Annotated in this window: 47 protein-coding genes, 1 tRNA gene and 1 pseudogene (2 of these 49 only partly in view); 18 read left to right on the top strand and 31 right to left on the bottom strand. The window is 72.4% G+C overall.

Annotated elements, in window-relative coordinates:
- From carB to BN3794_RS07355, 6 genes are all read right to left on the bottom strand, one after another.
- A protein-coding gene (gene carB, locus BN3794_RS07380; RefSeq protein WP_066095485.1) for a carbamoyl-phosphate synthase large subunit crosses the window boundary here: on the bottom strand, window positions 1-1,522 show its start. The gene continues 1,721 nt to the left of window position 1, outside the view; only the first 1,522 of its 3,243 coding nucleotides appear in the window; its start codon is at window positions 1,520-1,522; its stop codon lies beyond the left edge, outside the window.
- A gap of 1 nt (window position 1,523) precedes the next feature.
- A complete protein-coding gene (carA, locus tag BN3794_RS07375; protein WP_066095482.1) occupies window positions 1,524-2,657 on the bottom strand; it encodes a glutamine-hydrolyzing carbamoyl-phosphate synthase small subunit in 1,134 nt (377 codons plus the stop codon).
- 159 nt (window positions 2,658-2,816) lie between these two features.
- Window positions 2,817-3,533, bottom strand: a complete 717-nt coding sequence (gene dapB / locus BN3794_RS07370) for a 4-hydroxy-tetrahydrodipicolinate reductase (protein WP_066095480.1) — start codon at window positions 3,531-3,533, stop codon at window positions 2,817-2,819.
- A 282-nt stretch (window positions 3,534-3,815) separates the two neighbouring features.
- Window positions 3,816-4,067, bottom strand: a complete 252-nt coding sequence (locus BN3794_RS07365; RefSeq protein ID WP_066095477.1) for a DUF6587 family protein — start codon at window positions 4,065-4,067, stop codon at window positions 3,816-3,818.
- A 4-nt stretch (window positions 4,068-4,071) separates the two neighbouring features.
- Window positions 4,072-5,931, bottom strand: coding sequence for a ferrous iron transporter B (feoB, locus tag BN3794_RS07360; protein ID WP_066095474.1), 1,860 nt, complete (start codon window positions 5,929-5,931; stop codon window positions 4,072-4,074).
- Window positions 5,928-6,179, bottom strand: a complete 252-nt coding sequence (locus BN3794_RS07355) for a FeoA family protein (protein WP_066095470.1) — start codon at window positions 6,177-6,179, stop codon at window positions 5,928-5,930. Before BN3794_RS07355 ends, feoB begins: the two co-directional genes overlap by 4 nt.
- A 201-nt stretch (window positions 6,180-6,380) precedes the next feature.
- Here BN3794_RS07355 and BN3794_RS07350 point away from each other — a divergent pair, with 201 nt between their 5' ends.
- The 3 genes from BN3794_RS07350 to yeiP all read left to right on the top strand — a co-directional run bounded on the left by BN3794_RS07350 (window position 6,381) and on the right by yeiP (window position 10,457).
- Entirely contained in the window at window positions 6,381-8,987 is a 2,607-nt protein-coding gene (locus BN3794_RS07350; protein WP_066095467.1) for a sensor domain-containing protein, read from the top strand.
- Window positions 8,988-9,054: 67 nt separating this feature from the next.
- Window positions 9,055-9,825 (top strand): SDR family NAD(P)-dependent oxidoreductase, encoded by a 771-nt coding sequence (locus BN3794_RS07345; RefSeq protein WP_066095465.1) that lies wholly within the window; start codon window positions 9,055-9,057, stop codon window positions 9,823-9,825.
- 62 nt (window positions 9,826-9,887) lie between these two features.
- Window positions 9,888-10,457 (top strand): elongation factor P-like protein YeiP, encoded by a 570-nt coding sequence (gene yeiP / locus BN3794_RS07340; protein ID WP_066095463.1) that lies wholly within the window; start codon window positions 9,888-9,890, stop codon window positions 10,455-10,457.
- Window positions 10,458-10,517: 60 nt separating this feature from the next.
- Here the strand turns inward: yeiP and BN3794_RS07335 are convergent, their stop codons facing one another.
- Entirely contained in the window at window positions 10,518-11,903 is a 1,386-nt protein-coding gene (locus tag BN3794_RS07335; protein WP_066095460.1) for an FAD-binding oxidoreductase, read from the bottom strand.
- Window positions 11,904-12,080: 177 nt separating this feature from the next.
- On the opposite strand from BN3794_RS07335, the gene serA reads away from it, so the two are divergent.
- Window positions 12,081-13,322: a phosphoglycerate dehydrogenase gene (gene serA, locus BN3794_RS07330; protein WP_066095457.1), complete on the top strand. Its 1,242-nt coding sequence runs from the start codon at window positions 12,081-12,083 to the stop codon at window positions 13,320-13,322.
- A gap of 105 nt (window positions 13,323-13,427) precedes the next feature.
- Here serA and BN3794_RS07325 read toward each other — a convergent pair whose 3' ends face one another.
- Window positions 13,428-13,994: an NUDIX hydrolase gene (locus BN3794_RS07325; RefSeq protein ID WP_066095455.1), complete on the bottom strand. Its 567-nt coding sequence runs from the start codon at window positions 13,992-13,994 to the stop codon at window positions 13,428-13,430.
- Between the two features lie 160 nt (window positions 13,995-14,154).
- On the opposite strand from BN3794_RS07325, the gene BN3794_RS07320 reads away from it, so the two are divergent.
- From BN3794_RS07320 to mtnC, 5 genes are all read left to right on the top strand, one after another.
- Window positions 14,155-15,708, top strand: a complete 1,554-nt coding sequence (locus BN3794_RS07320) for an amino acid permease (RefSeq protein ID WP_066095452.1) — start codon at window positions 14,155-14,157, stop codon at window positions 15,706-15,708.
- Window positions 15,709-15,884: 176 nt separating this feature from the next.
- Window positions 15,885-17,309, top strand: a complete 1,425-nt coding sequence (locus BN3794_RS07315; protein ID WP_066095449.1) for an amino acid permease — start codon at window positions 15,885-15,887, stop codon at window positions 17,307-17,309.
- A gap of 29 nt (window positions 17,310-17,338) precedes the next feature.
- Window positions 17,339-17,986 carry a methylthioribulose 1-phosphate dehydratase gene (locus BN3794_RS07310; protein ID WP_066095446.1) on the top strand — a complete coding sequence of 216 codons (648 nt, stop codon included), beginning with the start codon at window positions 17,339-17,341 and terminating at the stop codon, window positions 17,984-17,986.
- Window positions 17,987-18,110: 124 nt separating this feature from the next.
- Entirely contained in the window at window positions 18,111-18,668 is a 558-nt protein-coding gene (locus BN3794_RS07305; RefSeq protein ID WP_066095443.1) for a 1,2-dihydroxy-3-keto-5-methylthiopentene dioxygenase, read from the top strand.
- Between the two features lie 4 nt (window positions 18,669-18,672).
- Window positions 18,673-19,362 (top strand): acireductone synthase, encoded by a 690-nt coding sequence (gene mtnC, locus BN3794_RS07300; protein ID WP_066095440.1) that lies wholly within the window; start codon window positions 18,673-18,675, stop codon window positions 19,360-19,362.
- A 912-nt stretch (window positions 19,363-20,274) separates the two neighbouring features.
- Here the strand turns inward: mtnC and hisIE are convergent.
- From hisIE to hisS, 10 genes are all read right to left on the bottom strand, one after another.
- Window positions 20,275-20,907, bottom strand: a complete 633-nt coding sequence (gene hisIE / locus BN3794_RS07295) for a bifunctional phosphoribosyl-AMP cyclohydrolase/phosphoribosyl-ATP diphosphatase HisIE (protein WP_066095438.1) — start codon at window positions 20,905-20,907, stop codon at window positions 20,275-20,277.
- Window positions 20,894-21,673 (bottom strand): imidazole glycerol phosphate synthase subunit HisF, encoded by a 780-nt coding sequence (hisF, locus tag BN3794_RS07290; RefSeq protein WP_066095435.1) that lies wholly within the window; start codon window positions 21,671-21,673, stop codon window positions 20,894-20,896. Before hisF ends, hisIE begins: the two co-directional genes overlap by 14 nt.
- Window positions 21,667-22,404, bottom strand: a complete 738-nt coding sequence (gene hisA / locus BN3794_RS07285; protein ID WP_066095433.1) for a 1-(5-phosphoribosyl)-5-[(5-phosphoribosylamino)methylideneamino]imidazole-4-carboxamide isomerase — start codon at window positions 22,402-22,404, stop codon at window positions 21,667-21,669. The genes hisF and hisA overlap by 7 nt, the downstream gene beginning before the upstream one ends.
- On the bottom strand, window positions 22,401-23,003 hold the full coding sequence (gene hisH / locus BN3794_RS07280; protein WP_066095430.1) for an imidazole glycerol phosphate synthase subunit HisH: 603 nt from the start codon (window positions 23,001-23,003) through the stop codon (window positions 22,401-22,403). The genes hisA and hisH overlap by 4 nt, the downstream gene beginning before the upstream one ends.
- Window positions 23,000-24,127: a bifunctional histidinol-phosphatase/imidazoleglycerol-phosphate dehydratase HisB gene (gene hisB, locus BN3794_RS07275; RefSeq protein ID WP_066095427.1), complete on the bottom strand. Its 1,128-nt coding sequence runs from the start codon at window positions 24,125-24,127 to the stop codon at window positions 23,000-23,002. Before hisB ends, hisH begins: the two co-directional genes overlap by 4 nt.
- On the bottom strand, window positions 24,124-25,233 hold the full coding sequence (gene hisC / locus BN3794_RS07270) for a histidinol-phosphate transaminase (protein WP_066095424.1): 1,110 nt from the start codon (window positions 25,231-25,233) through the stop codon (window positions 24,124-24,126). The genes hisB and hisC overlap by 4 nt, the downstream gene beginning before the upstream one ends.
- Window positions 25,230-26,525, bottom strand: coding sequence for a histidinol dehydrogenase (hisD, locus tag BN3794_RS07265; RefSeq protein WP_066095418.1), 1,296 nt, complete (start codon window positions 26,523-26,525; stop codon window positions 25,230-25,232). Before hisD ends, hisC begins: the two co-directional genes overlap by 4 nt.
- Complete coding sequence (gene hisG / locus BN3794_RS07260; protein ID WP_066095414.1) at window positions 26,522-27,436, bottom strand: ATP phosphoribosyltransferase; 915 nt, start codon at window positions 27,434-27,436, stop codon at window positions 26,522-26,524. The genes hisD and hisG overlap by 4 nt, the downstream gene beginning before the upstream one ends.
- 10 nt (window positions 27,437-27,446) lie before the next feature.
- Window positions 27,447-27,770, bottom strand: coding sequence for a YerC/YecD family TrpR-related protein (locus BN3794_RS07255; protein WP_066095410.1), 324 nt, complete (start codon window positions 27,768-27,770; stop codon window positions 27,447-27,449).
- Window positions 27,771-28,417: 647 nt separating this feature from the next.
- Window positions 28,418-29,800: a histidine--tRNA ligase gene (gene hisS / locus BN3794_RS07250; protein ID WP_066095407.1), complete on the bottom strand. Its 1,383-nt coding sequence runs from the start codon at window positions 29,798-29,800 to the stop codon at window positions 28,418-28,420.
- Between the two features lie 113 nt (window positions 29,801-29,913).
- Here hisS and BN3794_RS07245 point away from each other — a divergent pair, with 113 nt between their 5' ends.
- Together BN3794_RS07245 and BN3794_RS07240 are read left to right on the top strand one after the other, a co-directional pair.
- Window positions 29,914-30,672 (top strand): Crp/Fnr family transcriptional regulator, encoded by a 759-nt coding sequence (locus BN3794_RS07245; RefSeq protein ID WP_066095404.1) that lies wholly within the window; start codon window positions 29,914-29,916, stop codon window positions 30,670-30,672.
- Between the two features lie 282 nt (window positions 30,673-30,954).
- Window positions 30,955-31,734 carry a 3-hydroxybutyrate dehydrogenase gene (locus BN3794_RS07240; RefSeq protein ID WP_066095401.1) on the top strand — a complete coding sequence of 260 codons (780 nt, stop codon included), beginning with the start codon at window positions 30,955-30,957 and terminating at the stop codon, window positions 31,732-31,734.
- 243 nt (window positions 31,735-31,977) lie between these two features.
- Here BN3794_RS07240 and thrC read toward each other — a convergent pair whose 3' ends face one another.
- The 9 genes and pseudogenes from thrC to BN3794_RS16320 all read right to left on the bottom strand — a co-directional run.
- Window positions 31,978-33,267, bottom strand: coding sequence for a threonine synthase (thrC, locus tag BN3794_RS07235; protein ID WP_066095398.1), 1,290 nt, complete (start codon window positions 33,265-33,267; stop codon window positions 31,978-31,980).
- A gap of 91 nt (window positions 33,268-33,358) precedes the next feature.
- A complete protein-coding gene (locus BN3794_RS07230) occupies window positions 33,359-34,327 on the bottom strand; it encodes a homoserine kinase (protein ID WP_066095395.1) in 969 nt (322 codons plus the stop codon).
- Window positions 34,324-36,825 (bottom strand): bifunctional aspartate kinase/homoserine dehydrogenase I, encoded by a 2,502-nt coding sequence (gene thrA, locus BN3794_RS07225; RefSeq protein ID WP_066095392.1) that lies wholly within the window; start codon window positions 36,823-36,825, stop codon window positions 34,324-34,326. The genes BN3794_RS07230 and thrA overlap by 4 nt, the downstream gene beginning before the upstream one ends.
- 113 nt (window positions 36,826-36,938) lie before the next feature.
- Complete coding sequence (locus tag BN3794_RS16610; RefSeq protein ID WP_160330902.1) at window positions 36,939-37,082, bottom strand: hypothetical protein; 144 nt, start codon at window positions 37,080-37,082, stop codon at window positions 36,939-36,941.
- Window positions 37,083-37,504: 422 nt separating this feature from the next.
- Window positions 37,505-40,762: an error-prone DNA polymerase gene (locus BN3794_RS07220; RefSeq protein WP_066095388.1), complete on the bottom strand. Its 3,258-nt coding sequence runs from the start codon at window positions 40,760-40,762 to the stop codon at window positions 37,505-37,507.
- Window positions 40,759-42,177 carry a Y-family DNA polymerase gene (locus tag BN3794_RS07215; RefSeq protein WP_066095385.1) on the bottom strand — a complete coding sequence of 473 codons (1,419 nt, stop codon included), beginning with the start codon at window positions 42,175-42,177 and terminating at the stop codon, window positions 40,759-40,761. Before BN3794_RS07215 ends, BN3794_RS07220 begins: the two co-directional genes overlap by 4 nt.
- A gap of 9 nt (window positions 42,178-42,186) precedes the next feature.
- Window positions 42,187-42,801 carry a translesion DNA synthesis-associated protein ImuA gene (imuA, locus tag BN3794_RS07210; RefSeq protein WP_066095383.1) on the bottom strand — a complete coding sequence of 205 codons (615 nt, stop codon included), beginning with the start codon at window positions 42,799-42,801 and terminating at the stop codon, window positions 42,187-42,189.
- 157 nt (window positions 42,802-42,958) lie between these two features.
- Window positions 42,959-43,567: a transcriptional repressor LexA gene (lexA, locus tag BN3794_RS07205; RefSeq protein ID WP_066097137.1), complete on the bottom strand. Its 609-nt coding sequence runs from the start codon at window positions 43,565-43,567 to the stop codon at window positions 42,959-42,961.
- A 33-nt stretch (window positions 43,568-43,600) separates the two neighbouring features.
- Window positions 43,601-43,970: pseudogene (locus BN3794_RS16320) on the bottom strand (hypothetical protein); the annotation flags it as partial.
- A gap of 208 nt (window positions 43,971-44,178) precedes the next feature.
- Between BN3794_RS16320 and BN3794_RS07200 the strand changes: the two are divergent.
- Together BN3794_RS07200 and BN3794_RS07195 are read left to right on the top strand one after the other, a co-directional pair.
- Window positions 44,179-44,379 carry a hypothetical protein gene (locus tag BN3794_RS07200; RefSeq protein ID WP_066095380.1) on the top strand — a complete coding sequence of 67 codons (201 nt, stop codon included), beginning with the start codon at window positions 44,179-44,181 and terminating at the stop codon, window positions 44,377-44,379.
- 250 nt (window positions 44,380-44,629) lie between these two features.
- The gene (locus tag BN3794_RS07195; RefSeq protein WP_066095378.1) at window positions 44,630-47,059 is read left to right on the top strand and encodes a membrane-bound PQQ-dependent dehydrogenase, glucose/quinate/shikimate family; all 2,430 of its coding nucleotides are present in this window, start codon (window positions 44,630-44,632) and stop codon (window positions 47,057-47,059) included.
- Between the two features lie 252 nt (window positions 47,060-47,311).
- On the opposite strand, the gene BN3794_RS07190 is transcribed toward BN3794_RS07195, so the two are convergent.
- The 3 genes from BN3794_RS07190 to BN3794_RS07180 all read right to left on the bottom strand — a co-directional run bounded on the left by BN3794_RS07190 (window position 47,312) and on the right by BN3794_RS07180 (window position 49,232).
- Window positions 47,312-47,388, bottom strand: a tRNA-Arg gene (locus BN3794_RS07190).
- 126 nt (window positions 47,389-47,514) lie between these two features.
- Entirely contained in the window at window positions 47,515-48,471 is a 957-nt protein-coding gene (locus BN3794_RS07185) for a 3-hydroxyacyl-CoA dehydrogenase NAD-binding domain-containing protein (protein ID WP_066095375.1), read from the bottom strand.
- Between the two features lie 98 nt (window positions 48,472-48,569).
- On the bottom strand, window positions 48,570-49,232 hold the full coding sequence (locus BN3794_RS07180; protein WP_066095372.1) for a TetR/AcrR family transcriptional regulator: 663 nt from the start codon (window positions 49,230-49,232) through the stop codon (window positions 48,570-48,572).
- Window positions 49,233-49,384: 152 nt separating this feature from the next.
- Here BN3794_RS07180 and BN3794_RS07175 point away from each other — a divergent pair, with 152 nt between their 5' ends.
- From BN3794_RS07175 to BN3794_RS07155, 5 genes are read left to right on the top strand one after another with little or no spacing between them, the layout of a single operon-like run.
- Entirely contained in the window at window positions 49,385-50,548 is a 1,164-nt protein-coding gene (locus BN3794_RS07175; RefSeq protein ID WP_066095369.1) for an isovaleryl-CoA dehydrogenase, read from the top strand.
- Window positions 50,545-52,152, top strand: coding sequence for a carboxyl transferase domain-containing protein (locus BN3794_RS07170; protein WP_066095366.1), 1,608 nt, complete (start codon window positions 50,545-50,547; stop codon window positions 52,150-52,152). Before BN3794_RS07175 ends, BN3794_RS07170 begins: the two co-directional genes overlap by 4 nt.
- A gap of 9 nt (window positions 52,153-52,161) precedes the next feature.
- The gene (locus tag BN3794_RS07165) at window positions 52,162-52,953 is read left to right on the top strand and encodes an enoyl-CoA hydratase-related protein (protein ID WP_066095359.1); all 792 of its coding nucleotides are present in this window, start codon (window positions 52,162-52,164) and stop codon (window positions 52,951-52,953) included.
- Entirely contained in the window at window positions 52,953-54,938 is a 1,986-nt protein-coding gene (locus BN3794_RS07160) for an acetyl/propionyl/methylcrotonyl-CoA carboxylase subunit alpha (RefSeq protein WP_066095355.1), read from the top strand. Before BN3794_RS07165 ends, BN3794_RS07160 begins: the two co-directional genes overlap by 1 nt.
- Before the next feature lie 5 nt (window positions 54,939-54,943).
- Window positions 54,944-55,894, top strand: coding sequence for a hydroxymethylglutaryl-CoA lyase (locus tag BN3794_RS07155; protein ID WP_280524932.1), 951 nt, complete (start codon window positions 54,944-54,946; stop codon window positions 55,892-55,894).
- Between the two features lie 443 nt (window positions 55,895-56,337).
- Here the strand turns inward: BN3794_RS07155 and dmeF are convergent, their stop codons facing one another.
- Window positions 56,338-57,078: the 3' portion of a CDF family Co(II)/Ni(II) efflux transporter DmeF gene (dmeF, locus tag BN3794_RS07150; RefSeq protein ID WP_066095349.1), read on the bottom strand. 225 nt of this gene lie beyond the right edge of the window; only the last 741 of its 966 coding nucleotides appear in the window; its start codon lies off the right edge, out of view; its stop codon occupies window positions 56,338-56,340.

Here is a 57,078-nt window from a genome sequence, read left to right as displayed (position 1 = left end):
CGGTGAGCTGGGCCAGGCGGGCATCGGAGAAGCCGGCGCGCTTGAGCGTGCGCAGGCGCGCGCCGTCGAGCGCATCGATGCCGTCGGCGGCCGTCTCGCGCTCCAGCGCGATGATCTCCTCGATCTGGTCCAGGAACCACGGGTCGATGTGCGAGAGCGCGTGCACCTGTTCCACGCTCATGCCGGCGCGGAACGCGTCGGCCACGTAGAACAGCCGCTCCGCGCCCGGGGTCTTGACCTCGTGGCGCAGCGTGGCCAGGTCCTCCTCGCTGCCCAGGTCCAGCCCGGTCGGGTCGAAGCCGACCTTGCCGGTCTCCAGCCCGCGCAGCGCCTTCTGCACCGACTCCTGGAAGGTGCGGCCCATTGCCATCACCTCGCCCACCGACTTCATCTGCGTGGTCAGGCGGGCGTCGGCCTGCGGGAACTTCTCGAAGGCGAAGCGCGGGATCTTGGTGACCACGTAGTCGATCGCCGGCTCGAACGAGGCCGGGGTCTTGCCGCCGGTGATCTCGTTGCGCAGCTCGTCCAGGGTGTAGCCCACCGCCAGCTTGGCGGCGACCTTGGCGATCGGGAAGCCGGTGGCCTTGGAGGCCAGCGCCGAGGAGCGCGACACCCGCGGGTTCATCTCGATCACCACCACGCGGCCGTTGGCCGGGTTGATGCCGAACTGCACGTTGGAGCCGCCGGTGTCCACGCCGATCTTGCGCAGCACCGCGATCGAGGCATCGCGCAGGCGCTGGTATTCCTTGTCGGTCAGGGTCTGCGCCGGGGCGACGGTGATGCTGTCGCCGGTGTGCACGCCCATCGGGTCCAGGTTCTCGATCGAGCAGACGATGATGCAGTTGTCCGCGGTGTCGCGGACCACCTCCATCTCGAACTCCTTCCAGCCCAGCACGGATTCTTCCACCAGCACTTCGTGCACCGGCGACAGCTCCAGGCCACGCTTGATGATCTCCTCGAACTCCTCGCGGTTGTAGGCGATGCCGCCGCCGGAGCCGCCGAGGGTGAAGCTCGGGCGGATGATGGTCGGGTAGCCGACCGTGGCCTGGATCGCCACCGCCTCGTCGAAGCTGCGCGCCACGTGCGCCTTCGGGCATTCCAGTCCGATCTCGCCCATCGCCACGCGGAACAGCTCGCGGTCCTCGGCCATGCGGATGGCCTCGCGCTTGGCGCCGATCAGCTCCACGCCGTACTTCTCCAGCACGCCGTGGTCGGCCAGGTCGAGCGCGCAGTTCAGCGCGGTCTGCCCGCCCATGGTCGGCAGCAGCGCGTCGGGCCGCTCCTTGGCGATGATCTTCTCCACCGTCTGCCAGTTGATCGGCTCGATGTACACGGCGTCGGCCGTGTCCGGGTCGGTCATGATCGTGGCCGGGTTGGAGTTGACCAGCACCACGCGGTAGCCCTCCTCGCGCAGCGCCTTGCACGCCTGCGCGCCGGAGTAGTCGAACTCGCAGGCCTGGCCGATGACGATCGGGCCGGCGCCGATGATCAGGACGGTCTTGATGTCGGTGCGCTTTGGCATTTCAGTTGTTCTCCATCAGCGCAACGAAGCGGTCGAAGAGCGGGGAAACGTCGTGGGGTCCCGGCGAGGCTTCCGGGTGGCCCTGGAAGCTGAAGGCGGGGGCATCGGTCAGCGCGATGCCCTGGTTGGTGCCGTCGAACAGCGAGCGGTGGGTGACCCGCACGTTGGCCGGCAGGCTGGCCTCGTCGATGCAGAAACCGTGGTTCTGCGAGGTGATCATCACCTTGCCGCTGTCCAGGTCCTGCACCGGATGGTTGGCGCCGTGGTGGCCGTTGACCATCTTGGTGGTGGTGGCGCCGGCGGCCAGGCCGAGCAGCTGGTGACCCAGGCAGATGCCGAAGGTCGGGATCTTGCGGGCGATGAATTCCCGGATCGCGGCGATGGCGTAGTCGCACGGTTCCGGGTCGCCGGGACCGTTGGACAGGAACACGCCGTCCGGGTTCAGCGCCAGCACCTCGGCGGCAGGCGTCCGCGCCGGCACCACCTGCACGTCGCAGCCGCGTTCGGCCAGCATGCGCAGGATGTTCAGCTTCACCCCGAAGTCGTAGGCCACGACCTTGAAGCGCGGTTGCACGCGCACGAACTCGCCCCGGTCCAGGTCCAGCTCGCCCTCGTGCCACGCATAGGCGCGGTCGGTGCTGACCACCTTGGCCAGGTCCATGCCCTTCAGGCCGGGGAACTTGCGCGCCGCCTCCAGCGCCTTCTCCACGTCCAGCGCCTCGCCCGGGGCGCCGGCCAGCAGCGCGCCGTTCTGGGCGCCGCGCTCGCGCAGCAGGCGCGTCAGCCGGCGCGTGTCGATGCCGGCGATGGCGACCACGCCGCGCGCGGCCAGCCACTCCGGCAGCGGCGCCTGGCTGCGCCAGTTGCTGGGACGGCGCGGCACGTCGCGCACGATCAGGCCGGCCGACCAGACCTTGGCCGCCTCGTCGTCGGCGTCGTTGCAGCCGGTATTGCCGACGTGCGGATAGGTCAGCGTGACGATCTGCCGGGCATAGGACGGATCGGTCACGATCTCCTGGTAACCGGTCATGGCGGTGTTGAACACCACTTCGCCGACCGACAGGCCGGCCGCGCCGACGGATTCGCCCTCGAACACGGTGCCGTCTTCGAGGACAAGGATTGCGGGATGGGTCACGAAAGCTTCGCCTTGGGGTGGACGGGAACCCTGCTCCACCGGCTTGCGGCTGCAAGAAACCGCGGACGCGGCGCTTCTCCGGTCCGTGGCGATGGGTAACAGGCGAGTTGGAATTGTACCGGCGGGGGGGCGCTCACGCCAGCCTTGGCCGCCCCCTGTTCAGGCGATCAGGTCGCGCACCCGGTAGCTGCCGGCGGGCTTGCCCACCAGGTGGCGCGCGGCATGCAGCGCACCGCGGGCGAAGATGTCGCGGTTGGTGGCGCGATGGATCAGTTCCAGGCGCTCGCCCAGCCCGGTGAACTGCACCAGGTGCTCGCCGACGATGTCGCCGGCGCGCAGGCTGGCGTAGCGCGGCTGCGCCCCCGAGCCGGTGGCCGCCTCGCCGAGGCTGAGCGCGGTGCCGGACGGGGCGTCCTGCTTGTGCACGTGGTGGGCCTCGACGATGTCGCAGTCCCAGCCGGGCAGGCTGCCGGCGGCGCGCTCGACCAGGTCGGTCAGCACCGCGATGCCGAGGCTGAAGTTGGAGGCCCACACCAGCGGGATGGTGGCCGCGGCGGCGTTCAGCGCCTCGCGCTGGCCATCGCTCAGGCCGGTGGTGCCGGATACGAACGGCCGGCCCCGTTCCACGCACAGCGCCAGGACCGGATCGAACCCCTGCGGCAGGCTGAAGTCGATGGCCACGTCGAACGCCGGCACCCCGGCCAGTTCGCTGGCGGCGAAGTACGGCACGCCGTCCACCACCCGCTGCGCCGGCGAACGCCGTACCACGGCAGCGGCCACCGCGGTCGCCGGATCCTCCGCGGCCAGCCTCAGCAAGGCCCGGCCCATGCGGCCGGAAGCACCATGGATCAGCAGCTTCAGCGGGGAGGTGGTCATCTGCGGCGGTCCAGCGATCTACGGGAGGGCCGACACGTTACCCGATCCGCCGCGAAAGCGGAGTACAGGCACCCCGGCCCCGGCCCCGGCCCCGGGCGATCAGCCCGCCACGCCCGCGGTCCCGGCGATCGCCGCCTCGATCGGCTCGCCGAGGAGGGCGATGCCGGCATCGATCCTGTCCGGCGGCACCGTCACGAACGCCAGCTGCAGCCTGTTCGCCCGCGGCCCGGTGGCGAAGAACGGGCGCCGGGCCGGCTGCCGCTCCCCCGCTCCGCCGGATGCTCAGTGCTTGCGCGGCGCGTCCGGCCCGCAGGTGTCGCAGCCGGAACAGCCGCACCCGTCCGCGGCGGCGGGCGACGGTGCCAGCCGCCGCCCCAGCGCCTGCAGCCAGGCCGGCCGCGAGGGCCGCACCAGCGCCAGCGCCAGGGTCCCGCGCAGGCGCCGCAAGGTGCCGGGGAACTGCTTCTTGAACACCACCCAGGCGCTGGCCAGCACGGCCAGCGCGATCAATCCGTATTGCAGTGCCAGCGACATGGCCTCACCCCGCTCCCAGCAGCACCGCGACCTGGTAGGTCACCAGCGAGGCCAGGTAGGCCATCACGAACAGATAGAACGCGGTGTATCCCATCTGCTTCCAGGAATTGGTCTCGCGCTTGATCGTGGCCAGGGTCGAGGCACACATCGGCGCGTAGATGTACCAGACCAGCAGCGACAAGGCGGTGGCCAGGCTCCAGTCGTGGGCGATCAGCGGCGACAGCGCCTGCGCGGCGGCATCGTCGTCGGCGGCCGACAGCGCGTACACCGTGGCCAGCGAGGACACCGCCACCTCGCGCGCGGCCAGGCCGGGGATCAGCGCGATGCAGATCTGCCAGTTGAAGCCCAGCGGCGCGAACACCACCGCCAGCAGGTGGCCGATGCGCCCGGCGAAGCTGTAGTCGATCGCCGGCAGGGTAGCGCCGGCCGGCGCCGCCGGGAACGACAGCAGGAACCACAGCAGCACGGTCAGCGCCAGGATGATCCCGCCCACGCGCTTGAGGAAGATCAGCGCCCGCTCCCACAGGCCCAGCGCCAGGTCGCGCACGGTCGGCAGGCGGTAGGACGGCAGCTCCAGCAGCAGCGCGTGCTCGCCGCGGTCGCGGCGCCACTTCTTCATCGTCCAGGCCACCAGCAGCGCGCTGAGGATGCCGGCCACGTAGAGCCCGAACAGCACCAGTCCCTGCTGGTTGAACAGGCCCCACACCGTCTTCTGCGGGATGAACGCGCCGATCAGCAGGGCATACACCGGCAGCCGCGCCGAGCAGGTCATCAGCGGCGCCACCAGGATGGTGGCCAGGCGGTCGCGCGGGTCCTGGATGCTGCGGGTGGACATGATGCCCGGCACGGCGCAGGCGAAGCTGGACAGCAGCGGGATGAACGAGCGCCCGGACAGGCCCGCCGCGGACATCAGCCGGTCGAGCAGGAACGCCGCGCGCGGCAGGTAGCCCGATTCCTCCAGCGCCAGGATGAAGGCGAACAGGATCAGGATCTGCGGCAGGAACACGATCACGCTGCCGGCGCCGGCGATCACGCCGTCCACCAGCAGGCTGTTGAGGGGCCCCTGCGGCAAGGTGGCGCCCACCCACTCGCCCAGCCACTTGGTGCCGGCGTCGATGGCGTCCATCACCGGCGCGGCCCAGGCGTAGACCGCCTGGAAGATCAGGAACATCACCAGGGCCAGCGCCAGCAGGCCGAACACCGGGTGCAGCAGCCAGCGGTCCAGTGCGTCGTCCAGGCGCGAGGTGCGCTCGGGCATGATCACCGCCTCGGCCATGAGGTCGCGCACGCGGGCGTGGACCACCGCGGCCGGCAGTTCCGGCTCGGCCGCCGCCGGCGCGGCCAGGCTGGCGCCGTGCCGGTCCAGGTACTCGACCAGGTCGGCCGAGCCGTTGCGGCGGATGGCCACGGTCTCCACCACCGGCACGCCCAGGCCGCGCTCCAGCGCGGCGCGGTCGATGCGGATGCCGCGCCGCTGCGCGGCATCGACCATGTTCAGCACCACCAGCATCGGCCTGCCCAGCGCCCGCAGCTCCAGCGCGAAGCGCAGGTGCAGGCGCAGGTTGGTGGCGTCGATCACGCACACCAGCACGTCCGGGGCCGGCTCGCCGGGGTAGAAACCGCGGCACAGGTCGCGGGTGATCGCCTCGTCCAGGCTGGCCGGCTGCAGGCTGTAGGCGCCCGGCAGGTCCAGCACCACGAACTCGCGCCCGGACGGCGCCCGGAACCGGCCTTCCTTGCGCTCCACGGTCACGCCGCTGTAGTTGGCCACCTTCTGGCGGCTGCCGGTGAGCTGGTTGAACAGGGCCGTCTTGCCGCAGTTGGGATTGCCGACCAGCGCCAGGCGCATCGCCCCTGCGCTCATGCCGCCGCCTCCGCCGGTGCGCGCAGGTGCACGCGCGCGGCCTCGCTGCGCCGCAGGGCGAAGCGGGTGGAACCGACCTGGACCAGGATGGGCTCGCGGCCGACCGGCCCGATCGCCACCACCTTGATCGTCTCGCCCTCGATGAATCCCAGTTCGCGCAGGCGGCGGGCGATGGTGTCGTCCGGCTGCCGGTCCTGCACGGATTCGACGATGGCGGCATGGCGCAGCGGCAATTCGGACAACGTCACGGAACGACCTATCCATCAATAATGGTTCTCAATTTTACCATCACGGCAGCGGGCCCGATCCGGCCATGCCGCGGCGGCCGATTCCGGCGATTCAGCCAACTGCCGCGGTCCTGGCCGCCTGGCGACGGCCTTCCCGTATGTCACGGGATCCGGCAGCCTCTACCAGGCCGGATCACGACAGCCAGGCAGGAGCCCCCACCCATGACAGGCAGGGAACGCGAACGTCGCGAACGCGCCCGCGGCGACGGCCCGGCCGGCGCCGCAGGGACAGGCCGCGCCACCGGCGTCGCGCCGGCGGGCGAGGACGGCGACGGGCTCGACCTGCAGGCGCTGCGCCAGGCCCTGCCGGCCGCGCTGGCCCCGGCACTGGAACGGCTCGCCGCCCGCCTGGCCGCGGCCGAGGCCCGGGCGGCCGGCGCCCTGGCCGAACGCGACGCCCTGTTCGATGCCCTGCCCGACCCCGCCAGCATCATCGCCCCCGACGGCACCGTGCTCGACCTCAACGCCGCCGGCGTGCGCGCCTACGGCCGGCCGCGCGAGGCGATCGTCGGCCAGCCCATCGAGGTGCTCAACCCCGACCTGCCGCCGGACCACATGGATCCGGTGATCGAGGCGCTGGAGCACGGCGGCTCGTACGTGGTGGAGGTGACCAACATGCGCGGCGACGGCAGCCGGTTCCCGGTGGAGGTGCACTCCGGCGGCATCGACTACCAGGGCCGGCGCTGCGTGCTGGCGGTGGCGCGCGACCTGGGCCGGCGCTGGCAGGCCCAGACCCGCTACCGCCTGCTGCTGGAATCCATCGACAAGGGCGTGGTGCTGTTCGACCGCCAGCTGCGCGTGGTCGCCGCCAACCCGGCCGCGCACCGCATCCTGGGCGTGGGCGCCGGTCCCTCCGGGCCGGCCATGCACCACCGCGACTGGGCGATCGTGGACGCGCACGGCGCGCTGATGCCGGAGGAACGCTGGCCGCTGGTGCGCGCGCTGTCCAGCGGCCGCATCGTCGCCAGCACGGTGATGGGCATGTACCACCGCGGCAGCGGCCGCATGATCTGGGTCTCGACCACCCACGTGCCGGTGTTCTCGTGCGATTGCCGCGAGCCGGACCACGTGTTCGCGCTGTTCACCGACATCACCGAGCTCAAGCGCGACAACGCCCTGTTCGACCGTGCCCAGGCGCTGGCCCACATCGGCGGCTGGGAATGGGACCGCGCCCGCGCCCGCCTGTACCTGACCCGCGAGGCGCGCCGCATCCTCGGCCACGTGCCGCCGCCGCGCGACATGGACGGCCTGCTCGCCTGCCTGCAGGCCGACCACCGCCAGCGCCTGCAGCAGGCCCTGGACCAGGCCCTGCGCACCCGCCGCGGCTTCGAGCTGGAGCTGCTCGGCCAGCGCGGCGACGGCCATTCGTTCTGGATCCGCATGATCGGCGAGGTGGAAAGCAGCGCGATGGCGGCCTCGCGCATCGCCGGCACGCTGCAGGACATCACCGAGTCGCGGCAGGCCGAGGAGACCCTGCGCATCCGCGCCTGCACCGACCCGTTGACCGGAGCCATGAACCGCGACGCCATCCTCGACACCCTGGAGGTGCGCCTGGGCCATCCCGCGCACGCGCGCCTGGCGGTGCTGTACATCGACCTGGACCGCTTCAAGCTGGTCAACGACACCCTCGGCCACGACGCCGGCGACCAGTTGCTGGTCGAGGCCACGCGCCGCATCGCGCAGGCGATCGGCACCGACGGATTGCTGGCCCGCTTCGGCGGCGACGAGTTCCTGGTGCTGTGCGACGCCAGCGGCCAGGCCGAGCGCCCGGAACGGCTGGCGCAGGCCATCGCCGACGCCTTCGCCGCCCCGTTCCGCCTGGCCGGCGAGGAGTTCCGCGTCTCGGCCAGCATCGGCATCGCCTGCGCGCCCGAGCACGGCCACCGCCCACAGCAGCTGATCCGCAACGCCGACGCGGCCATGTACGAGGTCAAGCGCCGCACCCGCGACGGCTGGCGCCTGTTCGCCCCGGAGCTGGAACGCCGCCAGCAGGACCGCCTGTCGATCGAACAGCACCTGCGCCAGGCGCTGGAGCGCGGCGAGTTCCACCTCGCCTACCAGCCGCAGGTGGACCTGCGCAGCGGCCGCACCGTGGGCGCCGAGGCGCTGGTGCGCTGGCACAGCGGGCAGCTGGGCGAGCTGCGCCCGGAGGTGTTCATCCGCCACGCCGAGAGCACCGGCGACATCGTCCACATCGGCACCTGGGTGCTGCACGAGGCCTGCCGCCAGGCGCGGGCCTGGCGCGACGCGGGCCTGGCCACGCCGCGCGTGGCCGTCAACGTGTCCTACCGCCAGTTCGCCGCCGACCTGGTCGGCGTCGTGCGCCAGGCGCTGGATGCCCACGGCCTGGCCGGCACGGCGCTGGAACTGGAGTTCACCGAGCGCGTGCTGATCGAGGACGCCCCGGCCACGCTGCGCACCTTCGCCGCGCTGCGCGAGATGGGCCTGGCGCTGACCATCGACGATTTCGGCGAGGGCTACAACGCACTGAACTACCTGCGCCGCCTGCCGATCCACGGGCTCAAGCTGAGCGCGCTGTTCGTCGGCGGGGTGCCGTCCAACCGCTCGGATACCGCGGTCTGCGAGGCGGTGTGCGGCATCGCCCGCAGCCTGGGCCTGGCGGTGGTCGCCGAAGGCGTGGAATCCCACGCCCAGCACCGCTACCTGCTGGAGCTGGGCGTGCCGTTGGGCCAGGGCTTCCTGTTCGCGCCGGCGCTGGCGCCGGAGGAATTCGCCCGCCGCCTGCGCGACGCCATGCCGCAGGCCTGACCGCAGGCGCCGGCCACGGGCGCGGCCATCGGCTAGAATCGCCGCTCTTTCACGGGAGGGTGAAACCATGCAACTGGCACAAGTCCGCGCGGTGGTGACCGGCGGCGTCTCCGGGCTCGGCCTGGCCGTGGCGCGGCGGCTGGTGGCCGCCGGCGGCCGCGCCGTGCTGCTCGACCTCAACGACGCCAAGGGCGCGGCGGCCATGGAGGAACTCGGCCGCGACAACGCCTTCTACCTGCGCACCGACGTCACCGACGAGGAGGCCGTGGCCGCCGACCTGGCCGCCGCGCGCGAGTTCCTCGGCGGCCTGGACGTGGCCGTCAACTGCGCCGGCATCCTCGGCGCCGGCCGCGTGCTCGGCAAGGAAGGCGCGATGCCGCTGGCCACCTTCCGCGGCACGGTGATGGTCAACCTGGTCGGCAGCTTCAACGTCGCCAAGGCCGCGGCCAACCTGATGCAGCACAACGCCCCCGGCGAGGACGGCGAGCGCGGCGTCATCGTCAATACCGCCTCGGTGGCCGCCTACGAGGGCCAGATCGGCCAGGCCGCCTACGCGGCCAGCAAGGGCGGCGTGGTCGGCATGACCCTGCCGATGGCGCGCGAGCTGGCGCGCTTCGGCATCCGGGTGATGACCGTCGCCCCCGGCGTGTTCTGGACGCCGATGGTGGACGGCATGCCCGAGTCGGTGCAGCAGGCGCTGGGCGCCTCCATCCCCTTCCCCTCGCGGCTGGGCCAGCCGGAGGAGTTCGCCGACGCGGTCGCCTTCATCCTGGCCAACCGCTACCTCAACGGCAGCGTGATCCGCCTGGACGGCGCCGTGCGCCTGGCGCCCCGGTAGCCATCGCGGCCGGCCCGCTGCCGGTCCGCTCCCACTTCCATCCCCTGTCCCGAACCGATCCCATGAGAGCTTCCGAAATCAAGAAGGGCAACGTCGTCGAGTACAACAACGGCGTCTACCAGATCCGCGACATCGAGCGCAGCTCGCCGCAGGGCCGCGGCGGCAACGTCCGCTTCCGCTTCATCATGTATTCCGTGCCGGGCGGCAACAAGCTCGACGCCAGCTTCGACGCCGACGACAACCTGCCCGAGGTCGAGCTGCTGCGCCGCCAGGCCACGTTCTCCTACAAGGACGGCGAGGCCTTCGTGTTCCTCGACGACGAGGACTACACCCCGTACACGCTCGACGCCGACGTGCTGGGCGAGGACGCCGGCTACATCACCGACGGCCTGGGCGGCTGCTACGTGCAGGTGATCGACGAACAGCCGGTGGCGCTGCAGCTGCCGCAGTACGTCACCCTGGACGTGGTGGAGACGCCGCCGGAGCTGAAGGGCGGCACCGCCACCAAGCGCCCCAAGCCGGCCAAGCTGTCCACCGGCATCGAGATCATGGTGCCCGAGTACATCGCCAGCGGCGAGCGCATCCTGGTCAACACCGACACCGGCGAATTCGGCGGCCGCGCCAGCGACTGACCCGGCGGCTCGGCGCGGGCCGCCACGGGCGGTCCGCGTCCGCGCGCCCCGGCCACACGCTCAGGCGTCGAACAGCTTGCCCGGGTTCATCAGCCCGTTCGGGTCGAACACCTGCCTGATGCCGCGCATCAGCGCGATTTCCTGGGCGCTGCGGGTGCAGCCCAGGTAGGGCTTCTTCACCAGGCCGATGCCGTGCTCGGCCGAGATGCTGCCCCGGTACTGCGCCAGCACCTGCGCCAGCAGCTTGGTCACGTGCTCGCACTGGGCCACGAACCGGGCATCGGTGGTGTCGTCGGGCTTGAGCACGTTGATGTGCAGGTTGCCGTCGCCGATGTGGCCGAACCAGACCACCTCGAAGTGCGGGTATTCCCGGGCGAGCAGCGCCTGGCTGGCGGCCAGGAACGCCGGCATCGCCGAGATGCGCACGGAGATGTCGTTCTTGTAGGGCGTGTAGCGGGCGATGGATTCGGTGATGCCCTCGCGCAGACGCCACAGCTGGCGGGCCTGGGCATCGGACTGGCTGATCACCCCGTCGCTGACCCAGCCCTGCTCCAGGCAATGCTCGAAGGCGGCCAGGGCGGCGGCCTCGCCGGCCGCGTCGTTGGCGAACTCGGTGACCACGTAGTAGGGATGGGCGACGTCGAACGGCGCCTGCGCGCCGTGCGCCAGCACGTGGCGCAGCGCCGCCTCGGTGAAGAACTCGAAGGCTTCCAGCCGCAACCGCGAACGGAACGCGGCGAACACCTGCATCAGCACCTCGAAGGACGGCACCGCCAGCAGCATCACGTTGGTCGGCGGCGGCGGGTCGGTCAGCCGGAGGGTGGCTTCCACCACCACGCCCAGCGTGCCTTCCGAGCCGACGAACAGGTGGCGCAGGTCGTAGCCGCTGGAATTCTTGACCAGCGCATGGTTGAGCTCGAGCAGCTCGCCGGCACCGGTGACCACCTTGAGCCCGGCGATCCAGTCGCGGGTGGTGCCGTAGCGGATCACCCGGATGCCGCCGGCATTGGTGGCGATGTTGCCGCCGATCGAGCACGAGCCGCGTGCGGCGAAGTCCACCGGATAGACCAGTCCGTGTTCGGCCGCCGCCTCGTGCACGGCCTGCAATGCCATGCCCGCCTGCACGGTCAGGGTGCGGTCCACGGCGTCGAAGTCCAGTGCCCGGTTCATCCGCTCCAGGCTCAGCACCAGCTCGCCGGCGGCCGCCACCGCGCCGCCGGACAGGCCGGTGCGCCCGCCGGAAGGCACCACCGCCACGTGCTCGGCGTTGGCCCAGCGCACGACCGCCTGCACCTCCTCCACCGTCGCCGGCAGGGCGATGGCCAGCGGCGCCGGCGTCCAGCGCCTTGTCCAGTCGCGGCCGTAGTGCTCCAGGTCGGCGGGATCGGTCTTCAGCCGCAGCGACGGGGCAGCGGCCAGCAGCGAGGACAGGCGCGGATCGGTCATGGCAGGGGCCACAGGCGGCAGGGGCCGGCAAGCGTGCCAGCCGCGCCGGGCCCCGTCCAGCCGCCGCGGCGATCGATACACCTGCAACGGCTATCGCCATGCCGCGGCGCGGGCGCGATACTTCGGCCCCCTGGCCGCGCGGCGGCCACTCCGTCTTTCCTCCCCCCAGGCGACGTCATGACCGAAAAGAAGACCTCCTTCCCCAAGCAGGACATCCGCGTGCTGCTGCTCGAGGGCGTGAGCCCCACCGCCGTGGAGACGTTCCGCGCCGCCGGCTACTCCAACATCGAGCTGCATGCCAAGTCGCTGCCGGAGGACGAACTGCTGGCGCGCATCGCCGAGGCCCACATCGTCGGCATCCGCTCGCGCACCCAGCTCAACGCCGATGTCCTGGCCCATGCCAAGCGCCTGATCGCGGTCGGCTGCTTCTGCATCGGCACCAACCAGGTGGACCTGGACGCGGCCGAGCTGGCCGGCATCCCGGTGTTCAACGCGCCCTATTCCAACACCCGCAGCGTGGCCGAGCTGGTGATGGCCGAGCTGGTGATGCTGCTGCGCGGCATCCCGCAGAAGAACGCCGAGTGCCACCGCGGCGGCTGGTCCAAGTCGGCCGCCGGCAGCCACGAGGCGCGCGGCAAGACCCTGGGCATCGTCGGCTACGGCCATATCGGCACCCAGGTCGGCGTGCTGGCCGAGTCGCTGGGCCTGCACGTGATCTACCACGACATCGAGACCAAGCTGGCGCTGGGCAACGCCCAGCCGGCCGCCAGCCTGGAGGACCTGCTGGCGCGCGCCGACGTGATCACCCTGCACGTGCCCGAGACCCCGGCCACGCGGCTGATGATCGGACCGGCCGAACTGGAACTGGCCAAGCCGGGCGTGCACCTGATCAACGCCTCGCGCGGCACGGTGATCGACATCGACGCGCTGGACGCGGCACTGGCCAGCGGCAAGGTGGCCGGCGCCGCCATCGACGTGTTCCCGGTCGAGCCCAAGGGCAACGGCGATGCCTTCGTCTCGCCGCTGACGCGCTACGACAACGTCATCCTGACTCCGCACGTGGGCGGCTCCACCCTGGAGGCCCAGGCCAACATCGGCGTGGAGGTGGCCGCCAAGCTGGTGCGCTACAGCGACAACGGCAGCACGCTCTCGGCGGTCAACTTCCCGGAGGTGACCCTGCCCGAGCACGAGGGCAGCCGCCGCATCCTGCACATCCACCGCAACGTGCCCGGCGTGCTCTCGCGCATCAACGAGATCTTTTCGCGCCAGGACGTCAACATCAACGGCCAGTTCCTGCGCACCGACCCCAAGCTGGGCTACGTGGTGATCGACGTGACCGCCACCGAGGAACAGGTCGCCGAGCTGCGCGCGGCCATGGCCGCGGTGCCGGGCACCCTGCGCACCCGCGTGCTGTACTGACGTCCCGCAGGACACGGGGGATCGCCCGCGCGATGCGGGCGATCCCGGCCTCCAACCTTCGCCGGCCAGGCAAGGTCCCCGCCCGGCGCATCCCCCGGCCCCGGCTCAGCCGGGCCAGCCGGCCAGCCAGCGCCCGGCCATGCGTCGCATCGAGTCGTCCGCCGCCGGGTCCTGCGCCAGCGTGGCGATCTCGCGCCAGGCTAGGGCCAGCGATTCGTCGCTCACCACGAACGCCTCCGAGGCGCCCGCGCGCACCACGTAGCGCACGTCGTAGTGCCAATGCCCCGGCACCTCGCCGCGTGCCGGGATCCAGTGGCGGTCCAGGTCGAAGATGCCGCCCTGCACCACCAGTCCGGCCAGGCCGGACTCCTCCCCGGCCTCGCGCAATGCCACGCGCGCCAGGTCGGCATCGCCGTCGGCGTGGCCGCCCAGCTGCAGCCAGCGCCCGAGCTTGCGGTGGTGGGTGAGCAGCACGCGCCGGCCATCGCCGCTGACCAGCCATGCGCTGCCGGTGAAATGCCCGGCCAGGCGGCTACGCTCGAACGGATTGGCCGGATCGTCCAGCAAGGCCAGGAAGGCATCGGCCACCGCCACCTCGGCGGAGTGGCGGTCGCGGTAGTCGGCCAGCGCCAGGCGCAGGCTTGCATCGTCTTCGTGCAGGTTTTGCACCATGCAGGGGATCCCCGTGTCGTCAGGCGCCCATTGTCGCCTGAGCGCGGAACCCGTGCGCTTGTACGCCGCGGAGGCCGCGGGGTAAGGTGCGGTCATTCGTGACCTGGCCTTCACACTTCAGGCACGGTTTACCCGCCACCTGCCTCAAGGGGACACCTGCATGCTTTTCTGGCGCGTCAAGCCGCTCGACAAAATCCTGGAAACCGCCGAGAAGAAGGCGCTCACCCGACAACTGGGCGCATTGCAGCTGACCCTGCTGGGCGTGGGCGCGGTGATCGGCACCGGCATCTTCGTGCTGACCGCCGAGGCCGGACAGAAGGCCGGTCCTGGACTGATGGTCGCCTTCGTCATCGCCGCCGTGGTCTGCGCGCTGGCGGCGCTGGCCTATGCCGAGCTGGCCTCGATGGTGCCGGTGTCCGGTTCGGCCTACACCTATACCTACGGCGTGCTCGGCGAGCTGCTGGCCTGGGTCGTCGGCTGGGCGCTGGTGCTGGAATACGCGGTCGCCGCCGGTGCGGTGGCGGTGGGCTGGTCGGGCTACATGAACGGCCTGCTCGACAGCGCCGGGTGGGGATTGCCCCTGGCGCTGAAGGTCGGCCCGCAGGCCGGCGGCACCTTCAACCTGCTGGCCTGCCTGATCTCGCTGGCCATCACCGGGCTGCTGGTGCTGGGCACCAGCAAGAGCGCCTGGGTCAACGCGGTGCTGGTCTCGCTGAAGATCATCGCCCTGACCGTGTTCATCGTCGTCGCCGTGCCGGCCGCCAAGGACGCCAACTTCCAGCCGTTCCTGCCGACCGGCTGGGGCAGCCCGATGGGCGGCATCGGCGTGCTCGGCGCGGCGGCCTCGATCTTCTTCGCCTACGTCGGCTTCGACGCGGTGTCCACCGCGGCCGAGGAGACCCGCAACCCCAACCGCAACATCCCCATCGGCCTGATCGGTTCGCTGACCATCTGCACGGTGTTCTACCTGCTGGTCGGCTACGGCGCGGTCGGCGCCATGGGCGCGCAGCCGCTGATGGACGCGGCCGGCAACGCGATCCCGCCGGGCAGCAAGGAATTCGCCGCCGCCTGTGCCGCCGTCGGCGGCGCGCACGAGCCGCTGGTGTGCAGCCACGAGCCGCTGGCCCACGTGATGCGCGTGCTGGGCTTCGCCGGCCTGGGCAATGCCATCGGCATCATCGCCGCGCTGGCGCTGCCGACGGTGGTGCTGATGATGCTCTACGGCCAGACCCGCATCTTCTTCACCATGTCGCGCGACGGCCTGCTGCCGCCGGCGCTGTCCAAGGTGCACCCGAAGTTCCACACGCCGCACATCATCACCCTGATCACCGGCGTGTGCGTGTCGCTGTTCTCGGCCATGTTCCCGGTCGGCGTACTGGCCGACATCTCCAACTCGGGCACGCTGTTCGCCTTCATCATGGTCGCCGTCGGCGTGCTGGTGCTGCGCGTGCAGCAGCCCGACCGCCCGCGCCCGTTCCGCACGCCGTTCGTGTGGCCGGTGTGCATCCTGGCCATCGCCGGCTGCCTGCTGCTGTTCGTCAACCTGTCCGGCTACACCATCAGCCTGTTCTTCGGCTGGGCGCTGGTCGGGCTGGTGGTCTACTACTTCTACGGCTACCGCCGCAGCTACATGGTCCCCGGCAACGAGCCGGCCGAGCTGCCGCCCGGCGAGCTGCCGCCCGAGCCCGAGTTCCACGAAGGCCCGCAGGCCTGATCCATCGCCATGCACGCAGGCGGGCGGTGCACTCCGGTGCGCCGCCCGCCTGCGTTTTGCCTCGCACGTTTCGCGGGCACGGACGCGGCCCGGCACGCTAGAATCGCCTCCGTCGTGACCGGGCAACGCGCCGACCGGCCGCCCGACGCGCTTTCTTCCCGGTCCGGATCCCGCCCATGCTCCAACGCCTGCTGGCCACCCGCCACCCGCTCGCGGTCAACCGCGACGCCGGGCAGCTCGAACTCGTCCGCACCCTGGGCCCGTGGGGCCTGACCGCGCTGGGCATCGGCGCGGTGATCGGCGGCGGCATCTTCGTCATCACCGGCCAGGCCGCGGCCGCGCATGCCGGCCCGGCGATCGTGCTGTCCTTCGTGATGGCCGCCGTCTGCTGCACGTTCTGCGCGCTGGCCTACGCCGAGTTCGCCTCGCTGGTGCCGGTGTCCGGCAGTGCCTACACCTATGCCTACGCCACCTTCGGCGAACTGGCGGCCTGGTTCATCGGCTGGATGCTGGTGCTCGAGTACGGGGTGTCCGGTTCGGCGGTCGCGGTGAGCTGGACCGGCTATTTCCTCAGCCTGCTCGACCAGTTCGGCCTGCACCTGCCGGCGGCGCTGGTGAACGCGCCGCTGGACGGCCAGCTGCGCCCCACCGGCGCCATCGCCAACGTGCCGGCCGCGATCCTGGTGCTGGCGCTCACCTGGCTGTGCTACGTGGGCATCCGCAAGTCCTCGGCGATGAACCTGGCCATGGTCGTGCTCAAGATCGCGCTGATCGTGCTGGTCATCGTCGTCGGCTGGCGCTACGTGGACCCGGCCAACTGGCACCCGTTCATCCCCGCCAACGAGGGCCCGGGCAAGTACGGCTGGGAGGGCGTGCTGCGCGGCGCGGCGATGGTGTTCTTCGCCTACATCGGCTTCGAGGCGGTATCGGTGGCGGCGCAGGAATCGCGGCGGCCGCAGCGCGACCTGCCGCTGGGCATGATCGCCTCGCTGGCCATCTGCACGGTGCTGTACGTGGCCATGGCGCTGGTGCTGACCGGCCTGCTGCCGTACCGCCTGCTCGGCACCGACGAGCCGGTGGTCACCGCGGTGGCCGCGCACCCGCAGCTGGGTTGGCTGCGCACGGTCGTGGAGATCGGTGCGCTGATCGGCCTGGCCTCGGTGGTGCTGGTGATGATCATCGGCCAGCCGCGGATCTTCATGATCATGGCCAACGACGGCCTGCTGCCGGCGGTGTTCCGCCGCATCCACCCGGTCTACCGCACTCCGCACGTCAACACCGTCATCACCGGCATCGGCATCGCGCTGCTGGCGGCGGTGTTCCCGCTGGACGTACTCGGCGAACTGACCTCGATGGGCACGCTGATCGCCTTCGCCACGGTCTGCGCCGGCGTGCTGGTGCTGCGCCGCACCCAGCCGCAGCTGCCGCGCCCGTTCCGCATCCGCGGCGTGTGGTTCGTGTGCCTGGCCGGCATCGCCAGCTGCCTGGCCCTGCTCTCGGCGATGACCCGCTACAACTGGATGCTGATGGCCGCCTGGACCGTCGTCGGCCTGCTGGTCTACGCCGGCTACGGCTACCGCCACAGCCGCCTGGCTCGGTAAGCCGCGCCGATTCTTCCTAGAATGTGCCCATGAACACCGATTCCCTGCCCTACAGCGCCGAACGCCTGCACTTGGCGGCCGAGGAACTGATCGCCAACGTGCGCGAGCTGGCCCAGGCCGGCTGGACGCCCGCCACCAGCAGCAACTTCTCCGAGCGCCTGGACCAGGACCACGTGGCCATCACCGTCTCCGGCCGCGACAAGGGCCGGCTGGTCGAGGCCGACATCATGGTCGTGGACATGGACGCGCGCCCGGTCGCCACCGACCTGCGCCCGTCGGCCGAGACCCTGCTGCACACCCGCCTGTACCGCCGCTTCCCGGAGGTCGGCTGCGTCCTGCACACCCATTCGCCGGTGCAGACCGTGGCCTCGCGCCTGTACGGGCCGGCCGGCCAGGTGCACCTGGCCGGCTACGAGCTGCTCAAGGCCCTGCGCGGCAACACCACCCACGACACCGCGATCGACCTGCCGGTGCTGCCCAACAGCCAGGACATGACGGTGCTGGCCGACCAGGTCGATGCCCTGCTCGACCGGGCCCCGATGTGGGGCTACCTGATCGACGGCCATGGCCTGTACGCCTGGGGCCGCGACATGGCCGAGGCGCGCCGCCACCTGGAAGCCTTCGACTTCCTGCTGGGCTGCGAGCTGGAGTTGCGGCGCCTGCGCGATCGCCCCTGAGGGCCGCCGCGCCGCGGTTTTGCCCGCACCGGCGGAACATCAGCGTTCCGGCGCCGTCATGTGGCCGCCGCCGGCACGCTGCTACCCTTTCCGGTCCCTCCACCTTCCACGTCAGGGAAACGCCATGAGCCGTCTGCGCATCTTCGCCGACACCACCCCCGACACGCCGCTGCTGGACACCCGCGACGGCGCCACCATCGCCGCCGAGCTGGCCAGGATCGGCGTCACCTTCGAGCGCTGGCAGGCCTCCCAGCCGATCGAGCCGGGCGCCCCGCAGGACGAGGTCATCGCTGCCTACAAGGCCGACATCGACCGCCTGGTGGCGGAGCGCGGCTTCACCAACGTCGACGTGGTGAGCATCGCCCCGGACAACCCCAAGCGCGAGGAAATGCGCAGGAAGTTCCTCGACGAGCACTTCCACGTCGAGGACGAGGTGCGCTTCTTCGTCGCCGGGTCCGGCCAGTTCACCCTGCACGTGGACGGCAAGGTGTACGAGATCGAGTGCGTCAAGAACGACCTGATCGCCGTGCCCGACCGCGCCCTGCACTGGTTCGACATGGGGGCCGAGCCGTACTTCGTTGCGATCCGCTTCTTCACCGACCCGGCCGGCTGGGTGGGCCACTTCACCGGCGACGACATCGCCCAGAAATTCTCCCGCTACGAACCCGAACAGGCCGCCTGACCCGATGACCCGCGCCATCCTCACCGACATCGAGGGCACCACCAGCAGCATCTCCTTCGTCAAGGACGTGCTGTTCCCCTACGCGCGCAGCGCCCTGCCCGGCTTCGTGGCCGCGCACGGCCGGGAACCGCAGGTGCGACACTGGCTCGACGCGGTCGCGGCCGAGACCGGCGCCGGCGACGACGCCGCGATCGTCGCCGTCCTGCAGTCGTGGATCGACGAGGACCGCAAGCACACCGCGCTCAAGGCGCTGCAGGGCATGATCTGGGCCGAGGGCTACCGCCAGGCCGCGTTCACCACCCACATCTACCCGGACGTGCCGCCAGTGCTGCGCCGCTGGCACGACGATGGGCTCGGCCTGTACGTGTACTCCTCCGGCTCGGTGCCGGCGCAGAAGCTGTTCTTCGGCCACAGCGACGCCGGCGACCTGACCGGCCTGTTCTCCGGCTGGTTCGACACCGAGATCGGCGGCAAGCGCGAAAGCGCCAGCTACGCACGGATCGCCGCGCGGATCGGCGTCGCGCCGGCCGAGATCCTGTTCCTGTCCGACGTGGTGGCCGAGCTGGACGCCGCACGCGAGGCCGGGCTGGAGACGGTGCTGCTCGATCGCCGCCAGGACTATGCGCAGGCGCGCACCGGCGAGGCCACCCACGGCCATGCCCGCGTCGAGGACTTCGCCTCGATCGCCGTCTGAGCGTACCCGCAGGAACGGACAGGCAGGGCCGGCACGGCGAGTGCCGGCCCTGCTTCGTTGCAGCCCGGGCAACGGCCTGCCGCCCGCTCCGCTGCGACTCGATGAGAAGGATTCTTGTTCCTTCATCGAATCCGGCCACTGGCTAGACTGCGCGCGCCAGCCAGCCTCCGGCCAGCCAGCCCTGCGATCCCCGCCCGCCAGCCTCGCGCCCGCCAGCCCGGATCCCCACGACGCCTCCCTGCCGGGAGGCGTTCGCGTTTTGGGGACTCTCGGTGGCAGCCGCGGCACTGCGTGCCGCCGTGTCGTTCCTGCCGAGGATGGCCTGGCGGGACACGCCAGGCCATGGATCGCGCAAGCAGGCTCGCCGGGGTCGGGTGCGGAGGACCCCATGGCCTGCGGCGCCGCCACAGGCAAACGGCATGCAGGTTGGGCTTCCGTCCTGTCACGTACGCCGGGGGCACGAGGCGATTCAAGCCCCTCCCCTCGAACCACGACATGCGACCCAGCCGCGGAACCGCCGGCGTACGCCCCCTTCCGTCGGCCGGACGCGGCCGCTTCCATGTCCGGCCGACCGGGAAGAAGGATTCCCGCGGGGCGTGTACACGCCGTTGCGGCAATCCACGTGCGCGCAGCAACGCGAGGGGCAATGCCGCAGGGAAACAGCTCTCGCGTGGGGCATCGCGACCGCGAATCGCGGGAATGGCCGCGACATCGGGTCCGCTGGCATGGCGCTGCACCGCCACGCCCGGCACGCAAGCCGCCGGCCGCAGGAGGGCAACGCATCGTGCCGGCCGGCGCCCGTGCAACATCTTCGTTCCGTGCCCGTGCCCGCGCCCGCGAGAACGCGGGGCATGGTCCTCACGGCCATGGATCGTCCGGGGCCGCCGCGGCGCCCGCCACGAAGGACGGGCGTCAGGCCGCGTTGGCGTGGCGCTGCGCCAGCACGTCCAGCACGTCGGCCACGGACAGTTCGCGCGCGTGCATCAGCACGGTGAGGTGGTAGAGCAGGTCGGCGGCCTCGCCGAGCAGCTCCGGGTCCTCCTGGGCCACCGCCGCCAGCGCGGTCTCCACGCCTTCCTCGCCGACCTTCTGCGCGATGCGGCGCACGCCCTGCTCGAACAGCTGCGTGGTGTAGCTGCCGAAGGGCCGGGTGCGCTCGCGCTCGGCCACCAGGGCATCCAGCTCGCCGAGGAAATCGCCCGGTGCGCCGGGGAAGCAGCTGACCGCGCCGGTGTGGCAGGTCGGCCCCTGCGGATGGGCGGTGACCAGCAGCGTGTCCTGGTCGCAGTCCACGCGCACCGCCACCACCTGCAGGTAGTGGCCGGAACTCTCGCCCTTGGTCCACAGGCGCTGCTTGCTGCGGCTGTAGAAGGTCACCTTGCCGCTGTCGCGGGTGGCCTGCAGGGCCTCGGCATTCATGTAGCCGAGCATCAGCACCCGCAGGGTGGCCGCATCCTGCACCACCACCGGCAGCAGTCCGTCGCCCTTGGCCCAGTCCAGGCGGGAAACGTCGGGCCAGGCTACGGCTCCGTCACGGTCGAACATCGCGTACCTCGATCTGTCGTTCGCGCAGATAGCGCTTGAGTTGCGGAATGGCGATGGCGCCGCTGTGGAACACGCTGGCGGCCAGCGCGCCGTCCACGTCGGCCTGGTCGAACACGTCGGCGAAGTCCTGCATCATGCCGGCGCCGCCGGAGGCGACCAGCGGCACCCGGCACGCCGCGCGCACCTCGCGCAGCTGGGCGATGTCGTAGCCGCGGCGCACGCCGTCGCTGTCCATGCAGTTGAGCACGATCTCGCCGGCGCCCAGCGCCTGCGCCTCGACCACCCAGTCCAGGGTGCGGCGGGCGACGGCCTGGGTCCGCGACGGGTCGCCGGTGAGCCGGCGCACGCGCCACTGACCGTCGGGCTCGCGGATCGAATCCACGCCGACCACCACGCACTGCACGCCGAAGGCCTGGGCGAGCTCGCCGACCAGCTGCGGGCGCGCCAGCGCCGGGGAATTGACGGAGATCTTGTCGGCGCCGGCATTGAGCACGGTGCGCGCGGTGGCCACGTCGGCGATGCCGCCGGCCACGCAGAAGGGAATGTCGATCACCCGCGCCACGCGTTCGACCCAGGCCGGATCGACGGTGCGATCCTCCGGGCTGGCACCGATGTCGTAGAACACCAGTTCGTCGGCGCCCTGGTCGCGGTAGCGCATGGCCAGCTCGACGATGTCGCCCATGTCCACGTGGTCGCGGAAGCGCACGCCCTTGACCACGCGGCCGCCGCGCACGTCCAGGCACGGGATGATGCGCCGGGTCAGCATGCCAGTGCGTCCTCGAGCGCCAGCCGCCCTTCCAGCAGTGCCCGGCCGAGCACCACGCCGCCGCAGCCGGCCGCGCGCGCGGCGCGCACGTCGGCCAGGTCGCGGATGCCGCCGGAGGCCTGCACCTCCACCCCCGGCAGCAGCTTGCGCAGGTGCACGTACAGGTCGATGTTGGGACCGGAAAGCATGCCGTCGCGCTCGATGTCGGTGCACAGCAGGTGCTTCATGCCGGCCTCGGCGTAGCGCCCGGCCAGCGTGTCCAGGTCGGCGGCGGCGTCCTCGGTCCAGCCGTGCACCGGCAGGCGCCAGTGGCCGTTCACCGGATCCAGGCGGGTGTCCAGGGCGATGGTGAGGCGGCCGCTGCCGAACTCGGCCAGCCAGGCCAGCACGGTGGCCGGCTCGCGCACCGCCAGCGAGCCGACCACCACGCGCTCGGCGCCGGCGGCCAGGATCCGCGCCACGTCCTCGCGCGAGCGCACGCCGCCGCCGGTCTGCACCGACAGGTGGGTCTCGCGCGCGATCCGGCCCAGCAGCGGCGCCAGGGTGTAGCCGCCGGCGCGCGCCGCGTCCAGGTCGACCAGGTGCATCCAGCGTGCACCGGCGGCGGCGAAGGCGCGCGCGCGTTCCAGCGGGTCGCTGCCGTAGTGGGTCTCGCGCGCGTAGTCGCCCTGCGCCAGGCGCACCACCCGGCCGTCGCGGATGTCCAGGGCGGGATAGACGGTGAAGCTCATGGCGGGTCCATCTCGATGAAGTTGCGCAGGATGCGCGCGCCGGTCTCGCCGGAGCGCTCCGGGTGGAACTGCGCGCCGCAGTACGGGCCGCGCTGCACCACCGCGGCGAACAGGCCGCCGTGATCGCAGGCGGCCACCGTGTCGGCCGACAGCGGCGCGGCGTAGCCGTGCACGAAATAGGCATAGGGCTTGGCGCCCAGGCCGGCGGTGAGCGGCGATTCGCGCAGCGGCAGCAATTCGTTCCAGCCCATGTGCGGCACGCGGATGCCGAGGCCGGCGTGCAGGTGGCGCACCGTGCCCGGGACCAGGCCCAGGCATTGCACGTTGCCTTCCTCGGAGGCATCGAACAGCAGCTGCATGCCCAGGCAGATGCCGATCACCGGCACCTGCAGCTGGCGCAGCGGTTCCACCAGGCCCTGCGCGTGCAGCCGCGCCATCGCTTCCGGGGCCGCGCCGACGCCGGGCAGGATCACCCGGCCGGCGCCCTGCAGGCCCTGCGCGTCGCGCACCAGCCGCGGCTCGATCCCCAGCCGTTCCAGCGCATAGCGGACCGAGCCCAGGTTGGCCCCGCCGGCATCGATCAGCGCAACATCGGTCATAACGCTCCCTTGGTCGAGGGCAGCGCATTGCCCTGGCGACGGACGGCCTGTCCGAGTGCGCGCGCCAGCGCCTTGAAGCAGGCTTCCACCTGGTGGTGGTCGTTCTCGCCGCGCACGCGCAGGTGCAGGTTGAGCCCGGAAGCATCGCACAACGAGCGGAAGAAATGCGGCACCAGCTCGGTGGGCATGTCGCCGACGCGCTCGCGCCGGAACTGGCCATCGAAGACGAAGTACGGGCGCCCGCTGAAATCCAGCGCGGCGCTGGCCAGGGTCTCGTCCATCGGCAGGGTGAAGCCGACGCAGGGCCCGGCACCGGTCTCGCGCCAGGGTTCGCCGGCCGGGTCGAAGCCGTAGCGGCCGATGCCGCGCTTGTCGCCCAGCGCCTGGCGCAGGGCCTGGCCCAGGGCCAGGCCGGTGTCCTCGATGGTGTGGTGCTCGTCGATGTGCAGGTCGCCGCGGGCCTCGATCGCCAGGGCGATGCCGCCGTGCTTGCCGATCTGCTCGAGCATGTGGTCGAAGAACGGCAGGCCGGTGCGGATGTGCGGCTCGGCGGCGCGGTCCAGGTCCACCTCGACGCGGATCCTGGTTTCCTTGGTGTCGCGCTGGACCACCGCGCGGCGCGGTGCGTCGGCCAGTTCGTGGGCGATGCCGGCCCAGTCCCAGTCGCCGCCGAACTGCGCGGTCCGCAGCTGGAAGCCGCGGATCTTCAGGTTGTCGGCGAACTGGAGATCGGTCGGGCGGTCGCCGACCATGGCCGAGCGTGCCCAGTCGATCGAGCGGTCCTGCAGGTACGGCAGCGCCAGGCCGATGCCGGGCTTGCGGTTGGGGCTGTTGTCGGCCGGGAAGCTGGTGTCGATCAGCACGTCGCGGAACGCGATGCCCTGGCTCTCGAACACCTGCATCATCAAGGCATGCGGGCCGTCGAAACGGGCCTGCGGATAGGCCTCGGTGCCGAGCCCGTCCTGGTTGCTGACGATGACGAACTGCCAGCCGGCATCGCGTAGTTTGAGCAGCGCCGGGATCACCCCGCGCACGAAGCGCAGCTTCTCGTAGGCGTCGATCTGGAAGTCGTCCGGCTCCTCGATCAGGGTGCCGTCGCGATCGACGAACAGGATCGGGGTCATGCCGCCGCCCTCGCCGCCGCCGCCAGCGCCTGCAGCACGCGGTCGTTCTGCCCAGGCGTGCCCAGGCTGATGCGCAGCGCATCGTCCAGCTGCGGCGCGGCGCGCTGGTCGCGCACCACCACGCCCGCGGCCAGCAACGCCTCGAATGCGGCCTGGGCGTCGTCGAAGCGCACCAGCAGGTAGTTGCCCTGCGAGGGATAGACCCGGCGCACGCCCGGCAGGCCGGCCAGGGCCGCCTGCATGCGCCGGCGCTCGGCGACCAGGGCGACCACCCGCGCGCTGGTCTCGACCAGCGCGTCAGCGGACAGGGCCGCCAGTGCCAGTTCCGCGCACGGCGTCGGCACCGGGTACGGCGCCTGGCATGCCCGCAGCACGCGCACCAGTGCCGGCGCGGCGATCAGGCAGCCGATGCGCGCGGCGGCCAGCGCGTGCGCCTTGGACAGGGTACGCAGCACGGCGATGTTGGGATGGGCGGCCATCAGGGTGGATGCCGAAGGCTGGTCGCAGAATTCGCCGTAGGCCTCGTCCACCACCACCAGCGCCTGGCCGCGCAGGGCGTCGGCCACCGCGGCGATCTGCGCCGGGGCCAGCGCGCCGCCGGTCGGGTTGGCCGGCGAGCACAGGAACACCAGCCGCGCGTGGCGCGCGCGTGCGGCGGCCACCACCGCGTCCAGGTCGGGCGCGAAGCCGGCCGGCCCGTCCACCAGCGGCACTTCCACCAGCGGCGCGCCCTGCAGGCGGGCACTGACCGCGTACATGCCGAATACCGGCGGCGTGGTCAGCACCGCGTCGCGCCCCGGCACGCACAGGGCACGCACCAGCAGGTCGATGGCCTCGTCGCTGCCGCGGCCGATCAGCACTTGCTCGGGGCGGCAGCCGTACACCTCGGCCAGCGCCTGGCGCAGGGCCGGCGGCTGCGGGTCCGGATACCGGCGGCTGGCGGCGGCGCCGGCATCGGCCGGGTTGGGCCACGGCGACTCGTTGGCGTTGAGCCAGACCTCGCCCTGAAGCCGGCTGCTGCGCGCGGACACGTAGCCGCCGAAGTCGCGCAGGTCCGGGCGCACCAGCGCCAGCAGCTCCTCGCCCTGCCCGTCCGGACCGCTCATGCCTCTTCCTCCAGGCGCAGCGCCACCGCGTTGGCGTGCGCGTCCAGGCCCTCGGCACGGGCCAGCACCAACGCGCACGGGCCGATGCCGGCGATCCCGGCGCGGCTGGCCGACTGCACGCTGACGTAGTTCTGGAAGCTGCCCACGCTCACCCCGCTGTAGGCGTGGGCGGCGCCGTTGGTCGGCAGCACGTGGTTGGTGCCGCTGCAGTAGTCGCCCAGGGCCTCGGGCGTGTAGTCGCCCAGGAACACCGAGCCGGCGGCCTCGACCCGGTCCAGCCAGGCCCGCGGATCGCGCAGTGCCAGGATCAGGTGCTCCGGGGCATAGCGGTTGCTCAGCGCGAACGCCTCGTCCAGCGCGCCGACCCGGATCAGCCGCGACTGCGCCAGCGCCTGGCGGGCGATGGCCGCGCGCGGCAGGGCCTGCAGCTGCACCTCGATCTGCGCGGCGACCGCATCGATCAGGCCGTCGCTGTCGGAGACCAGCAGCACCTGCGAATCCGGGCCGTGCTCGGCCTGCGACAGCAGGTCGGCGGCGACGAAGGCCGGATGGGCGCCGGCATCGGCGATGACCAGCACCTCCGAGGGCCCCGCCGGCATGTCGATCGCCGCCGCACCGGCCTGCGCGACCTGCTGCTTGGCCTCGGTCACGAAGCTGTTGCCCGGCCCGAACAGCTTGTCGCAGGCAGGCACGCTCGCGCTGCCGTAGGCCATCGCCGCGATCGCCTGGGCGCCGCCGAGCTTGAACACCCGGTGCACGCCGGTCAGGCGCGCGGCCACCAGCACCGCCGGATCGGCCGTGCCGTCCTTGCGCGGCGGCGTGCACAGCACCACCTGCCGGCAGCCGGCCAGGCGCGCCGGCACGCCCAGCATCAGCGCGGTGGACGGCAACGGCGCGCTGCCGGCCGGCACGTACAGGCCGACCCGGGCGATCGGGCGCACCACGCGCTCGCAGACCACGCCGGGCGCGGTCTCCACCGCGTAGCCGCTGGCCATGCCGGCGCGGTGGAAGGCCTCGATGCGGCCGATCGCCTGCTCCATCGCGGCGCGCAACTCGGCCGGCACCGCCGCCTCGGCGGCGGCGAACTCGGCCGCGCCGACTTCCAGATCCTCCGGCTCGACCCCGTCGAAGCGGCGGGTGATCTCGCGCAACGCGGCATCGCCGCCGTCGCGCACCTGGGCGATCAGCCCGGCCACCGCCTGCCGGGTCTGCTCGGCCACCGTCTGCACCGGGCGGGTCAGCGCCCGCGCGCGCCCGGCCTCGTCGAGCCGGTCCCAATCCAATCTGTTCATGCCAGCGAACGCTCCACCGTCAATACCATCAAGCCCTGGGCGCCGGCGCGCTCCAGTTCCTCCAGCCGCTGCCAGGTGATCGTGCCGTGGCACATGGTCTGCAGTTGCAGCGGGCCCTCCTCGGGCGAGGGCAGGCGCACCAGCGGCTCGGCGTCGGGCAGCAACCGCGCCAGCGCGTCCACCGAGTCGTGGGCGGCGCGGAACATCAGCAGCTTGCTGTCGCTCTGCCGCACCACCCCGTCCAGCCGGCGCAGCAGCATCGCCTGCAGGCCCGCGCGCACGTCGTCGGGCTCGCGCATCGGCCCGGCCAGCACCGCCTCGCTCTCCATCACCAGTTCCACCGGCTTGAGCTGGTTGGCCGCCAGGGTCGCGCCGCTGGAGACCAGGTCGCAGATCAGGTCGGCGGTGCCCAGGCGCGGGGCGATCTCCACCGAGCCGGACAGCTCGACCACCTGCGCGTCGATGCCGCGCTCGGCCAGCCAGCCGCCGAGGATGGCCGGGTAGCTGGTGGCGATGCGCAGGCCCTGCAGCTGCTGCGCGCCTTGCCAGTCCCATTCCTCCGGTACCGCCAGCATCAGCCGGCACTGGCCGAAGTTGAGCCCGCGCAGCGCCTGGAACGCCTCGGGCAGGCCATTGCGGATACGCTCGGCGGCCTGCTCCTCCAGCTCGTTGCGGCCGACCACGCCCAGGTCGGCCACGCCGTCGGCGATCAGGCCGGGGATGTCGTCGTCGCGGACCAGCAGCAGGTCCACCGGCAGCGATTCGCCGTAGCAGAACAGCTTGTCGCGGCTCTGCCGCCAGCTCAGGCCACAAGCGGCCAGCAGGCTGCGCGCGGGCTCGGCCAGGCGGCCGGATTTCTGGATGGCGATGCGCAACCGGTCGCGTGCCGGTGCTGCCAGGGAAGCGCTCATTTCGTTCTCTTCAGTGGGATTCGGCGGACGCCGACTGGCGTTGCAGGGCCGCGGCATAGCCGCCGGCGCCGTGCTCCAGGGTGCGGGCGACGCGCCCGATGGTGGTGACGCTGACCGCGGTCAGCTCGTGGATCTCGCGATACGGCACGCCCTTGACCAGCAGCGGCACCACGCGCCAGCGGTCGGCCATGGCCTCCAGCTCGGCCGGGGTGCACAGGTCGCGCAGGAACGCGGCCACGTCCTGGGCCGAATCCAGGCCGGCCAGAGCGTGCACCAGCGCCTGGAACGGCGCGCTGGCACGGGCAAGTTCGGCGGGATCGGGACGGGATTTCATGCGTACCAACGTAATAGCGTGTTATCACGTTAGTACAAAAGACGATCAGGATCAACCGCGACGCATACGTCCGCCGCACTGGTGGGTGCATGGGGAGACGGCCCGGAGAACAAGACGCGGCGGGAAGAAACGGCACGGAACCGCGCCGGAAGGGAAACTGCCTGGATGGCGGGCGCCGGGGGCGGCCATCGCGTCGCCGGGGAAATCCGCCTGGCCATCCCCCGGAACCGGCCCGCGATTCGCAGTGGCGCGCGACCCAACCCACTCGCGCGCCGCGCGCATATCCCGGCGCGTTCTTCCCGCGATTCGCAGGTGCGTTGCGGGATGGAAGCCGCGGGCGACGGGACACCAAATGGCGGCGATGCGGCCCCACGGTTCGCGATCCGCGGCGGCAGGCCTCGCGGCCCGGAGCCGGCACGGGATGGGTCGCGATACGGGTATCGCGGAAGACGCCGGGTTCGCGTATGCCCCCCTGCCGACCGCGGGAACGCCGATCCGGCGAGGCGGGGCCTGGCCGGACGGACCGGCGCCGGCCGCTCCCGGACCGGCGGAAGACGGCGCTACGGCGGGAAGACCGCCGGGTCGCCCGCCACGACCGGCGCGGCGGCCTCGTGGGCACGGGCGGCCAGGGCGACCGCCCGGCCGGCTCACATGACCTTGGCCTGCTCCAGCTCCACGCGCAGGGTCTCGGCCAGCTCGGCGCGGGCGACCTCGAACTGCTGCTCGCGCACCAGGTCCTTGACCGCGACCACGCCGCGCGCCAGCTCGTCCTCGCCGGCCAGCACCACGAAGCGGATGCCCGCCTTGGCCGCGTACTGGAACTGCTTGCCGATCTTCTTCGGCTCCATCTGCACTTCGGTGTTGATGCCGCCGGCACGCAGGCGGCGAGCGATGTCCAGCGCCTCGGGCAGGTTGGCCTCGTCCATCAGCGCCACCATCGCCTGCACGCTGCTCTCGGCGATGCCGGCGATCAGCCCGGCCTCGCGCAGCTGCCAGAACAGCCGGGTCAGGCCGATGGAGATGCCCACGCCCGGCAGGCTGGACTTGGTGTAGTGGCTGGCCAGGTTCTCGTAGCGCCCGCCCGAGCAGATCGAGCCGATCTCCGGGTGCCCGGTCAGCAGCGTCTCGTAGACCGTGCCGGTGTAGTAGTCCAGGCCGCGGGCGATGGAGAAGTTCAGGCAATAGGCGTTCTCCGGCACGCCCAGGGCGCGCACCAGTTCCAGCACCTCGCGCAGTTCCAGCGCGCCCTCGCGCAGGGCCTGGCCGGCGCCGGGCAGGCCGGCCAGCGCGTCCAGCCGCGCCAGCGCGTCGGCATGGCCTTCCGAGCGGGTGGCGACGAATTCCAGGATCCGGTCCACCTGCTCGGCGGCGATGCCGAACTCCGGCCCGGTCAGGACCTCGCGCACGTACGCCGCACCGCGCTTGTCGAGCTTGTCGACCTCGCGCAGCACCGCCATCTGGCGCTCGCCGTCGGCCACGCCCAGGCTCTCGAACACGCCGCGCATGAGCTTGCGGTTGTTGAGCTGCACCGCGAAATCGCCGATGCCCAGCTCGGAGAACACGGCGTGGATCACCGCCAGCACCTCGGCGTCGTAGCGGATGGACAGCGCGTCCTTGCCGATCACGTCGATGTCGCACTGGTAGAACTCGCGGAAGCGCCCGCGCTGGGCGCGCTCGCCGCGGTACACGCGCTGCAGCTGGTAGCGGCGGAACGGGAAACTCAGCTCGTGCTCGTGCTCGGCCACGTAGCGCGCCAGCGGCACGGTCAGGTCGAAGTGCAGCGCCAGCTCGGGCAGCCCCTCCTGGTGCTTTTCCAGCGCGCCGGTGGACTGGACGAAGTACACCTGGCGCTCGGTCTCGCCGCCGGACTTGGTCAACAGCACCTCCGACAGCTCGAACACCGGGGTTTCCACCGGCAGGAACCCGAACCGCTCGTAGTTGCGGCGGATGACGTCCAGCATGCGCTGGAACGCGATCTGCTCGCGCGGCAGCAGTTCCATGATGCCGGGCGGCGTACGGGGCTTGATCACGAGCGGGACTCCTGGGGGAATTGCGGGGGCGGAAACGGACCGCCAATTCTAGCCGCTGGGCGGGCCCGGGGCCGCATGGCTTATCATGGCCGCACCCCGCAGCGGCATATCCCATGAATCGGCCCGCCTACGCTCTGCCCTACAAGGACCCGGCGTCAGCATGTGCACCCGCCGCGACTGGGCTGGACTGCCTGCATTGCGGCATCCGCCACCTGTCCATCTGCGCGGCCCTGGCGCCCGAGGAATCGCAGGCGCTGGAGGCGGTGACCGTGTCGCTGCCGCTGGCCGAGGGCACGGTACTGGCCCGCACCGGCGACACCCGCCGTCACGTCTACACGCTCACCGGCGGCGCCCTGCGCCTGGTGCGCACCCTGGCCGACGGTCGCCGCCAGGTGGCCGGCTTCGTCCTGCCCGGCGACTACGTCGGCCTGACCGAGGCCACCCGCTTCCGCTACGACGTGGAGGCCATCACCGACAGCCGCGTGTGCCGGGTGCAGATCGCCGACATGCAGAAGCTGCGCGCCGAATTCCCGCACCTGGAACGCAAGCTGCTGCAGCGCGCCTGCCTGGAGCTGGACGCCGCCCAGGACGCCGCGCTGGCCCTGGCGCGCATGCAGCCGATCGAGAAGCTGGCCGACTTCCTGCTGACCCTGGCCTCGCGCCTGGGGCGCGAGCAGGGCGGGCACATGCTGGTGGACCTGCCGATGGGCCGTGCCGACATCGCCGACCACCTGGGCCTGACCATGGAAACGGTGAGCCGCACCTTCACCAAGCTGCGCACCCTGGGCCTGATCGCCCTGCCCCACCAGCACGTGGTGGAAATCACCGATTCGGCCGGCCTGCACCGGCTCGCCGCCAACGACGCGGTCTGAGCGACGGCGTCCCGGCATTCGCCGGCGCCCATCGAAGCGGCGCCATCCGTCGCCCGGCCGGCAGGTTCCCGGCCCCTGCGTGCCCGCTTCACCCTCTCGCCCCGCCTCTTGCGGGTGCCGGGCCATTCCGCCCGGACTGCCATGCCGGACGAAGCGGGGCAGCTCCCTTCCGGGACACGCGACCGTGCCCCGGTCCGGGGAGGAACCCCGCCGGCAGGCCGCGCCCGCACCCGGCCTGTCGCGGAGTAGGCTTGCCGCCTTCGCCACGTCCAGGACCGCCCCATGACCCGACCCGTCCCGCAACCGCGCAGCATCCTCGTCACCGGCGCCGGCAGCGGCATCGGCGCCGGCATCGCCCGTGCCCTGGCCGCCGACGGCCACCACCTGATCGTCAGCGACATGGCGCTCGAGGGCGCGCGCGAGGTGGCGGCGGCGATCGCTGCCGCCGGCGGCTCGGCCGAGGCGGTCGCGCTCGACGTCACCTCCGATGCCGGCGTGGCCGCGGCGCTGGCGCGCGTGTCGCGCCCGGTGGAGGCGCTGGTCAACAACGCCGGCCTGCAGCACGTGGCGCCGCTGGAGGAATTCCCGATGGAGAAATGGGACTTGCTCGTGCAGGTGATGCTCACCGGCGTGGCGCGCCTGACCCGCGCGGTGCTGCCGGGCATGCGCGAACGCGGCTACGGGCGCATCGTCAACATCGGCAGCATCCACTCGCTGGTGGCCAGCCCGTACAAGAGCGCCTACGTGGCGGCCAAGCACGGGCTGGTCGGGTTCTCCAAGGCGGTGGCGCTGGAAACCGCCGGCACGGACATCACCATCAACACCCTGTGCCCGAGCTACGTGAAGACGCCGCTGGTGGAGAAGCAGATCGCCGACCAGGCGCATGCGCGCGGCATCCCCGCCGACGCGGTGGTCGCCCAGGTCATGCTCAAGCCGATGCCCAAGGGCGTGTTCATCGAGTACGACGAACTGGCCGGGCTGGCCGGCTACCTGCTCGGCCACGCCGCGCGCAACATCACCGGCCAGGCCATCGCCATCGACGGCGGCTGGACCGCCCAGTAGCCGGACCGGCCGCGCCGTCGCGGCATGGATGGCTAGATTTTGGCCAATCCGGAGGGAGTGCCCGCCACGCAAGGCGCCGCGCGACTTATCCACACGATGGTCAACCGCCCGTCCACATCGTCTGTGGATCAATGCCGCCGCACGAACGGCCAGGCAGCCGGGCCCGCGGCGAACGCCTGCCGCGGGAGCCACGGGCAGGCACTGCACAGGCGCCCGCCCGCGTTGCCGGCGCGGGCAGCCGCCTCAGCCGGCCAGGTAGTCGCGCAGCGCGCCGTACTCGGCCGCCAGCGGCTCGGCATGGGCCGGGCGCGCCAGCAGTTCGGCCAGCGCCGGCGGTACCGCCACCGGACCGCCGACCAGCGGCTCGACGACGCTCTCGAACTTGGCCGGGTGCGCGGTGGCCGCCACCGCCCAGTCGCCGGCCGCGCCTTCGGCGCGCAGCAGCTCGAGCACGTGCACGGCGGTGGCGGTGTGCGGGCAGAAGGTCTCGCCGTAGCGGGCGTGGCGTTCGGCGATGGTGGCGCGGATCGTCGCATCGTCCACTGCGCGCGCGACGAACGCCGCGCGCAGCGCCGCGTCGTCGCCGCGGTACAGCCAGCGCAGCCGCTCGAAATTGCTCGGCGCGCCCACGTCCATCGCATTGGCGATGGTCGCCACGCTGGCCGCGGGCGCGTAGTCGCCGCCGTCGAAATAGTCCGGCAGCACGTGGTTGGCGTTGGTGGCCAGCACGATGCGGCCGATCGGCACGCCGAGCGCGCGGGCGATGATCGCCGCCAGCGCGTTGCCGAGGTTGCCGGTGGGAATGACGAAATCCAGCACCCGCCCGGTGGCGGCGCGATGCGCCAGCGCCGCGTGCGCGTAGTAGCTGGTCTGCGGCAGCAGCCGGCCCAGGCTGATGCTGTTGGCCGAGCTCATCGGCACCCGCGCCTGCAGGTCGGCATCGTTCAGGGCCTGCTTGACCATCGCCTGGCAGTCGTCGAACGAGCCGGCCACGCGCAGCGCGGCGACGTTGCCGCCGAAGCAGCCGAGCTGGTGCGCCTGGCGCGGCGACACCCGCCCGTCCGGGTACAGCACCACCACGCGCAGGCCGGGCTGGCCGTGGAAGGCTGCCGCCACCGCCGCGCCGGTGTCGCCCGAGGTCGCCACCAGGATGGTCAGCGGGGTGTCGTGGCCGCGGCGGATGCGCGCCAGCGCGTTGGCGAGGAAGCGCGCACCGAAGTCCTTGAACGCGGCGGTGGGGCCGTGGAACAGCTCCAGCACGTGGTCGCCGGGCGTGGCCAGCGGCACCAGCGGCGCCGGGAAATCGAACGCGGCGCGGCAGATGCCGGCCAGTTCCGGGGCCAGCGCATCGCCGTCGAAGAACGGCGCCAGCAGGTCGGCGGCGGTATCGGCCAGGGTGGCGCCGGGCACGAGTTCGCGCGCGCCGGGCATCGCCTCGGGCACGTACAGGCCGCCGTCGGGGGCCAGGCCGGCGGCGATGGCCTGGCTCAGGGTCGCGGCCGGCGCATGGTTGCGGGTGGAGATGAAGTTCATGGCGATCGATGCATCCAGGTATGAAGTGGGAGGGGCTCCGCGCGCCACCGGTCCGTCCCGGTGGCGCCGCGGGCCGGGCGGCCGCGCCGCGCTACAGCAGTCGCGCCCCCGGGCTGGCCACCGCCGAGACCCATGCCTGGCTGGCGAAGCCGGCCGCGGCGAACGCCGCGCGCACCGGCGCGGCCGCGGCCTCGGCGGCCTGGCGCGTCTCGAACCAGCCGAACACGCTCGGTCCGGCGCCGGAGATGCTGGCCCCCATCGCGCCGGCCTCGAGCGCGGCCTGCTTGGCCGCGGCGAAACCGCCGATCAGCCCGGCGCGGCGCGGTTCGACCAGCACGTCGCGCAGGCCGGCGCGCACCAGCCCGGCATCGCCGGCGTGGCAGCCGGCCAGCACCAGGGCGAGGTTGGCGCTCTGCGCGACGAACTCGCCCAGCGCGTAGTCGCCGGCCAGCGCCTGGCGTGCCCGGCGCGTTTCCAGCACCGCGTCCGGGTGCACCACCAGGCTGTGCCAGGCGGCGGGCACCGGCACCGGCACCAGCCGTTCCAGCGTGCACAGCACCAGGCCGCCGACCAGCATCGGGCCGAGGTTGTCGCCGTGGCGGCTGCCGCTGGCCACCGCCTCGCCGTCCAGGGCGAAGGCGTACAGCGCCTCGCGCGACAGCGGCTGCTCCAGCAGGCCGTTGGCCGCCACCAGCGCCGCCACCGAGGAGGCCGCCGAGCCGCCCATGCCGGAACTGAGCGGGATGCCCTTGTCGATCTCGATCTCCAGCCCGAACGGCAGCGCCAGGGTCCGGCGCAGGGACATCAGCGCCGCGCCGGCGGTATTGCGCGCCGCGTCCAGCGGCAGCTCGACGGTGGTGCCGCGGATGGCGGCGATGCGCACTTCCGGGGCCTCGATGCGGCGCACCGTGACCGTGTCGCCGACGCCGGCCAGCGGATAGCCCAGCAGGTCGAAGCCGACCGCGACGTTGGCCACCGAGGCCGGGGCGAAGGCCCGCGCCTGGCCGGGCAGGCCCGGCGCCCGCGCCGGCTGGGCGGCGGCTTCCGGTATCGCGCTCACAGGCGTGCCCCCTCGCCGGCGGCGACCCGCAGCAGGTCGGCGAACACGCCGGCGGCGGTGACCTCCGGGCCGGCGCCCGGGCCCTGCACCACCAGCGGGTTCTCGCTGTAGCGACGGGTGGTGAACTGCACCACGTTGTCGGTCAGGCGCAGGTTGGCGAAGGCGTGGTCGGCCGGCAGCTCCACCAGGCCGACGCTGGCGGCGTCGCCGGGACGCAGCTGGGCCACGTAGCGCAGCACGCAGCCGCGCGCGCGCGCGCTGGCCAGGCGCGCGGCGAAGGCGGCATCGACCTCGGGCAGGCGCGCTATGAACGCCTCCACCCCGACCTCGCGCAGCGCGTCCGGCACCAGGCTTTCCACCTGCACGTCCTCCAGGCTGATCTCGCGCCCGGCCTCGCGCGCCAGGATCACCAGCTTGCGCGCCACGTCCATGCCGGACAGGTCGTCGCGCGGATCGGGCTCGGTGTAGCCCATCGCGCGGGCCTGGGCGACCAGCGCCGAGAACGCCAAGCTGCCGTCGTACTTGTTGAACAGCCAGGCCAGGGTGCCGGAGAAGATGCCCTCGATCGAGGTCACCTTGTCGCCGGTGTCCACCAGGTCGCGCAGCGTGGTGATCACCGGCAGGCCGGCGCCGACCGTGGCCTCGTAGCGGAAGCGCGCGCCGCTGGCCGCGGCGGCCTCGCGGATCGCGCGGAAGCGCGGCAGCGGGCCGGAACCGGCCTGCTTGTTCGGCGTGACCACGTGGATGCCGGCGGCCAGCCAGCCGGCGTAGCGGTCGGCCACCTCGGCGCTGCCGCTGCAGTCGATGACCACGGTGTGCGGCAGGTGCGCCGACAGCAGGTGCTCGGTGAAGCGGTCCAGGTCGGCCGGCTCGTGCGCGTCGGCGAAGGCGCCGCGCCAGTCGCCGTGCAGGCCGCGCTCGCTGAGCAGCATGCGCCGCGAGGAGGAGACCGCGCGCAGGCGCAGGTCGACGTTGGCCTTGGTCAGCAGCTTGGCCTGGGCGTCGCGCAGCTGGTCCAGGAAGGCCGCGCCGACGTTGCCCGGGCCGATCACGCCGACCGAGAAGGTCTGCGGCGAGAGCCAGAACCCGGCGTGGGCGGCGCGCAGCGCGCGGGTGGCGTGGTCGCTGTCGATGGCCACCGAGATGTTGCGCTCGGACGAGCCCTGGGCGATGGCCAGGATGTTGACCTGGGCGCGGCCGAGCGCGCCGAACAGGCGCGCGGCCACGCCCGGCTGGCCGGCCATGCCGTCGCCGACCGCGGCCAGCACGCTGATGCCCGGGGTGAGCTGCACGCGCTGCACCTGGCCCAGCGCCAGTTCCGGGGCGAAGGCCTGCAGCAGCGCCTCGCGCGCGCGCGCCGCCTCGGCCTCCTTGACCACGCAGCAGATCGAGTGCTCGGACGAGCCCTGCGAGATCATCACCACCGACACGTGCGCGTTGCGCAGCGCCGAGAACACGCGCTCGGCGGTGCCCGGCACGCCGATCAGGCCGGTGCCCTCCAGGTTCAGCACCGCCAGGCCCGGGCTGAGGGTCAGGCCCTTGATCGGCCCGTGCACGGCGCTGTCGGCGGTGATGCGCGTGCCCGGGTGCTCGGGCTGGAAGGTGTTGCGGATGATGATCGGCAGGCCGCGCGCGATCGCCGGCGACATGGTCTTGGGATGCACCACCTTGGCGCCGAAGTAGGCCAGCTCGCAGGCCTCGTCGTAGCTGAGCGATTCCAGCTGCACGGCCTCGGGCACCACCCGCGGGTCGGCCGAGAGCACGCCGTCCACGTCGGTCCAGATCTGCAGCTCGTCGGCGTCGAACAGCGCGGCGAAGATCGCGCCGGAATAGTCGCTGCCGTTGCGGCCGAGCGTGGTGATGTGGCCGGAACGGTCGCGGGCGACGAAGCCGGTGACCACCACGCGCCGCTGCGGATGCCCGGCACGCCACTGCGCCAGGCGGGCGGCGCTGGCATCCCAGTCCACGTCCACGCCCAGCTCGCCGCGGTCCACCACCAGCACGTCGCGCGCGTCGAGCACCGCGCAATCCTCGCCCAGGGCGAGCAGGTACCGGCCGAGCAGGTAGGCCGAGTACACCTCGCCCAGGCCCTGCACGCGGTCGAGCACCTCGCGCGGCAGCTCGCCGATGACCGACAGCGCGCCGAGGATCTCGGCCAGGTGGTCGAAGCGGCCGTCCAGCCATTCCAGGGTCGCGCCGGCATCCTCGCCCAGCAGCGACACCGCCGCGGCGCGGTGGCGCGCGCGCAGGTCGTGCCACAGCTCGCGCCATTCCGGCCGCGCCTGCGCGGCGACCTCGGCCAGGTGGATCAGCGCGTCGGTCACGCCCTTCATCGCCGAGACCACGGTGACCTGCATCGTCTCCGCGCGCGCCAGCAGCAGGTCGGCGACATGGCGGTAGCGCTCGGCATCGGCCACCGAGGTGCCGCCGAACTTGTGCACGACGGTCGCGGGCGCGGCCTGTGCGGCGGGCTGGGAAAGGGCTTCCGGGGATTGCAACGGTGCTGCTGACGACATGGGGGCAAGACCTCTGGTCGGGAGGCCCCGCTCGTCTCAGGCTGGGGTGTGCCACCGCAACCTGTTCCGGGTGCGGGGCCGTGGTTTTCGGAAAACTACGCGAAGACGACGGGCCGCACCGGGCGAGTGGTGACGGTAATGGTGGTGGTGATGGTGGTCGTGGCGCCGGACATGGCCGCCGTGCGCGTCCCGCGGTGCGGGGCGTCGGTCGGATGGGCGGTGGCGGTCAGGCGCGACATGGCCGCCAACAAGACACCAGCACCCGGGACGCTGTCAAGATGCTGCGCCGCAAAACCCGCGCAGCCCGCACCGCGCAAGGATCGTTGCAGGCAAAACCGTCGCAGGCGGGCACGCGGCCGGGCGTTTTCCCGCACGTCCACGGTGCCTGCCGGTCGCCTCCTGCCCTCGCCTTGCGGGCAGGACGGTGACCCGGCGGCCGGCAAGGCGCGCCGCTGGAAACGCATCGGAACGCGCATCCGATCCGCGGCATGGGCGATGTCCGCGCCGGCCACGACCTCCCCGTGGCCGGCGGTTTCGTGGCCCGGCCGCTCCTGCGGCCTCCCTGCCCTGCGTTTCCGGCAAGGCGCGCCGGGGGCATCCGTACCGGCAGGCGGGAAACGGCCGGCCATGGCAATCGCGCCCTCGGCCGCTGCCGGCCGCGCTAGTGGAAATCCCGCGACTCCACCTGCAGCTCGCCCAGCAATTCGCTCAGGTCGTACAGGTCGCCGGCGATCAGGTGCTCCACCCCGTCCACGCGCTCCCAGCGGCCGCGCACCGCCAGCAGCCGCGACTCCAGCAGCGCGCGCCGGCACCGCAGGGTCAGCTGCGGCCAGACGATCACGTTGATCATGCCGTGCTCGTCCTCCAGGGTGACGAAGACCGTGCCCTTGGCGGTGCCCGGGCGCTGGCGCTGGGTGACCAGCCCGGCGACGTGCACGCCGCAGCCGTGGTGGCGCGTGCGCAGTTCGCGCAGGCCGAGGATGCGACGTTTGCGCATCTGCGGGCGCAGCAGCGCCATCGGGTGCCGCTGCAGGGTCAGCCCGGTGCTGCGGTAGTCGGCGAGGATCTCCTGGCCGACGCGCGGCGCCGGCAGCATCGCCTCGGCCTCGCGCGGGCTGCCCGGCAGCAGCGGCCGGCGCGGCTCGACGCCGGCCACCGCCCAGCGCGCGGCGTTGCGGTTGCCGGCCAGTGCCTGCAGCGCGCCCGCCTCGGCCAGCGCGCTGCGCGCCTTGCCGTCCAGCCCGGCGCGCAGGCACAGGTCGGCCACGCTGGCGAACGGCGCCTGCGCGCGCGCCTGCACCACCGCCGCGGCCGCCGCCTCGGACAGGCCCGCGACCTGGCGCAGGCCCAGGCGGATGGCCGGTTGTTCGCCCGGGTCAGCATCGCTGCGCCACGGCCGCCCGCCGACCAGGGCGTTGTCCCAGTGGCTGTGCATCGCGTCCACCGGCAGCACCTCGACCGCCGCCCGCGCGCCGTTGCCGCGGCGCGCGTCCTGCACGATCTGGCTGGGCGAGTAGAACCCCATCGGCTGCGCGTTGAGCAGGCCGCAGTAGAACGCCGCCGGCTCGTGGCGCTTGAGCCAGCAGCTGGCGTAGACCAGCTTGGCGAAGGAGGCGGCATGGCTCTGCGGGAAACCGTAGGAACCGAAGCCCTTGATCTGCTCGAAGATCTGGTCGATGAAGGCCGAGGCATAGCCCTTGCCCTCCATCAGTTCGCGGATCCGCTTGCGGTGCGGCTCCATGTCGCCGCCGCGTCGCCAGGCCGCCATCGAGCGGCGCATCTCATCGGCCTCGTGGGCCAGGTAACCGGCATGGATCACCAGCTCCATCACCTGCTCCTGGAACAGCGGGATGCCCAGGGTCTTGCCGAGGATCTCCTTCACTCCGTCGGAGGGATAGCTCACCGGCTCCTGGCCCTGCCGCCGGCGCAGGTAGGGATGCACCATGTCGCCCTGGATCGGCCCGGGGCGCACGATCGCCACCTCGATCACCAGGTCGTAGAAGGTCGCCGGCTTGAGCCGCGGCAGCATCGCCATCTGCGCGCGCGATTCGATCTGGAACACGCCCACGGTGTCGGCGCGCTGGATCATCGCGTAGGTCGCCGGGTCCTCGGCCGGGATGCCGGCCAGGTCGAAGTCGCGGCCGCGGTGCGTGCGCACCAGGTCCAGCGCCTTGCGGATGCAGGTCAGCATGCCCAGCGCCAGGCAATCGACCTTGAGCAGGCCCATCGTCTCCAGGTCGTCCTTGTCCCACTGGATGATGGTGCGCTCGGCCATGGCCGCGTTCTCCACCGGCACCACGGTGGACAGCGGCGCGTCGGAGATGACGAAGCCGCCCACGTGCTGGGACAGGTGGCGCGGGTGGTCGACCAGCCGCGCGGTGATCGCCAGCACCCGCGCGATCAGCGGGTTGTCCAGGTCGAAGCCGGCCTCGGCGATGCGCTGCTGCATCGGCGTGTCGCCGTTGCCCCAGCCGTAGCAGTTGGCCAGCAGCGCGATCTGGTCCGGCGGCAGGCCGAAGGCCTTGGCCACGTCGCGCACCGCGCTCTTGCCGCGGTAGCGGATGACCGTGGCCGCCAGCGCGGCGCGGCCGCGGCCGTACTTGGCGTAGACGTACTGCAGCACTTCCTCGCGCCGCTCGTGCTCGAAATCGACGTCGATGTCCGGCGGCTCGTCGCGCGCCTTGGACAGGAAGCGCGCGATCAGCAGCCGGTTCTCGCCTGGGTCCACCGCGGTGATGCCCAGCGCGTAGCACACCGCCGAGTTGGCCGAGGAGCCGCGCCCCTGGCAGAGGATGCCGCGCGAGCGGGCGAACGCCACCACGTCGTGCACGGTGAGGAAGAAGGTCTCGTACTTCAGCTCGGCGATCAGCGCCAGCTCGTGCTCGATGTCGGCGCGCACCTTCGGCGGCGGCGCGCCGGGCCAGCGGCGGGCGATGCCCGCCTCGACCAGCGCGCGCAGCCAGCTGGTCGGGGTGTGGCCGTCGGGCACCAGCTCCACCGGGTAGGCGTAGTGCAGGTCGCGCTTGAGGTCGAAGTGGCAGCGCCGCGCCAGCTCCACCGCGGCCTGCAGCAGCGGCGCCGGGTAGATGTTGCCCAGCGCGCGACGCATGCGCAGGTGGCGCTCGCCGTTGCGGAACAGCTGCGCGCCGGCCTCGGCCAGCGGCACGCCGTGGCGGATGGCGGCGAGCGTGTCCTGCACGATGCGCTCGCGGCGCGTGGCCATGTGCACGTCGCCGCTGGCCAGCGGCGCCAGTTGCAGCCGGCCGGCCAGCGCCAGCAGCGCCGACAGGCGCGCGGCATCGTCGCATTCGCGGTGCAGCTCCACCGCCAGGAAGGCGCGCTCGCCGAACAGGTCCTTCAGCCAGCGGCCCTCGCCTTCGTCCGGCTCGACCGCCGGCAGCCACAGCGCGAACAGGCCGGCGGCCTGCCCGCGCAACTGCGCCTCCAGGTCGGCGCGGCGCAGCCGGTAGCGGCCCTTGGCCGCGGCGCGGCGGGCGGTGGTGATCAGCGCGCACAGCCGGCCGTAGCCGGCGGCGTCCTCGACCAGCAGCACCAGCCGCGGGCCGTCGGCCAGGGCGAACTCGCTGCCGACGACCAGCTTCAGCCCGGTCGCCTGCGCCGCCTCCCAGGCGCGCACGATGCCGGCCAGCGAGCATTCGTCGGTGATCGCCAGCGCCTCGTAGCCGCAATCGCGGGCGCGCGCGAACAGCGCCTCGGCGCTGGAGGCGCCACGCAGGAACGAGAAGTCGGACAGGCAGTGCAGCTCGGCGTAGGCCGGCCATCCGTCGCCGGCGGCGGCCTCGTGGACGACCGCGTCGTTGGCGGCGGCCTGCAGCCGCGCCCTGACACCCCAGGAGCGCGGCGCACGGCCGCCGGGGGCATCGTGGTCCACGCCGTCGGGCGCATCGTCCCAGCTCATGCGAACCACCCGTGCAGCATCCAGCCCTCGCGCTCGCCCGGCGGCACGAACGCCCAGGCGCGCTGGCCGTGCGCGGTCTCCACCACGTAGTAGTCGCGGCGCGCCTCCTCGCCGTCCCACCAGCCGCTCTCCAGCCGCTCCGGGCCGGAGACGATGCGCAGCCGGCGATCGCGCAGCGGCACCGGCTGCGGCAGCAGCCAGGCCGGGCGCGGCGGCCGCGGCGGGGACTGCGCCGGGTCCAGCGCGTCGCCGACGCTGCGGCGCCAGGCGCGTTCCGGGCGCGGGTCGGCGGCCGGCTGCACCCGGTACACCGCCTCGTCGCCCAGCCGCGCGCGCAGCCGCTCGCGCAGCTGCGGCCAGTCCAGCGCCTGCTGCGGGCGCGCATCGAACAGGTCGCGGCTGGCCGGCACGAACGGCGGCAGTTGCCGCGCCAGCAGCCGCAGCCCGGTCACCGCGCGCGGGATCTGCGCCCGCTCCAGGCGGTTGCGCGCCAGTTCGAACAGCATCGCCGGCGAACGCTCGGCCGCCAGCAGCCCGACCTCGATGTCGGTATGGCCCTGCTCGTGCTCCAGCCGCAGCAGGAAGCGCTGCACGCCGCCGTCGCGGATCGACAGGCAGGTGCACAGGTCGCCGATCAGCCGCCGCAGCGGGAACAGCAGCGCGGTGTGCGTCTCCACCTCGTAGTCCATCTCCAGCCGCGCATCGAAGCGGTCCGGCGGCGCATAGCACGGCAGCGGGTCGTCGGCCTCGCCGTAGAGCCGGCGCAGGTGCTCGGCCAGGCCGGCGCCGAAGCGGCGGCGCACGCCGTCGCCAGGCAGCGCGCGCAATGCGCCCAGGGTGGCGATGCCCATCCGCTGCAGGCGCTCGCCGGCATCGTCGGGCAGCGCGGCGCGGCGCACCGGCACCGCGTCCAGCAGCGCGCGCAGCGCCGCCGGCTGGGTCACCGCCAGCCCGTCCTTCAGCCCGGCGAGCACGCGCGCGGCGCGCGGCGTCGGCGCCAACGCGAGGCGATGGCCGAACCCCAGCAGTGCCAGTTCCTCGCGCAGGCGCCGCTCGAAGCGCGGCCACGGCCCGAACAGGCGGAAGCTGGCCTGCACCTCCAGCACGATGGCGCGCGGCCACTGCGCGCTGACCAGCGAACTGTGGCGGTAGGCCCAGGCCGCCAGGAAGCGCTGCCAGTGCGCCTCGGCCTGCGGCTGGTGCTCGACGGTGCGCAGGCCGGCCAGCAGCGCGTGCGCGGCCGACAGCCGCATGCCCGGCCGCAGTCCCGCCTGCGCCGCCGCGTCATTGACCGCATGCAGGCGGCGCAGCTGCGCCGGCCCTTCCACCAGCGCCAGCGGCGCGGACGGATCGGGCAGGCGGCGCAGGACCGCGTCCAGCGCCAGCTGCGGCAGCACGATGCAGGCCCAGAGCATCGCCGCGCCTCACCGCGCCAGCCGCAGCGGCCGCGACGGCAGCTGCCCGCCGCGGCACTTGTGCACCCGCCACGCCTCCTGCTCGGCCAGGTATTCCAGCCGCAGCGCGGCCGGCGAGGCGTTGACCGCGTGGCGGCGGTCGCGCAGGGCGAAGCCGCAGCAGTCGCCGCTGTCGGCCGCCACCTGCAGCCGGCGCAGCACGCGCGCATCGGCAGTCTGCGGCCAGCCGAGCACGGCGGCGCAGCAACCGCTGCGCAGGCACTGCTCGAACGCCCACAGCGCATCGCGCGGCTCGGCCTGGATCACCTCCATCGACGCCAGCTCCACCCCACCGGCCTGCCAGGCCGGCGCATACGGGATGTACGGCGGCGCCACCAGCACCACGCGGCCGCCGCCGGCGGTCATCCGCGCCAGCGCGGGCAGCAGCAGGGCGATCTCGCCGACGCCGTCGGCCGGCAACAGCAGCTCGGTCAGCGCCTTGCGCGGCCAGCCGCCGTCCGGCAGCACCGCATCGAGCGCGGCATGGCCGGTCGGTTCGCCGCTGTCGGCATGCACGCCGCCGCGGCCGGCGCGCCAGACCGTGCGCGCCGCCAGCAGCTCATCCAGGGCCGGTATCGCGCCCATGCTCACGGCCGATCCCGCGCGCCGCCATCGACCTGCGGCGCAAGGCGCCGGCCGCCGCCGCGACCGGCCGTCCTGGCACGGCCGGCAACGCGGCGATGCGGGTCGGGGGCAAGTGCAGTGCCGACACGCGGGCGCGATGGCGGGACTCCGGCCATCGTCAGCCCTGGCGGATCAGGCCGCAGTAGAGCCCTTCGATGGCGAAGTCGGCATCGGCCGGCACCACGATCGGCGCATGCGCCGGGTTGCGCGGCAGCAGGCGGATGCCGTCGCGGCCGCGCTCGAGCCGCTTGATGGTGATCTCCTCGTCCAGCCGCGCCACCACGATCTGGCCGTCGCGGGCATCGGCGCTGCGGTGCACGCCGACCAGGTCGCCATCGAGGATGCCGTCGTCGACCATCGAATCGCCCTGCACCTGCAGCAGGTAGTCCGGGCGCAGCGAGAACAGGCCGCGGTCCAGCCACAGCTGGCGGTCCAGGCCGATGTCGGCGCCGACCGGGCGGCCGGCGGCCACCCGCCCCAGCACCGGCAGCATCACCGCCCTGCCCCGGCCGCGCGCCCGCTCCGGCAGGCGGATGCCGCGCTTGCGCCCGGCCTGCAGCTCGACCAGCCCGGCCTCGGCCAGCGCCTGCAGGTGCTTCTGCGCGGCGTTGCGCGAGGCGAAGCCGAACTCGGCGGCGATCTCGGCCAGGCTGGGGGCGGCACCGTCGGCGATGCGTTCGCGCAGGAAGGCGAGGATGGCGGCGCGGCGGGGAGAGAGCGGATTCATGGTGTACATTTGTACACCAGAACCAGCCCCGCGTTACAGAGCCGGTGCGCGCCGGATCCGGCCGCACGGACAGGTTGGCCGGGGAGCCACCCCCGAAACCACGGCCGGTCGTGAAGGGGTGGACAACTTCAAATCTTGCCTGGCAATCCTGCGCCGCATCCTCGGATTGCGGAACCGCTCGATGTATTCGAACACATCGGGCCTTGCCGTATCGAGTGTCGGGTATTTCGTGCGGTAGACGCGTTCGCGCCTGAGCCGTCCGGAGAAGCACGCGCAGGCTGCGTTGCCGACGCAATGATCGACTGCATTCATTGAACAGACCAACCCTTGAGATGGTTCTGGTAGTCACGACTCCGCAACTGGCTGCCGGATCGGAGTGCAGGATGCTGCCTGCCGGCCGCCACCGGATGCGCCGGCTGCACCTCATTCTCGCCTATCGATTCCCAAACGATTATGGGAAAGCCACTGCCTGAAATCTCCTATCCCGGTATCCACTAAAACTTGGCCACGACAGACCTGCTCGAGGAGACCCATGTCGGCCTGAACGTACTGGAGCGCGCCTCGGCCCGCCGCCTGTCAACGCCAAGGCGATCGACCGGGTGCTGCCGCGGATGGCCGCGTACTGGCGCGCGCAGGCGCAGCGCACCAGCCACCTGCCGGCGCCCGATGCGCTGCGCCAGGGTCTGGATGCCTCGCCTTCGCGGGTGCGCTCGCGACCGCCCGGCCAGGGCCGCGACGCAGGTCTGGTGGCGCTGCGCCAGGCATTCGCATTGCAGACACAGGGAGAGGCCGGCCTGTCCACCTCCGACTGAGCGGCGATACCCGTCCGCTTCCCGTTAAGGACCAAGTCCGATGGCCGGGGCCGGACAACAGTCGGCCGATGCGGCAAAATGGCGCACCGGATCCCGCCAGCGCAATCGACGGCATTTCGCACGCCAGGGTCCGCAATCAACACTGGGCCACGTCCAGTCCCCGATCTATGCGCGACACGTTCGCGGCCACGCGCAGCGCTGGCATGACCGTGACCGTCGCCCACGACCTCCCCCCCCCGGAGAATTATTTATGATCGAATCCCTTCCTCCACGCCGCGCAGGCGCCTGGCGCGCCATCCCCCGGCTGTTGCTCGCCCTCATCGTCCTCGCCACCGGCGTGGCGCTGGGCTACGGCGGCATCGCGCTGCTCAAGCTCGGCGGCTCCGCCTATTACCTGATCGCCGGCCTGGCCTACCTGGCACTGGGCGTGCTGGTGCTGCTGCGCCACCGCTGCACCGCCGCCTTCTCGCTGCTGGTGTTCCTCGCCACCGCCGTGTGGGCGCTGCTGGACACGCCGCGCTTCGGCTACTGGGAGCTGCTGCCGCGGCTGGTGTTCCCGGCGCTGGTGCTGATGATGACCTTGTGGTCCGGTGCCGCCTATCCGGGCGTGTCGGCCATCACGCGCCGGCTGGGCAACACCGGCGCACTGGCCACCTTCGTCGCGCTGCTGGCCACGCTGGTGGCCGCGTTCTTCCCGCACGGCACGATCTCCAACCCGGTGGCCATCACCGCCGATCCGGCCGCCGCCAAGGCCTCTGCGGCCAACCCGGGTGACTGGGAGTTCTTCGGCCGCAATGCCGCCGGCACGCGCTTTGCGCCGTTCGAGCAGATCACCCCGGCCAACGTCGACCAGCTGCAGGTGGCGTGGACCTACCGCACCGGCCGCCGCACCACCGGTTCGGGCACGGGCGTGGACGAAAACACGCCGCTGCAGATCGGCACCTCGCTGTATTCGTGCACGCCGGAAAACCGGGTAGCCGCGATCGACGCCGATACCGGCAAGGCGATCTGGACGTTCGATCCCAAGGCACACACCGCCGAGCACGTGACCTGCCGCGGCGTGGGCTATTACGACATCGACAAGGACGCCAGCCTCGACGCCGCGCAGAAGGCCGCGTACACCGGGCAGGCCTGCCGCCGCCGCATCCTGGTGTCCACCGTCGATGCGCGCCTGTTCGCGCTGGATGCCGCCACCGGCGCGCAGTGCCCCGGCTTCGGCCAGAACGGCGTCGTGGACCTGAAGCCCCACATGGGCCCGGTGGAGGGCAGCAAGCGCTACCATCCGACCTCGATCCCGGTGGTGATGGGCCACCTGGCCGTGATCGGCGGCTGGGTGCGCGACATCATGGAAGGCGAGCCTTCCGGCGTGGTGCGCGCCTACGACGTGCGCGACGGCTCGGAAGCCTGGGCCTGGGACGTGGGCAAGCCCAACGAACTGGCCAAGCCGGGCGAGGACTACACCCTGGCCACGCCGAACGTATGGACCATCCCGACCTACGACCACGCGCTGAACCTGGTCTACCTGCCCACCGGCAACGGCCCGCCCGACTACTGGGGCGGCAGCCGCAACCCGGCCAAGGAGAAGAACGGCTCGGCGGTGATCGCGCTGGATGCCGCCACCGGCAAGGTGCGCTGGGTGCGCCAGCTGATCCACCACGACGTGTGGGATTACGACCTGCCCTCGCAGCCGGTGCTGCACGACGTGACCGATGCGCAGGGCCGCAAGGTGCCGGCGCTGATCCAGACCACCAAGACCGGCCAGATCTTCGTGATGGACCGACGCACCGGCGAGTTCGTCACGCCGGTTGAAGAACGCCCGGTGCCGACCACCCCGCACGCGCAGGGCGACACCCTGTCGCCGACCCAGCCGTTCTCGGTGGGCATGCCGATCATCGGCGCCGACACTCTCACCGAGCGCTCGATGTGGGGCATCAGTCCGTTCGACCAGCTGTATTGCCGCATCAAGTTCAAGGACTCCAACTACCAGGGCGCCTTCACGCCGCCCAGCGAGAAGCCCTACATCGAGTGGCCCAGCCTGCTGGGCGGCATGAACTGGGGCGGCGTGTCGATCGACGAATCGCGCAACCTGATGTTCGTCAACGACATGCGCATGGCGCTGCGGATGCAGCTGATCACCCGCGAGGATGCCAGGAAGTTCAAGGTGTCCACCGACGAAGTGCCCGGCTTCATGGGCACCATCCGTCCGCAGCTGGCCGGCCCCTATGGCGGCGTGAAGATCGACATCCTGCAGTCGCCGCTGGGCGTGCCCTGCGTGGACCCGCCGTTCGGCACGATGAGCGCCATCGACCTGACCACCAGGAAACTGGTGTGGCAGGTACCGCTGGGCACCGTGAAGGACACCGGCCCGCTGGGCATCAAGACCCGCCTGCCGATGCCGATCGGCATGCCGACCCTGGGCGGCCCCACCTCGACCGCCTCGGGCCTGGTGTTCTTCGCCGGTACGCAGGACTACTACCTGCGTGCGCTGGACGCGGCCACCGGCAAGGAAGTGTGGAAGGCGCGTCTGCCCGTCGGTGCCGTGGCTGCGCCGCTGGTGTACGTTTCGCCGAAGACCGGCAGGCAGTACGTGGTGATCTCCGCCGGCGGCACCAGCCATTCGCCGGACGTGGGCGACTACGTGATCGCCTACGCGCTGCCGGATTCTGCCGGAAAGCAGTAGATTCCCAGCATCACGAATGGCCCGATCGGCATTCGTCGCGCAACAGCTGTCACGGCCAGCCCCAAGGCTGGCCGTGACACGGGGGATTGGTTCATCCATGTCCGCCAGAGCCCAGCTCGCGTCGCGCGATCGCCGGTATGGCGGTGGTGCTACCCCTGCAACGGCAGGCGACATGGAGATCCGCACCCGGGCATTGGGCAGGCCCGCCCCCCGGCGGCAGCGGGACGGTCCGGCCTAATCCCCCGGTTTTATTGGTGGCCCCGACACGATTCGAACGTGCGACCTGTCCCTTAGGAGGGGACCGCTCTATCCAGCTGAGCTACAGGGCCGAGGCCGCGCAGTTTAGCAGCGCGCGCACCGGTGCCGGAACCGCGACCGGTCCCTGGTCGGGCAGGCGGCCGCCGCCGGCACGCGCGCATCGCCGGCCCGGGCACGTTTCCCCGGGCTCTTCCTTCCTAGGGATCCGCCTTGTCCTCGTCCAGTGCCTTGAGCCGGCGCAGCAGGGCGCGATCGCGCCGGGCGATGGCGTGCTCGAAGCTGGCCGCGTCCGGCGTGCCGAAGGCATCGATGAGCATGGCGCGGGTCGGCGCGTCCAGGTGGGCGGTGCCCAGGTCCGCCCACCAGGTCTCCACCGCCGGGCCGAGATGGTCGAGAAAATGGGCCATGCCGCCGGGACCGCCGCCCAGGTTGAACACCGCGCTCTGGCCCATGATCGCCCAGCGTTGGCCGGGCCCGGCCGACACCGCCAGGTCGATGTCGGCAACCGAAGCCACGCCCTCGCGCGCCAGGTGGATCGCCTCGCGCCAGATCGCCGCCTGCAGGCGGTTGGCGATGTGCCCGGTCACCTCCTTGTGCAGGCGGATCGGGGTCTTGCCGAGGGCCGCGTAGAAGGCCATGGCCGCCGCGACGGTGGCCTCGTCGGTAGCCCGTCCCGGCACCACTTCCACCAGCGGCACCAGGTGCGGCGGGTTGAACGGATGGCCGACCACCAGCCGCTGCGGGTGCGCCATGCCCTGCTGCAGTTCGCTGGGCATGATCCCGGAGGTGGACGAGGCGATGATCGTCTCCGGGGCCAGCGCCGATTCCAGGCGCGCATAGGTGTCGCGCTTGACCTCGATGCGCTCGGGTGCGTTCTCCTGCACCCAGCCGGCGCCGCGGGCCGCCTCCTCCGGGCTGGCGCAGAACGTCAGCGCAGCCAGTGCCTGCGCCGCGTCGCGGCCGCCGCTGCGCCCCAGCGCGGCCAGCGCCGGCCAGGCCTCGACGACCGCATCGCGCAGGCGCTGGCCGGCCCCCGGCGCCGGATCGCTGGCGCGCACCGCCAGCCCGTTGGCCAGGAACAGCGCGACCCAGCTCGCGCCGATGGTGCCCGTGCCGATCACCGCCACCGTCTGCGGAAGCCCTGCCTCGCCCATCGTCGATCTCCTCGGTTGTTGCGTTGAATGAAGGCAGCCCCGGAGGGCCCCGCCGGCCACGATGGTCCGCGACCGGGAACTCTGGCGTGAATGCCGGGCTATCCCTGGCCGGCCGCAGGCACGGCCCGGGCACCCTCGCGGACTGCGGCTTCATCCGCCGCTCCGGCCAGGCGCAGGCAGGTGGCGCGGATCGCGCCCACCAGGATCTCGGGGTCGCCGCGGCGTTGCCACTGCGGGGCGGTCGGGCCGACCAGGGCCTCGGTGAAGGCGCCGACCAGGCAGGCGGCGGCGACCTCGGTGTCCTGCGCCGGGAAGGCGCCGGCGGCCACGCCTTCGTCCAGCAACGCCTTGAACACCGCGCCGAAGCGGCGCCGGCCGCGGATGCGCGCGGCATCCACCTCGGCATCCACCGGCTCGGCGATGAAGGCCCAGGCCAGCGCCGGGCCGGCCAGGGCGCGGCGCACGAAGCTGGCCACCGCCAGGCCCAGGCGTTCGGCCACCGGCTGCGGCCCGGCGGCGATGTCCTGCAGGATGGCGATCTCGGCGGCGATCGCCGCGTCCAGCACCTCCACGAACAGCTCGGCCTTGGACGGGAAGTGCCGGTAGATCAAGCCGGTGGACACCCCCGCCGCGGCCGCCACCGCCGCCACCGGCGCGCCCCGGAAGCCCTCGCTGCCGACCAGCCGGCGGGCGGCCTTGAGGATGCGCTGGCGGTTGTCGGCCAGGCGCCGCTCCATCAGGCCCGAGCGCTTGTAGACCATGGTCGTGATTCCGGTTTCATTCCATGAATCATGATTCACTTTTTCTCCGGGCTGCGCTAGCCTGCCCGGCATCAGGCATGACTCCCCCACACATGCCGGTCGCCGCCCGATCCGGGCGGTGCCCGTTCCCGTGTGGCCAAGGAGACCCGACCATGCCCGTCCCGACGCTGGATTTCGCCCTGGGCGAGGAGATCGACGCCCTGCGCGAGGCCGTCCGCGCCTTCGCCGCCGGCGCGGTCGCCCCGCTGGCCGAGGCCGCCGACCGCGACAATGCCTTCCCCGCCGCGTTGTGGCCGCAACTGGGCGAGATGGGCCTGCTCGGCCTGACCGTGGAGGAGCGCTACGGCGGCGCCGGCCTGGGCTACCTGGCCCACGTGGTGGCGATGGAGGAGATCTCGCGCGCCAGCGCCGCCATCGGCCTGTCCTACGGCGCCCATTCCAACCTGTGCCTGAACCAGCTGCGCCGCCACGGCAGCGAGGAGCAGAAGCGCCGCTACCTGCCGCGGCTGTGCCGCGGCGAGCACGTCGGCGCGCTGGCGATGAGCGAGCCCGGCGCCGGCTCGGACGTGGTGTCGATGAAACTGCGTGCCGAGCGCCGCGGCGACCGCTACCTGCTCAACGGCAGCAAGATGTGGATCACCAACGGTCCCGACGCCGACGTGCTGGTGGTCTACGCCAAGACCGATCCGGCCGCCGGTGCGCGCGGCATCACCGCCTTCATCGTCGAGAAGGGCTGCGCCGGCTTTTCCGCCGCGCAGAAGCTGAACAAGCTCGGCATGCGCGGCTCCAACACCTGCGAGCTGGTGTTCGCCGACTGCGAGGTGCCGGCCGAGAACGTGCTCGGCCGCGAGGGCCAGGGCGTGCGCGTGCTGATGTCCGGCCTGGACTACGAGCGCACCGTGCTCGCCGGCGGCCCGCTGGGGATCATGGCCGCGTGCCTGGACGTGGTGCTGCCCTATGTGCGCCAGCGCCGCCAGTTCGGCCGGGCGATCGGCGAGTTCCAGCTGATGCAGGCCAAGATCGCCGACATGTACGTCGCCCTCAATGCCGCGCGTGCCTACGTATACGCGGTGGCGCGCGCCTGCGATGGCGGACGCACCACCCGCCGCGATGCCGCCGGCGCCATCCTCCTCGCCGCCGAGAAGGCGACCTGGTGCGCCGGCCAGGCGATCCAGGCGCTGGGCGGCAACGGCTACGTCAACGATTCGCCCACCGGGCGGCTGTGGCGCGACGCCAAGCTCTACGAGATCGGTGCGGGCACCTCGGAGATCCGGCGCATGCTGATCGGCCGCGAGCTGTTCGAGGATGCGGCATGAGCGTGATCGCCTCCCGGATCCAGACCGGCTCGGATGCGTTCCGCGCCAACCGGCAGGCGCTGCTGGCGCAGGTGGAGCAGCTGCGCGCCGCCACCGACCGCGCCGCGCTGGGCGGCAGCGAGGCGGCGCGGGCCCGCCATGCCGCGCGCGGCAAGCTGCTGGCGCGCGAGCGCGTCGATGCCCTGCTCGATGCCGGCGCGCCGTTCCTGGAACTGTCGCCGCTGGCCGCGCACGGCATGTACGAGGACCAGGTGCCCGGCGCCGGGGTGGTCGCCGGCATCGGCCGCGTGCAGGGGCGCGAATGCGTGATCGTGGCCAACGACGCCACCGTCAAGGGCGGCACCTACTACCCGATGACGGTCAAGAAGCACCTGCGCGCGCAGGAGATCGCGCTGCAGAACCGCCTGCCCTGCCTCTACCTGGTCGATTCCGGCGGCGCGTTCCTGCCGCTGCAGGACGAGGTGTTCCCGGACCGCGACCACTTCGGCCGCATCTTCTACAACCAGGCCCACCTGTCGGCGCAGGGCATCGCCCAGGTCGCCTGCGTGATGGGCAGCTGCACCGCCGGCGGCGCCTACGTGCCGGCGATGAGCGACGAGACCGTGATCGTCAAGGACCAGGGCACGATCTTCCTCGGCGGCCCGCCGCTGGTGAAGGCCGCCACCGGCGAGGTGGTCAGCGCCGAGGACCTGGGCGGGGCGGACGTGCACACGCGCATCTCCGGCGTGGCCGACCACCTGGCCGAGGACGACCACCACGCGCTGGACATCGTGCGCCGCATCGTCGCCAACCTCGGCGCGCGCACGCTGGCGCCGCTGCCGATGCAGGCGCCGGAGGAACCGCGCTACGACCCGGAGGAGCTGTACGGGATCATCCCCGCCGATGCGCGCAAGCCGTACGACGTGCGCGAGGTGATCGCGCGCATCGTCGACGGCTCGCGCCTGGACGAGTTCAAGGCCCGCTACGGCACCACCCTGGTCGCCGGCTTCGCCCACGTCCACGGCATGCCGGTGGGCATCCTCGCCAACAACGGCATCCTGTTCTCCGAGAGCGCGCTCAAGGGCGCGCACTTCGTCGAACTGTGCAGCCAGCGCGGCATCCCGCTGCTGTTCCTGCAGAACATCGCCGGCTTCATGGTCGGCCGCCAGTACGAGAACGGCGGCATCGCCAAGGACGGCGCCAAGCTGGTCACCGCGGTGGCGACCACCTCGGTACCGAAGTTCACCGTGCTGATCGGCGGCTCGTACGGGGCCGGCAACTACGGCATGTGCGGGCGCGCGTACTCCCCGCGCCTGCTGTGGAGCTGGCCGAACGCGCGCATCGCGGTGATGGGCGGCGAGCAGGCCGCCAGCGTGCTGGCCACGGTGCGCCGCGACGCGCTCCAGGCGCAAGGCCAGGCCTGGAGCGCGCAGGAGGAGGAAGCCTTCAAGGCCCCCACGCGCGCGCGCTTCGAGGCCCAGTCCAGCCCGTACTACGCCACCGCGCGGCTGTGGGACGACGGCATCGTCGACCCGGCCCGGACCCGGCGCCTGCTCGCCCTGGGCCTGGCCGCCGCGCGCAATGCGCCGATCGAACCGACGCGCTTCGGCGTGTTCCGCATGTAGGGGCCCGCGATGACCGGACAGGACATCCTGCAGATCGAGCGCACCGGCGCGGTGGCCACCGTGTGGCTGAACCGGCCGCAGGTGCACAACGCCTTCGACGAACGCCTGGTCGCCGCGCTCACCGTCGCCGTCGAGGAAATGGCGACCGATGCCGGCGTGCGCGTGCTGGTGCTGGGCGGCCGCGGCAAGAGCTTCTGCGCCGGTGCCGACCTGGACTGGATGCGGCGCATGGCCGGCTTTTCCCGCGCCGACAACCTGCGCGACGCCACCGCGCTGGCGCGGCTGCTGCAGGCGCTGGCCACCTGCCCCAAGCCGACCGTCGCGCGCGTGCACGGGGCAGCGCTCGCCGGCGGCAGCGGGCTGGTGGCCGCCTGCGACATCGCCATCGCCACCCCGCAGGCCAGCTTCGGCACCACCGAGGTGCGGCTGGGACTGGTGCCGGCCACCATCGGCCCGTACCTGGTACGCGCCATCGGTACGCGCGCGGCGCAGCGCTATTTCCTCACCGGCGAGCGCTTCGGCGCCGACGAGGCCCAAAGGCTCGGGCTGGTGCACGAAGTGGTCGCCGCCGAGGCCCTGGATGCGCGCATCGGGCAGCTGGCCATGGCGTTGCTGGCCGCCGCGCCCGGCGCGCTGGCGCAATGCAAGCGGCTGATGGTCGACGTGGCCGGCCGGCCCATCGACGCGGCGCTGGCCGCCGACACCGCCGCGCGCATCGCCGAAGCCCGGGCCGGCGACGAGGCGCGCGAAGGCATCGCCGCCTTCTTCGCCAAGCGTTCGCCGCACTGGGAGGTGCCGTGATGTTTACCAGGCTCCTGGTCGCCAACCGCGGCGAGATCGCCTGCCGGATCATCGCCACCTGCCGCCGGCTCGGCATCGCCACCGTCGCCGTGTATTCGGATGCCGATGCCGGCGCGCGCCACGTGCGCCTGGCCGACGCGGCCGTGCGCATCGGCCCGGCACCGGCGCGCGAGAGCTATCTCGACGCGGCGGCGGTGATCGCCGCTGCGCGCGCCACCGGGGCGCAGGCGATCCACCCCGGCTACGGCTTCCTGTCGGAGAACGCCGGCTTCGCCCGTGCCTGCGCGGCGGCCGGAATCGCCTTCGTCGGCCCGTCGCCACAGGCGATCGAGGCGATGGGATCCAAGGCCGCGGCCAAGACCCTGATGCAGGCCGCCGGCGTGCCGCTGGTGCCCGGCTACCACGGCCAGGACCAGGCGCCGCAGCGCCTGCGCGAGGAGGCCGTGCGCATCGGCTGGCCGGTGCTGGTCAAGGCCAGCGCCGGCGGCGGCGGCAAGGGCATGCGCGTGGTCGAGCGCGAGGTCGATTTCGACGCCGCGCTGGCGGCATGCCGGCGCGAGGCCGCCGCCAGCTTCGGCGACGACCGCGTGCTGCTGGAGAAGTACCTGCTGCGTCCGCGCCATGTCGAGGTGCAGGTGTTCGGCGATGCGCACGGCAACGTGGTGCACCTGCACGAGCGCGACTGCTCGGCCCAGCGCCGCCACCAGAAGGTCGCCGAGGAGGCGCCTGCGCCGGGCCTGGATGCCGCCTTCCGCGACGCCATCGGCCGGGCCGCGGTGGCGGCCGCGCGCGCGGTGGACTACGTCGGCGCCGGCACCGTGGAATTCATCGTCGATGGCGACGGCACGTTCTGCTTCATGGAAATGAACACCCGCCTGCAGGTCGAACACCCGGTGACGGAAATGATCACCGGCCTGGACCTGGTGGAATGGCAACTGCGCGTGGCGGCCGGCGAGCCGCTGCCGCTGGCGCAGGACGCGATCCCGCTGCACGGCCATGCCATCGAGGTACGCGTCTACGCCGAGCGGCCGGCACAGGATTTCCTGCCCGCGACCGGGACCCTGGAGGACCTGCGCATGCCGGCCGCACCGCCGCACGTGCGCGTGGACAGCGGCGTGGACCGGGGCGATGCGATCGCTCCGTACTACGACCCGATGATCGCCAAACTGGTCACCTGGGACACCACCCGCGAGGCCGCGATCGCGCGGATGCTGGGCGCGCTGCGCGGCCTGCGCATCGTCGGCGTCGACCACAACCTGGGCTTCCTGGCCGCGCTGGTGGACCATCCGGCATTCCGCGCCGGCGGCTTCGACACCGGCCTGATCGAGCGCGAGCTGCCGGCACTGCTGGCGGCCGCGGACACGTTCGACCCGCTGGCACCGCGGCTGGCCGCGCTGTGGCGCCTCGATCTCGAGGCCCGCCAGGCGCAGGCGGGCGACCCGCACGATCCCTGGGCGCGGGCCGATGGCTGGCGCATCGCCGGTGCGGCGCATCGCACGCTGTGCTTCGAGGATGCGCATGGCGCCGCGCATGCCGTGGCAGTGGATTACCCGGCACGCGGGCACGGCCTGCGCCTGGACGGCGAGGCGGCAACGCTCGCCAGCCGCGACGACGACGGCTTCGGCTGGCGCCTGGGCACGCGCGGCGGCCACGCGGCGGTGGTCGAAGGCCGCGACGGCGGCGTGCACGTGTTCACCGCGGCGGGCGAGACGGTGCTGCACCGGCACGATCCGCTGGCCCGGCCGGGCGCCGGCCACGACGCCCAGGACGGCCTGCTCGCGCCCATGCCGGGGCGCATCGTCGCCGTGCACGTGGAGGCCGGCCAGGGGGTCGAACCCGGCACCCCGCTGCTGGTCATGGAAGCGATGAAGATGGAATACACGATCAACGCCCCGGCACGCGGCCGCGTGGCGTGCTGGCGCTGCGCGGTCGGCGACCAGGTGGCCGCGCAGGCCCCGCTGCTCGACTTCGAGGCCGCGCCATGAACGCCCTGCCCGACCGCGTCAGCCTGGTCGAGGTCGGCCCGCGCGACGGCCTGCAGAACGAGCCGGGCCAGGTGCCCACGGCCACCAAGCTCGCCCTGGCCGAGCGCCTGGCCGACGCCGGGATGCGCCGCATCGAGGCCACCGCCTTCGTCTCGCCACGCTGGGTGCCGCAGATGGCCGACCACGATGCGGTCATGCGCGGGGTGACACGGCGCACCGGCGTGGCCTGGTCGGCCCTGGTGCCCAACCTGCGCGGCCTGGAAGCCGCCCTCGCCGCCGGCGCGCAGGAAGTGGCGGTGTTCGGCGCCGCGTCCGAAACCTTCTCGCAGCGGAACATCAACTGCTCCATCGCCGAGAGCCTGGCCCGCTTCGCACCGGTGGTGGAGCGTGCACGGCAGGCCGGCGTGCCGGTGCGCGGCTACGTCTCCTGCGCCATCGCCTGCCCTTACGATGGCGCGGTCGCGCCCGCCGCCGTGGCCACGGTCGCCGCGGCCCTGCACGAGATGGGCTGCTACGAGATCTCCCTCGGCGACACCATCGGCGTGGGCACGCCGGGCGAGGTGATGCGCATGCTGGAAGCCGTCATGGCCCGGGTGCCGGTGCGCCGGCTGGCGGGCCACTACCACGACACCCGCGGCCAGGCGCTGGCCAACATCCTGGCCTCGCTGCAACTGGGCGTGACCGTGTTCGACAGCGCGGTGGCCGGGCTGGGCGGCTGTCCCTACGCCCCGGGCGCATCCGGCAATGTCGCCAGCGAGGACGTGGTCTACATGCTCGACGGGCTCGGCATCGCCACCGGCGTGGACCTGCCGCGCCTGGTCGAGGCCGGCACGTTCATCTGCTCGGCCCTGGGCCGGCCGACCCGCTCGAAGGTGGCCAGCGCCCTGGCGGCGCGGCCCCGGGCCGGCGATATTCCCGCGGCGGACACGGGCGAACCCGGTCCCCCTGCGCCGTAGCCCGTCGTGCACCTGGTCCACGCCATCGTGCCGGGGACCGCTTCGCGGCCGGGTACCGCGTCACCCGCCTGTGGCTTTCGACAGTGCGACTCCGGCCCCGCGGGCCGCACGGGAAGCGCCCCCGCGCCATGTCCTTGCGGCGTGTGCACAGGCGGACTGCCCTCTGGATCGCTCTCGCAAACGGGGGCGCTCCGGTCCTCGTCCAGCCTTGTACCCGGGGCTCCCGCCATGCCGCCGCCGGACCTGGCGCCGCGCGCGGCCGTGGAAACCGCTACGCCGGCGACAATCGCCGATGGTGCCGCTGCAGGTGGACGGCACCGTGGTGGCCGAGATTCGCGGTCACTACGTCGCCGCCGCCGATGGGGCAGTAGGACACTCCCTTCATGCGCCCGGGGAATGCCGGCCTGAAGCCGACAGGAACCGATGGCACCGGCCACGCATCCTCAAGCGACGGCCGCTTCCACGCGGATGACCTCGATGGTGAGGTGCACCAGTTCCTCGTGGACGGCCAGTTCCCGGCGGAAGTCGTCGGCGCTCCAGCCGGCCGTGGTGAGCAGCGCGACCGCCGCGGCATACTTGCCGCGTCCCACCTTCCACACATGCAGGTCGGTCAGCCGCGCCGGCACGCGGCCGGCCTCGATGACCTCGCGGATTTCCTCCACCACCGGATCGTCCATCTCGGCATCGAGCAGCACGCGCCCGGACGCGCGCAGCAGTCCCCATGCCCAGACCGTGACCAGCACCGCGCCCAGCACCCCCATCAGCGGGTCGAGCCAGGCCGCGCCGAAGAACAGTCCCCCCAGCAGGGCGACGATCGCCAGCACCGAGGTGGCGGCATCGGCGACGACGTGCAGGAAGGCCGAATGCTGGTTGATGTCGTGCTGCTGCCCATGGGCATGCGCGTGGCCGTGGCCGTGGCCGTGGCCGTGTGCATGGTCGTGCGTGTGGTCGTGGTCGTCGCGCAGCCACCAGGCGCAGACCAGGTTGACCACCAGTCCCGCCACCGCGATCGCGATGGCCTCCCGGTAGTGGATCTGCGCGGGCTGGAACATGCGCTCCACCGACTGGAAGGCCATCAGCGCGGCGACCACCAGCAGCAGCACCGCGCTGGTGTAGCCGGCCAGCACCTCGATCTTCCAGGTACCGAAGGCGAATCGCCGGTCGCCGGCATAGCGGCGCGCGCA

Source organism: Xanthomonas massiliensis, assembly GCF_900018785.1.
Lineage (GTDB): Bacteria > Pseudomonadota > Gammaproteobacteria > Xanthomonadales > Xanthomonadaceae > Xanthomonas_B > Xanthomonas_B massiliensis.
The sequence above is the reverse complement of the archived record's forward strand: the minus strand, read 5'-3'. Positions and strand labels throughout refer to the sequence as shown.

Coding starts and splice junctions, on each gene's coding strand:
- dapB (WP_066095480.1), bottom strand. CDS start 3,533: ATGACCACCTCCCCGCTGAAGCTGCTGATCCATGGTGCTTCCGGCCGC.
- BN3794_RS07365 (WP_066095477.1), bottom strand. CDS start 4,067: ATGTCGCTGGCACTGCAATACGGATTGATCGCGCTGGCCGTGCTGGCC.
- feoB (WP_066095474.1), bottom strand. CDS start 5,931: ATGAGCGCAGGGGCGATGCGCCTGGCGCTGGTCGGCAATCCCAACTGC.
- BN3794_RS07350 (WP_066095467.1), top strand. CDS start 6,381: ATGACAGGCAGGGAACGCGAACGTCGCGAACGCGCCCGCGGCGACGGC.
- BN3794_RS07345 (WP_066095465.1), top strand. CDS start 9,055: ATGCAACTGGCACAAGTCCGCGCGGTGGTGACCGGCGGCGTCTCCGGG.
- yeiP (WP_066095463.1), top strand. CDS start 9,888: ATGAGAGCTTCCGAAATCAAGAAGGGCAACGTCGTCGAGTACAACAAC.
- BN3794_RS07335 (WP_066095460.1), bottom strand. CDS start 11,903: ATGACCGATCCGCGCCTGTCCTCGCTGCTGGCCGCTGCCCCGTCGCTG.
- serA (WP_066095457.1), top strand. CDS start 12,081: ATGACCGAAAAGAAGACCTCCTTCCCCAAGCAGGACATCCGCGTGCTG.
- BN3794_RS07325 (WP_066095455.1), bottom strand. CDS start 13,994: ATGGTGCAAAACCTGCACGAAGACGATGCAAGCCTGCGCCTGGCGCTG.
- BN3794_RS07320 (WP_066095452.1), top strand. CDS start 14,155: ATGCTTTTCTGGCGCGTCAAGCCGCTCGACAAAATCCTGGAAACCGCC.
- BN3794_RS07315 (WP_066095449.1), top strand. CDS start 15,885: ATGCTCCAACGCCTGCTGGCCACCCGCCACCCGCTCGCGGTCAACCGC.
- BN3794_RS07310 (WP_066095446.1), top strand. CDS start 17,339: ATGAACACCGATTCCCTGCCCTACAGCGCCGAACGCCTGCACTTGGCG.
- BN3794_RS07305 (WP_066095443.1), top strand. CDS start 18,111: ATGAGCCGTCTGCGCATCTTCGCCGACACCACCCCCGACACGCCGCTG.
- mtnC (WP_066095440.1), top strand. CDS start 18,673: ATGACCCGCGCCATCCTCACCGACATCGAGGGCACCACCAGCAGCATC.
- hisIE (WP_066095438.1), bottom strand. CDS start 20,907: ATGTTCGACCGTGACGGAGCCGTAGCCTGGCCCGACGTTTCCCGCCTG.
- hisF (WP_066095435.1), bottom strand. CDS start 21,673: ATGCTGACCCGGCGCATCATCCCGTGCCTGGACGTGCGCGGCGGCCGC.
- hisA (WP_066095433.1), bottom strand. CDS start 22,404: ATGAGCTTCACCGTCTATCCCGCCCTGGACATCCGCGACGGCCGGGTG.
- hisH (WP_066095430.1), bottom strand. CDS start 23,003: ATGACCGATGTTGCGCTGATCGATGCCGGCGGGGCCAACCTGGGCTCG.
- hisB (WP_066095427.1), bottom strand. CDS start 24,127: ATGACCCCGATCCTGTTCGTCGATCGCGACGGCACCCTGATCGAGGAG.
- hisC (WP_066095424.1), bottom strand. CDS start 25,233: ATGAGCGGTCCGGACGGGCAGGGCGAGGAGCTGCTGGCGCTGGTGCGC.
- hisD (WP_066095418.1), bottom strand. CDS start 26,525: ATGAACAGATTGGATTGGGACCGGCTCGACGAGGCCGGGCGCGCGCGG.
- hisG (WP_066095414.1), bottom strand. CDS start 27,436: ATGAGCGCTTCCCTGGCAGCACCGGCACGCGACCGGTTGCGCATCGCC.
- BN3794_RS07255 (WP_066095410.1), bottom strand. CDS start 27,770: ATGAAATCCCGTCCCGATCCCGCCGAACTTGCCCGTGCCAGCGCGCCG.
- BN3794_RS07245 (WP_066095404.1), top strand. CDS start 29,914: ATGAATCGGCCCGCCTACGCTCTGCCCTACAAGGACCCGGCGTCAGCA.
- BN3794_RS07240 (WP_066095401.1), top strand. CDS start 30,955: ATGACCCGACCCGTCCCGCAACCGCGCAGCATCCTCGTCACCGGCGCC.
- thrC (WP_066095398.1), bottom strand. CDS start 33,267: ATGAACTTCATCTCCACCCGCAACCATGCGCCGGCCGCGACCCTGAGC.
- BN3794_RS16610 (WP_160330902.1), bottom strand. CDS start 37,082: ATGTCGCGCCTGACCGCCACCGCCCATCCGACCGACGCCCCGCACCGC.
- BN3794_RS07220 (WP_066095388.1), bottom strand. CDS start 40,762: ATGAGCTGGGACGATGCGCCCGACGGCGTGGACCACGATGCCCCCGGC.
- BN3794_RS07215 (WP_066095385.1), bottom strand. CDS start 42,177: ATGCTCTGGGCCTGCATCGTGCTGCCGCAGCTGGCGCTGGACGCGGTC.
- imuA (WP_066095383.1), bottom strand. CDS start 42,801: ATGGGCGCGATACCGGCCCTGGATGAGCTGCTGGCGGCGCGCACGGTC.
- lexA (WP_066097137.1), bottom strand. CDS start 43,567: ATGAATCCGCTCTCTCCCCGCCGCGCCGCCATCCTCGCCTTCCTGCGC.
- BN3794_RS07200 (WP_066095380.1), top strand. CDS start 44,179: ATGGCCGCGTACTGGCGCGCGCAGGCGCAGCGCACCAGCCACCTGCCG.
- BN3794_RS07195 (WP_066095378.1), top strand. CDS start 44,630: ATGATCGAATCCCTTCCTCCACGCCGCGCAGGCGCCTGGCGCGCCATC.
- BN3794_RS07185 (WP_066095375.1), bottom strand. CDS start 48,471: ATGGGCGAGGCAGGGCTTCCGCAGACGGTGGCGGTGATCGGCACGGGC.
- BN3794_RS07180 (WP_066095372.1), bottom strand. CDS start 49,232: ATGGTCTACAAGCGCTCGGGCCTGATGGAGCGGCGCCTGGCCGACAAC.
- BN3794_RS07175 (WP_066095369.1), top strand. CDS start 49,385: ATGCCCGTCCCGACGCTGGATTTCGCCCTGGGCGAGGAGATCGACGCC.
- BN3794_RS07170 (WP_066095366.1), top strand. CDS start 50,545: ATGAGCGTGATCGCCTCCCGGATCCAGACCGGCTCGGATGCGTTCCGC.
- BN3794_RS07165 (WP_066095359.1), top strand. CDS start 52,162: ATGACCGGACAGGACATCCTGCAGATCGAGCGCACCGGCGCGGTGGCC.
- BN3794_RS07160 (WP_066095355.1), top strand. CDS start 52,953: ATGTTTACCAGGCTCCTGGTCGCCAACCGCGGCGAGATCGCCTGCCGG.